Genomic DNA, 57,671 nt, shown 5'->3' on the forward strand with positions numbered 1-57,671 from the left:
AAGATTTTTTACGAAAAAATGAAACTCCTTGACCACTTTTTCGTATATATTTAATGTAAGTAAATTATTTATGAGGTGAAGATAAATTGTATAATACACAAACTTCAACTGGAATGATGCCTTCGGTATTACGGACGTTCGCGTTATCCCTTGCCGTTGCTTTTCTTGGTACAATGGCAGGTGTCTATGTTCCGCCTGCATTATTTATGCCATTAGCTATTTTAGAATTTATTATGATTCTCGCTGCTGTTTTCTTTAGAAGAAGGAAAGCCATCTCTTACTCTTTCCTTTATGTCTTTACGTTTATTTCAGGAATCACCCTGTATCCAATTGTCGCTTATTATGCAGCAACTGCCGGCGCCAATGTTGTTGTAATGGCGTTTGCTACAACAACCGTTGTGTTTGGCGGGATTTCCATTTATGCGGCTAAATCCAAACGGAACTTCTCTTTCCTAGGAGGATTCCTGCTCGCTGCCTTGCTTGCGTTAGTAGCAATTTCGATTTTTAATATTTTCTTCCCGTTAAGCTCAACCGGAATGCTTGCCTACTCCTTCATCGGTGTACTGGTATTCAGCGGATATGTTCTCTTTGATATCAGCCGGATGAAGCATTACGGTGTCCGTCCGGAAGATGTACCAATGATGGCGTTAAGCTTATACTTAGACTTCATCAACCTATTCGTCAGCATCCTTCGTATTTTCGGGATTTTGAATAGCCGGGACTAATTAAACTAGAAAAGGAGCTTGGTTCAAAGTGAACCAAGCTCCTTTTTCATTCATTAATGCTCCATTGTTTTTGGAACAGTGCCCTTCATAAAAAAGGTAAGTCCAATTTTTTTGCAAACAGTAGCATAATGCATCAAGAACAATAAAACCGAACCTGTATTCATGCCAATGATGACTCCATTCATTCTCCACTCATACATCGAGCCAAGCCAAAGAATCAGAGCGAAGCCAATGACCGTCGACCAAATAATATGGAAAAACGCCTCTTTAATCATATCCAGTCCAATCATAAACGCCTGAAGCGGCATAATGAAGTAATGGAATAAGAAAAACGGCCAGAGCAGCTGCAGGTAAATAGCCGATGTTTCTGATTTAAAAAATAAAGAGGTTAACTCGGGTGCAAAAAAATAAAAAAGCGTAACGGCCGCAATGCCGTAGACGAAGGTAAGGACCATTACTTGTTGAAGCATCTTTCTAAGCGATGGGTAATCTCGTTCAGAATGGGTTTTCGAGACGGCCGGGATAAGTACGATCAGCAAGGAATGGGCTATAAACGCCGGGAAAAAGCCGATCGACATCGCGACTCCCATCAGCATCCCAAACTGTTCAGTCGCCGCTGTGTGAGTTAGGCCGGCATGGACGAGGGCCGCTTTGATAATAAAGGGCTGGATGGCACCCGTAAAAGCCGAAAACAAGCGCATGCTAGTGGTTGGAATAGAGACCGCCATTAAATTTTTCCTGACAAGCTTGCGATTGAGATTAGAGAACGGCTGGCGTTTCACGTGGTGATATTGAATCATGAACATGTAAATTAAGTAAAGAAAGACGACAATTTCACTGCCAATCAGCGTCCCAAGGGCCACTAGCAAGGAGGTCTCAGCGTTAAATTCAAAAAAGCGGAACAGCGCAAACAAAAGCCCTAGCTGGACGGCTTTCCTGAGGAAATTAGAAATCGCAATCTTCCCCATTTGCTGTCGCCCCATAAAATAGCCTCTGGCAACGGAGGTAAAGGAAATCACCGGAATTAAGAGGAGCACGAGCCACCTGATGTACGGGTGGTAGGTATCAAATACTGGGATAAACGGTATCAGCGCTGTTCCTGCCAGCAATAAGATACTCGTGAAGACAATCGTAAGTGTTATTGCATGATATAAGATATTCCGATGATAGCGTTCTTCCCTTTCCGCGACAAATTTGGAAATTGAGACAGGCAATTCAAAGCTCGATAGCAAGACAATGAGAAAAACGGTCGGAAGAATGGACATATACAGTCCAAGACCATGGGAGCCCAATTCCCGTGCCAGGATCATATTAACCAAAACTTCAATTCCTTCACCTAAAAAAGCGGTTGCCGCCAAAAAGAAAATACCCTTGTAGTAAATAGCCATTTTGGATTCCCCTTTATCAATCTCACTTTTATAAACTTATGAGACAAGTTCTCGGATTAGTAGGGGATTTTTTCGGTGCATACAAAAAAGACTTCCCAATCTCGGGAAGCCTTTAAAAGATCTATTGAATCAACGAATGCTTAAACGCATAAATAACCGCCTGGGTGCGGTCCTGGACGTTAAGCTTGCTTAAGATATTGCTAACATGAGTTTTGACCGTTTTCAATGCAATAAAAAGTTCGTCGGCAATTTCCTGATTGGTCTTGCCCTGGGCCATCAAAAGCAAAATTTCCAGTTCGCGGCTGGTTAAGTCCTCATGGGGCAGGTGCTGGCTTTTTTGGCGCATTTTCACCATCATTTTTCCGGTTACTTCCGGCTCAAGAACGGTTTGGCCCTGGTATGTGGCTCGAACAGCATTGGCGATTTCACTCGCTTTTGAGGTTTTCAACATATAGCTTGTTGCCCCAGCCTCCAACGCCGGGTACACTTTTTCATCATCCAAAAAGCTGGTCACGATAATGATCTTGGCTTCCGGCCACTGTTCGATAATTTGCCTTGTCGCCTCAATCCCATCCATTTCCTTCATGACCAAATCCATTAAAATGATATCTGGGCGCAGCTGCAACGCCAGCTCGACTCCAGTTTTTCCATTATCCGCCTCACCTACAACCTTAATATCAGGCTGTGCTGAAAGATAAGCGGACACCCCAATTCTCACCATTTCATGATCATCGACAAAGACTACTCTAATCATCCGCATCCTCTCCATTACTCATCACCGGGACCTTCACTTCAAGCCTCGTCCCCTTATTTTTCATACTGACAACCTTTAGCGTACCGCCAATTTCCAGCGCCCGCTCATGCATATTCTGCATGCCATAAGAGCCGGCTTTCGCAGACTCAACCTCAAAACCAAGCCCATCATCGACAACCCGCATGATAATCAGATGGTCCCTCTTAATTAACAGCACTTCCAGTTTTTTTGCCTTCGCATGCCGTAATGTGTTGGAAACCGATTCCTGAAGAATCCGGAAAAGATGATCCTCGACACCCTTATCAAGCTGAAATTCCTCAACCTTCCACTGAATATCCATTGTTACCTTTTGCCTTAATTCGAGCAGCAGCTCTTCAATTCCTTCCTGCAGCGATTTGTTCTTTAAGGCAATCGGACGCAGATGAAGAAGAAGTGCCCGCATCTCAAGCTGGGATTGATGAATCATTTCCTCCACCATTTTTAACTGTTTTGACTCAAAGGATTCCGCAGATACTTCCCTCGTCTCATTGATGGCTGACATCATCATCGAGGCTGCAAATAGCTGCTGGCTGACGGAGTCGTGTAGTTCTCTTGCTAACCGATTCCGCTCCTGTTCAATAATTTCCTGGATGCGTGCTTCCTGATCCTCGACCTTTTCGGTAGCAAGCCGTTGCGAAAGCTTTGCCTGCTCGGCGAGCTGTTTGCCGATTTTTTCAATTCGTCCGGCAATCGCCTGCATTTCTGCCACCGGCTGCTTGCCGGTAACATCCGTATACCTTCCCTCCTCCAATTGATGGAGGGAGTGTTCAATACTGTGAAACTGCCTTCGCCAAAAAAGCCCCGTCACAGCACCAAGCAGAATCCCGCCAGCAATACTGAAAGCAGGAACAAAAATGATAATCGGAATATCCATGAAATTTCTCGTCCACAGTTCCGACCAATTTTCCAAAACTACCGTAAAAACGGCAGTAATCATAATCGCCAAACCTAAGGCAAAACCGATACTCCACACTATCTGACGGCCTGTTGTACTCATATGCGGGTCACCTCTAAATTCCCGACGATGAGCGATGTAAAGATTTTCACCTTGTGCTCGGCCTCTTCATAGCCCGGTGTTTTTAATTGAAAAACCTGGTTAAACATTTTCCGTTCATGATGTTCTAAAACAACAGAGGAACCTACCAGGCAGGAATGCTGGACACTGACGTCCACCTCATACGGGACGAGAATCTGCACATTCCCAATCAAGTTGCGGATAAATATGACTGTTTCCCCTTTAGGCAGCATCGTATAGCTAAGGTCAATGATTGTGTCGCCGATGCCGGCCTGGATATTGATATCATTCCATTCATAAACACCGACCGGCGTTTTTTGCTGGCCCAAAAAGATATTCTCAAACAAAGGCTTTGTTTGAATGAGAGTTTCTTCTTTTTCTGTATTCTCCGTTTCGATGATTTGCAGATCAATTTTATTGGGATTCTTTTTCGAGGTAATAAACTGTATAAAAAAGTGCAGTAAAATCGCTAATAGAAAAAATTTAAAGGTCATCATGTTTAAAACGCTGATGACAAAGAAAAAGATTCCGCCGATGAATAGAAGTTTGCCAAGCTTTTTTCCGGACCTTTTTCGGCCCAGATAGACCATGCCGCCTGCTATAAATAAAGAGAAAATGAGCCCGCTGTTGAAAAATAATATTTCTAATAGCAATATGACCACGCCGACAAGCATCAGCCAGCCTAAATAGTCATTTTTTACATTTTTAAACATCGGTTCACCTCTCCTCTCGTTATATGTATGGGCAAAAGGCGTAGGACCCTACGCCTTCATTCTTAAGAATACCATGTTTTGGTTAAGAAATGGACTTGCTTTCTTCCAATTTTATGTTTTTTTCTAATTCGGCAACCCTTGCGTCAATCGTGCTGCGGTAATATGAGCTGTTCACCTTGTGTTCAAGGCCGTCAAGATAGTTCTCAATATCCTTGAAGCGGGAGAAGGCTTTATCCGAATAGGTATTATTGGAGTCTAATACCTGATTCATGCGCTGGTTGGCACGCGTGACGTTCTCACGGCCCATCAGTTCCATCCGGCGAAGCTGCATGTCTTTCAGCTTATGCTTCATTTCTTCATATTTTCTTTCCAATTCCCCAAGCTGACCTTTTGTTTGTTCAAGTGAGGCACTTAGGCGCTCAACACGGGCAGCATATTGTTGGAGTTCGCTTTGAGCAAATTGATATAACTCTTCCTCGCCGGCTTTCGCAGCCACTTCGGCTTGATACTTTCTTTTCGCGGCCATTTCCGAAGCCTGATGGAGTTCTTTTGTAAATTCATCCCGCAGACGGTACTGACGTTCTACCAGTTTTCTTACCTTTTCAGTTTCCTGCTCGCTTTCACGAAGATATTGATTCAGCAGGGCAATCGGGTTTTTGTTTTCCTTTTGGTCAAGTGCCTCATGTAAATCGGCTAAAACAGTGTTTTTAATTCTTGTAAATAAGTTGGTCATGATCATACTCTCCTTTAAATATTAGTTTTTGTTTAGATCGGTCCATTGTTTTTCAAAATTAACGAATGGATCGGATTCTTCCTTAAACTTGATAGTTTTGTTTTGATTCCATTTTTTGTAGATGATATATAGCACATATGCTGCGACGGCACCGATGATGGCAGGTACATTATGGAAAGCTGCCATCAGGACGATGAATCCGATAATCCCAAGACCTATTTTTGCCCAGATGGAATCTGCTTTTAAAAATTGCTTTGCTATGAAGTAAAGAAGCACCAGGCTGACCACTAATCCTACCATTGGACCGATAGTGGAAAGTAACACCACTGCAGCGATACCCCCCGCAACCAATAAACCAAACTTTTTCATTTCGTTGTTCACTCCCTTTCTTTATCTTGATTTCATCTTACCTTTTTTCCATGGTTTCCATAATTGCGCTAGAGCTTGATTTTTGGATAGGTCTAGAGTCTTAGAAGGGATCGGCCCGAAGAAACATAAAGAAAACTCGCCGATTGGCGAGCCCCAAAGGGCGAAGACAGAGGCGTAGTTGCACTTATGCGTTAAGAAAGTATAAATTTGATAAAATTTATACTTTCTTATTAGCCAAAAAAGGCCAGTTTCCTACGAAACCGACCCTTCTTCCATGTTATTTAGATATAAACATTTGCACCCAATAATGTCCGTATGAACCGCCCTTTGCGTAACCAACGCCGATATAAGTGTTAGAGCTTAAAATGTTGGCGCGGTGCCCAGAGCTGTTCATCCATGACTGAACCACAGAGGCCGGTGTTGTCTGCCCAGCAGCAATGTTCTCAGCTGCGCTGCGATAGGAAATTCCAAAACTCTTCATCATTGTAAATGGACTTCCATACGTAGGGCTTGTGTGGCTAAAATAACCCTTGTCCCGCATATCCATCGCTTTATAGCGGGCAACCCGTGAAAGCTCCCAATCCGCGGTCATCGGCTTTAAGCCATTTTTCGCCCGTTCTTGATTGGTCAATTGAATGACTTGATTCTCAATTGATTTTACACCGCCTAAATCCGGAATCGTTACCTTTTGGCCTGGATAGATGAGAGCCGGATTTTTAAACTGGGGATTTGCGGAGATAATTTCCGAGAGACCTACCTGATACCTGACTGCAATTTTCCAAAGCGAGTCTCCCGGCTGAACCGTATAGATTTGCTGGGCAAATGACACGCTTGGGATACAAAATAGAGCTAGCAAAAACAAGAAACTAAACCATAGAGATTTTTTCATTTTACACCTCCTCCGAATATAGAATTTTGATTTCAGGCTCAAAATATACAGGGAAGGATAAATATAATTTAAAGCCGATGCTACGAGGCTTGTGGAGGCCTAAAAACAAGTGAAAGACATTTCTTGGATGACTTATATTATGTTAATTTTGGCGAGCTATCGTTTTACCCATTTAATCGTTTTTGATAAAATCACAGAATCCATTCGCAGGCCATTTATGAAAAAAGTGGAGGTGAAAATGGAGAACGGGGAGGTACATACCAAGGAGGTCCCAAAATCCCTGTTTGGTTACTTATTAAAGTGTTATTGGTGTGCCGGTGTCTGGAGCGCGATTATTCTGGGAGGCGCCTATTTGATTTTTCCCAAAATAACTTTAGTTTTTATTTTTATTTTTTCCATTGCCGGAGGCCAATCCATTATTGAGACGTTTGTCGGCGTCAATATTAAAAAAGTTGATTATTATTCTGAGTTAAAGAAAAAGGATAATTAGCAAGATTATTTCCCCTTGCGCATATATTTTTAAAAAGATTTTAAGGGGGAATATCGTGGGTGTCTGGTGGGTTACGACAATTGGCATGGTGATTTGTCTTGGTCTTGCAGGTGGTGTATTGGTTCACTTTCTAAGAAGTGCCTTGGATATTGAAGACTCGACCCGTATAGATAAAATCGACAGCAATACCGAAACCCAATTTACAGACAAGTCTTAAATGGTGAAAATAATTGAACGGAACCCTGTTTAACGCAGGGTTTTTTTTTATTTTATAAACTTACATTGATTTTTCAATTTAGGAAAAATTAAACATGAGATTATTTTGGTAATGGAGGGTATTTATGAGTTCTAATAAAATTCCAAGGTTTCCGAAGCCTTATTGGCGGGAAATTGAATTGCCTTCTTTTGAAGCCTTAAATGAGGATTTGTCTGTTGATGTGGCTATAGTCGGCGCTGGAATAACCGGTATCACCGCTGCCTATTTATTGACACAGGAAGGCCTGAAGGTCGCAATTTTGGAGGCCGGCACTGTGTTAAACGGCACTACAGGTCATACGACCGCTAAATTAACGGCCCAGCATGACATTATTTATGATGAATTAATTAGCCATTTTGGCGAGGAAAAAGCCCGGCAGTATTACGAATCAACCTCTTCGGCTATTGAGTTCGTGGAACGGCTTGTAAATGAAAAAGGAATTGACTGTGATTTTAGCAAGGAAGATGCCTATGTTTATGCCACTACGGAGCAGTCGAAGAAGAAGCTTGGAACCGAATCGGAAGCCTACCAGCGCTTGGGGATTCCTGGCACGTTAAAGGATACGATTCCTTTTAATATTCAAGTCACAGGAGCCTTGGCCATGCACAACCAGGCTCAGTATCATCCGTTGAAGTTTTTGCGGGCACTTTTGGATGAAGCAGTGAAAGCCGGCTGTCAGGTTTATGAACATACGACGGCTTGGGATATTGAGGATGCGGAAGGTCCGCAGCCTGTGGTAGTAACCAAAGGAGGCAATCGTGTAGCCTGCAAGCATATCATCATGGCTTCGCATTTTCCTTTTTACGATAAACCGGGGCTATATTTTGCAAGAATGTATGCCAGCAGATCCTACGCAATTGGAATCAAGACGGATAAAGAGTTTCCCGGCGGCATGTATATCAGCGCCGACGACCCGCCCCGCTCCATCCGTTATACGCCTATAGATGGGGAAAAGTTGATTATTGTGGGCGGCGAGAAGCATAAAACTGGCCAGGGCGAAGACACGATGAAGCATTTTGAAGCCTTGGAGGCATTTGCTGAAGAGGTATTTGGGATTAAGGAATATGCCTACCGCTGGTCCGCGCAGGATTTGATCACTTTGGACAAGGTTCCGTATATCGGCCCGATTACGGAAGACCGGTTGAATGTTTTGCTGGCGACCGGATTTAAGAAGTGGGGCATGACGACAGGCATTTTTGCCGGGCATCTGCTTCGTGATTATGTATTGGGCCGGGACAATCCTTATAAAGACCTGTATTCTCCGCACCGGTTCAATGCTGACCCTGAATTAAAAAATGTCATTACGTCGAACTTGGACGTTGCCAAGCATCTTATTAAAGGGAAAATTGAATTTGTTCCGAAGGATGCAGATGAGTTGGTTGCCGGTGAGGGCTGTTCCGTCATGTTTAACGGAAAAAGAGCCGGGGGCTACAAGGATGATTACGGCAAACTTTTTGTGGTAGACACCACCTGCACCCATCTCGGCTGCGAATGTGAGTGGAACCATGCCGAAAAGACCTGGGACTGCCCATGCCACGGTTCCCGGTATTCCTTTAAAGGCGAAGTGATCGAAGGTCCGGCCAAGGAAGGATTGGAATTGCTGTCGGAAGGGTGAATTTGGTAGAATAGGTGCGGATTATGACCTAAGATGTGGGTAACGACCTTCGTTGACCAATAGTCAAAGGACACCCAGTTGGATATCTACAAATTTTTAGCGGATATCTACAATTTTTCAAGGATATCTACAAATTTTTAGCAGATATCAACAAAAATTCAAAGATATCTACAAATTTCAGTGGATATCTACAATTCGACCTTTCTCCCCAAAAAAAAACGCCTCCCAGTCGCTCAAGGGAGGCGTTTTTATCTCAGTTATCTAGGGTTCCCGTGCGGACGGTTCTGTTTTAATGCTTCACCAGTTTCAAATTCAACCAATTCAGAGCTTGTTTTCATGGCTTTCTTGCGGTTGTTATTACGCTGGGCATTCGCGTTGCCGAGTTTCGTTCTACCCACACTAATCAGCTCCTTTTTTAAAAAGTCATTGATAGTATGAGTGAAAACAAAATGACTTATTCTAAACTTAAAAAAGGTGCTTTTCTTAATTTTGTCAGCTGTTCGAAGGCATAGGCCGCCTCAATCAAAACCGGTTCGCTGTAGGCGGTTCCGGCAAACGTGATCCCCACCGGCTCACCACTAACAGTAAACCCGGCCGGCACAGCGATGGATGGATAGCCCGCTTTGGCGCTAATGTGTGACCCTTCATCACCTGGAAAAACAATTGCATCCAACCGATATTTTTCCAAAGCATAATCAATTCCTTGCTCTGTCGAATGATATAAGTCGAATTCCAACGCATCCACATAAGCAGACTCTGTTAAAGATCCGCTTGTCTGTTCGGACTCCAGCAGCACTGCCTGGCCATATTTCAGCATTCTCTCTTCATCCGCATGGTTAAACGCAATCAAGTCACGCAAGCTGCGAACTTTAATGGATGGGTGTAAACCATTCAAATAGGCATTCAGGTCTGGCTTAAATTCATATGTTAACACATCATATTTCCATTCCGCTTTGGCGCAAGGAATTTCAATTTTCTCCACCACTTCCGCACCAGATGATTTCAAAGCCTCCACCGCAGCCTTAAAAACTTCTTGCTTTTCCTTCGTTAAAAGCTCAAGGAACCCATCAACCGCGATGCCAATCCTTTTACCTGCCAGACCGTCCTTAAGAAGACTTTTTGAAAAATCGACCCCGGCCAGCGGATTCGTCAACGTAATCTGGTCTGCCTTATCTCTGCCGCATAAGGCGCCTAGGAGAATCGCAGCATCCTCCACCGTTCTTGCCATCGGTCCTGCTGTATCCTGAGTATGAGCAATTGGAATAATCCCGCGGCGGCTAATCAGCCCGACTGTCGGTTTAATGCCGACTAGCGAATTCTGACAGGAAGGATTTAAAATCGACCCAGAAGTTTCCGTCCCAACCGCGGCTGCCGCGAAATTGGCAGCCACTGCTGCACCCGAGCCCGAACTGGACCCGCCGACATCAAATTCGCCTGGACCATACGGATTTAATACTTGACCGCCGCGCGAGCTGTAGCCGCTTTTCATTCCATATGCCATGAAATTGGCCCATTCCGTCATATTTGTTTTTCCAAGAATAACCGCACCTGCTTTGCGTAATTGCTCGACTACATAGGAGTCCTTCAAGGCAATAGAATCCTTTAAAGCTAGCGACCCAGCACTGGTATGCATTTTGTCATGAGTGTCAATATTGTCCTTTATTAAAATCGGAACGCCATGCAGCGGACTGCGCGGCCCCTTCACTTTTCGTTCTACATCAAGTGCTTCCGCTATCTGTAAGGCATCTGGATTTATTTCCAGAACCGAATGAATCTCCTTATCATAAACTGAAATCCGTTTTAAATATAACAGGACCAATTCCTTGGATGTAAGCTCGCCGCTTTCTAATTTTTCTTGAATTTCACTAATGGTGACTTCCCCAAGCCATTCTTCAAAAAACGTTTTTAATTTTGGACTTTGCATCACGTTTCCCCTCCAATTTCACCTCTTATTATTCAAGAAAGTTACCTAAAATCCTTTTCCATTATGAAAAAAAGGCTGTGGAAAATCCACAACCCTCTAACGCCGCAGCGTCTGCTGCTCCGCCACGATTTGCCCTCTATAGAAAATTCTTTTTTCAACCGACACTTTTAATTCCCGGCCATACTGTTTTAATTCCCGCTCTTCCCGGTCTGTTACCAGTGAGATGACCATGCCATCCGCTCCCATTCTTCCGGTTCTGCCGGCGCGGTGGATATACTGGGTAATATCTTTTGGCATGTCAATCTGGACAACATGAGTGACTCCCTGAATATCAAGCCCTCTTGCCGCCACATCAGTCGCAATCAGCATTTTCAGTTTTCCATCGCGGAAAGCCTTCAAAACCGCCTGACGGTCCAGCTTTTTCATTTCACTATGTAAGATTCCAACTGAAAGGTCTTTAAAATCGAATTTTTCCTTCAGCACCTCGAGTTCGCTGATATCATTGATAAAGGCAAGCGACTTGCTGCCTTCAAGGCGGGCTATTTTTTCAAGCAATTTGATTTTGTCACGGCGTTCGCAGACAAAATAAACATGCTCAACCTCTCCACTGGCTGAAGCCAAATCATTCCGGGAAACTCGTAAAAATTCCGGCTCTTTTGCTAATTCCTTAGCAGTCTTTTCGACCGCAGGCTTCAGTGTCGCAGAAAACAACACGACTTGCCGGTCAGCCATCGTGGATTTCACAATAGTTTGCACTGAGCCCAAATGCTCATGAATTAGCAACTGGTCGCCTTCGTCCAGGACAATCATTTTAACCTCGTGCATTTTCACTTTTTTCTGCTTAATCAATTCGAGCAGCCTTCCTGGCGTGGCAAAGATGACATGCGGGCGCTTTTTTAATTTTTCAAGCTGGCGTTTCAGGTTGGCCCCGCCGATAATCGATGTGCCCCTGATGCCGCTGCCTTCCGACCACTTCTGGAATTCTTGAAAAATCTGCATCACCAGCTCCTGGGAGGAAGCTAGGACAACCGCTTGAAGGGACTGCGCATCAGCATCTATTTGATTCAGCAATGGCAGTAAATAGGCTAGAGTTTTCCCGGTTCCCGTGGGCGATTCGGCAATCACATCTTTTCCCTCTAGAATTAATGGAACAGCCTGTTCTTGAACGGCGGTGGCAGATTGAAATCCAGACTTTTCCCATGTCTCTTGTAAAAATGGCTTTAAATTATTTAACATGTTGTACTCCCTTTTCTAAATCATTTTTCATGTTGTATTTGATACTAACGTAATTAGTTGCAAGTGTCTAGTTGGCAAAGGTTAGGCCGAGGTACTGAGATAGAGGAGGATCCATACCATATGGAAAATTAGCACAGAAGAATAAAGAATACAAGCGGAAATTAAAAGGGTGCGAACCCTTCCCTTTAAGGGATTAAGATAATATAAACCAATTAACAAAATGGGAAGGAAAACTTTAATTAGGTAAAAATACTCCCAGCCTTTTTCAATGACCGCCTTTATCAGAGGATTTCCCTCTTCTACGACTCCTAAAGATATTCCGAAATGTGTCAAAAGCGCATCCAACGTTCCTGCACCCAACAAGAAAAAACAAAGCCTCACATTAGCCCCCCTCTCACTATACAGTCTTTCAACAAATTAATGTGCCGATACGTGATATATATAAAGACAAAGATAAATTTATTATAGCAGATAAACGAACATTACGTTCTTAAAATAGAACGTAATGTCAAAAAATTGTATTGATAGATATCACTACAAGCAGATTAGAAACCAGATAAAATGGAATTAGAAATGGTCGATTAAGGAGTGGACTTAGAATGTGCTGTGAACACGCCTGCTCACATGAAGCTTCATGTCTGTCCCTGTTTTTAAAGGGTTGAATGAAGTAGTTCGGCAAATTTTGCAAAAGGTAACAAGGAGCCAATCCTTCAGTAAAGGGGAATTCATTTCTAAGCAATCCTACAGATAATTTGACATGTTTGTGAACAATGCCGTCAAACTAATATTCATTCGGAGAAAAATGATAGAATGAACAACAAGGAAGTTAACAATATAATGGAGTTGAAAACAATGATAAAGAAAATCTCCTTCATGGTATCCATGTTGTTTTTTCTATTAGGAACGAATGTATTCGCGCACTCCCATTTGGAGGATTCCTCTCCGAAAAACGGCGAGGTGGTAACACAGGAGCTTAAAGATATTACCCTTACCTTTGAAACAAAATTAGAACAGACCAGCACCTTCACAATGAAAAATCAAAACGGTACGGAAGTCCCTCTGTCACTGGTTACTGTTGATGGCAATAAATTAGTCGGAACACCAACGGATAAATTAGAAAACGGCGGATATACTGTTCATTGGAAGATTATCGGAATTGACGGCCATCTATTAGAGGGCGATATTCCATTTACGGTACAGCTGCCTGAGGTTCAAAAAGCTGCTGCTTCAACGGAAGGCACTTCTACCGAGCAAGCATCAACGGTAAAGGCAGACAAAACTGCGGATACTCCAGTAAAAGAACAGAAAGCTAATAGTGCCTCTGTCATGGCCAAGAATGTTCAAACAGACGAACCAACCTTTAAAAACTATGTGATCCCTGCCTCTGTCGGCCTTTTAATTGTCGTCGGTGCGGGAAGCTATTGGTTACTCTATAGAAGGAAGCGTGCTTAATGTTCATAGCGAATGTCCTTAGCGAAGCCTTACTTTATTTGTGCTTTTCCATATTGTTAGGTAGTTTTATTTTACAGCTTGTTCCGGAAACGGCACGCCCTCAAATAAAAATCTCAAAAGGTCTATTGCTGACAGCAACTCTCGGAGTTGCTTTTCTTTCGTTTGTACCGGTTTTAAAAATTATTCTTTATTTGTATAAGGACCTAGGACTAGGCATGACCGTTAAATCCGTACTCCTCAACTTTGAAGTTGGAAAGTCTTGGGTCCGTACTGCTGTAATCAGCTTTATTCTGTTGATTTTTTTAATACCTATCCGCCTTGATAAAAAGCGAATCTTTTCCTTTATAGGGCTTATCTTTACCATCATTTTAATTAATGTGCGTGGTTCAGCGAGTCATGCCAGCTCCATTGCTGGATGGCAGGGTTATTTCACCCATTCGACCCATTTTCTTGCCGTTTGCACATGGATAGGAATTCTTGTCACGGTCAGCTGGTTTTCAAAAAATCACGCCAATTGGCAGCGGTTCTTAAAGTGGTTTACCCCTGTAGCAGGGGCTTGTTTAGTCCTGATTGCCCTGACAGGATTTGACTTAATGAGCTATACGATGAATGAAGGTGATTATGTCAATTCGTGGTCTTTATCTTGGGGACAGGCACTATTGCTTAAACATTTAGCCATTGCTCCGCTGTTGGCGTATGCTTTTATTAACAGCATCCTGATTCGGAAAAAACTATCAAGTGACTCGGCATTTAATCCGCTGCCTTGGACTCGGCTTGAAAGTGTTGTCGTGTTACTGATCTTTTCAATGACAGGGGCACTTGGCCAGGAATCGCCTCCGCATAATATCCAAACAACCCTTTCTGAGTCTGGTTATTCACCGCTTTTTACCTTTATTCATGATGGCAAGGTTGCATTTCCGCTTCATTTTTCACCTGGTCTCATGTCAATTGGGCTTTTCATATTAGCATTCATTTTTTTGGGAATGATCATCTTAACCTTTACCAAAAAGGCGCCAAAAATGATGTCCATTATCACGAGTATCCTGTTTATCCTTGCTGGATATTTAGCTTTAATGCTGGCTGTTTAATGTCCAATATAAAATTAGCGTGAACCGATGATGGTTCACGCTTTTGGTTTTAATGGCCGCTGCCTCGCTCATGACTGACCGATAATCCAACTGCTGCTTCGTTAGCGGCAATCCGCATATCCATAAAGCTTTCCTCCGCGTAAGCATGTTCGATAACGTCCTTGTATTTTTTCTGAATTTCCGGCAGGCGGACCTTTAAGGAAGGGGTTAGTTCACCATCATCAACCGTCCACTCCTTGCCAATAATGACCACCTTTTTTGGCTGTTCATACTTGGCAAACTTATTCGTGAATTTGGCCACTTCCTTTAATAACAAGTGTTGCACTTCCGGCTCTCTTAGCAGCTGTTCGATATTTCCGGAAAGTCCTTTCTTTTCTGCCCATGGTAAAAGATTCTCCAGGCTTGGGGTGATTAAGGCAATGACATACTTTTTGTCCTGGCCAACGAGTACCGCATTTGATATATAAATACTTTGGGTCATGGCATTTTCTACTGGCTGCGGGGCGACATTCTTTCCTGTCGTCAGGACAATAATCCGTTTTTTCCTGTCGACAATTTTTAAATAGCCTTCTTCATCGATACTGCCGATGTCACCAGTCTTAAACCAGCCATCTACGAATACCTCTGCAGTTGCTTCTTCATTCTTGTAATAGCCCTTCATAACACTTGGGCCTTTTACTAATACCTCACCATCAGGGGCAATTTTGATTTCCAGATTCGGAAGCGGTTTGCCAACCGTCCCTACCTTTGAACGGACCATCGGATTTGTACAGACGACAGGCGCTGTTTCCGTCAGGCCATAGCCTTCAAGAGCAGGAATATCAACAGCCCAGAAGAACTTGCCGATTTCTGGATTCAAAGCACCTCCTCCAGAAATAAGCCCTCTTACTCTGCCGCCAAGCTTATCTTTAACCTTTTTGTAGACAAGGGCATTGGCAATCTTCCAACTGCGCTTGATTTCTTTAGGGAGGAAGCCTTCTTTCATGAAATCATCAAAACTTTTGCTTAAATAATGCTCGTATTTTTTCAAACCCACTCCAATTGCCCATTTAAATATTTTCTTCCGCAATGGCGTACCGGATTCGACCATTTTCTGGGCAGTTGCATATACTCGTTCAAACAGGAGCGGCACACTTACTAGCACAGTTGGCCTGACCTCCAAAAGGTTTTCTTGAACCTTTTCAATTCCTTCAGCATAAGCGATGGTTGAGCCGACTGATAATGGCATGAATTGCCCAGCCATCCGCTCGAACACGTGGGATAACGGCAAATGGGAAAGCATAACATCGGATGCTCTTGCTTCAAGCACCCAGAATTGGACCCCTTCGATGTTAGCCAGTATATTGCCGTGTGAGAGCATTACTCCTTTCGGATTGCCTGTTGTTCCTGACGTGTGGATAATCGTGGCGAGGTCGTCTCTGGTCAGTTCATCCCAATTTGCTTCCCAATTATCTAATGGATTGACAGAACCAAGCTGGGCCAAATGCTGCAGTGATAGAAGGGTGTCTGTTTCGGTGAAGTTCTTAGGTGTGAAGATAAGCGCCGTTTTCATGGGAACGCTCCCATTTTGAAGCACCTTTTTTAAATAGTTTTCATCTTGGACAAAAATAAAGGTGCAATCGGCATTATTTAAAATATACTCGACCTGATCATTTGGAAGCGTTGAGTGGATGGGCACGCTGACAGCCCCCAGACTTATAATGGCCAAATCGGCTACCGGCCAGTAGGGGTTATTTTCTGATAATATCGCAATCTTATCATTTCGTTTTACACCAAGATGGGCAAGGCCTGCTGCAACCTGTTTCACTTTTTCCCAAAAGGTAAAATAGCTGATTCCATGCCAAATCCCATTTTGCTTCCATAAAAATGCATCCTTATCTGCATAGCGGCGGGCGGTGCTGGCAACGGCTTCCACTAAATTATTCGCCTTCATTGGTGACCTCCTATCAAATTTAGATTTTAAAGAAAACCCGGTAAAATTACCGGGCCGCTTAATCTTACAAACTGTCTTTTACGTTATATTGACGAAGAATGCTTTCAATCTTTAAGGCCTTACCCATATCCCCTTTAATTTTCAGCTTGCCGGTCATGAATGCCATCGTGCCGTTTAATTTGCCGAGCATGAATTGGTGGAAACTTCCCAAAGACATAATTAAAGTACAGTCCGCTGGTGTTTCAGAGCCTTCCTTGACCGCTGACTTGCCATCTTGGAATTGAAGCTGGTATGTGCCGCCGTCATCGCCTGTTATGTCAAATTGATAGGTTGCTTGGAAGCCCTCAATCGGACCGGAATTCCCATTCAATGTTTCCTCAATTTTTTTCATTAAATCTGCTAAAGAATATTCTTCAATTGTTTTTGACATGATTATTCCCTCCTAAAATAGATATAAAGTATTAGTGGTCCGGAAGCTTTATTGGTATCATATTCTTCCTCGCCCAGAAGGTTCTGTTCTGTGTCAAAGCAGTCCTTAAATACACCATCGTTATATTTAAAAGAAACCGATCCGCTTTGCCTCCTTTGAACAGATGAAGCTGAATTTTCAGATATTTCTATGATACCAATACGTATCAGTATTATACAACCGAAAAATTTCGATGCTTTTCGACATTCCCCCTTTGCATATGTTGTTTTCCTTCGCATTCGGGAAAGAATGCCAAAAAAAAGCACCCGTTAATTAGTTAAATTAACGAATGCTGAGATGACTATTCGGTTGAGAAGCCGGGCTAAATCATCATAATGGTAAGGACTGTCATCCTTTCCTTTATAGTTTTGTACGACTACTTCATTTATAGCTCCAATCATGGCCTGGGATACGATATGTAGTTCCGTCTCGGAAGCAGTTTCAGGAAGGTAGCCTCGGACCGTTTGAAACATCAGCTGCGCAAAGCGGCGATGGGCCTCACTTCTGGCCATCTCGACGTCTTGGGAAACACCCACAGACTCCACCAGCATTAAATTAGCCACTTTCACGTCAGTAAAACATATCTCGATATAGCGGCGAATTCCTACGTACGCCTTATAAGCTGTCCGGGTTTCCTTGTCAATGGCCAGGTTTACCTCTTGAAGTATTTCGGTTGCCACCACGTCAAAGAGGTTGGCCAATAATTCTTCCTTGCTGTTAAAATGCTGGTAAAAGGTTGTTTTTGAGACTCTTGCCATCTCGACAATATCAAGAACTGAGGTGTTTTTATACCCCTCATTTGTAAATAGAACTAGTGAGGAATAAAGGATTTTTTCCTTCGCTTCCTTTGGCATTTCCGTAACAAAAAGCATCAATAAATCAGTCCAATCTATTTACTACCTGTTCATATGAGTTGTCTTAATTTTAAAAGATATTTTTCTATTTAACAAGAAACAGTTTTTCAAAAAAAATAATGCTGCTTCTTAGTGGCCAACATAGTTTGCATCCGGAATCAATTGCTGCCATTCTTTATAGGTGATAATCGTGTCCCAGTGGCCGGTTATTTTTGCAACAACAACTACAATGAAGAACAGTGCAAGAAAGCCAACAGGTATAAACCATTTATTTACCTTTTTGTTCACTACCGTCATGTTCAATGTATCCTTAATAGGGCAAGCCTCCACACAGGACATGCAGGCGTTGCAATTTGGCGAAGCGACAACCTTTTTTGTATGAACTTTGATTCTTTGCGGACATACCTTTGTACACATTTCACAGTTCGTACAGGTATCTTCATTACGGCGCACCTTTGTAATTCTGAATAGGGAGCCAAGACCGATCATTGCGCCATATGGGCAAAGGAAGCGACACCAGAAGTTTCTGAAAAATGAGGACAGGACAAAAATCACTAAGATGACCTTCAAAGCAAAACCGCCGATGTTTAAAAAGAACAGCAGCATTTTTACATCAGAAATTTTATTATACGGTTCATCTAAAAATGCCTTTGCCTCAAACGTCGGCATCGCAAGAATCATGCTGATGAAAAAATACAGGAGCAAATATTTTAACGGAGTTAATATCCAAGTCAGCCAAGTTGGTATCTCAAAATTCTTTTTAAAAAGCTTTCGCCCAAACCAGGCAGTTATTTCACTAATAGTTCCAACTGGACAGAACCAGCTGCAAAACGATTTGCGAAAGATAAGCCCCGAACCGATAAAAAAGGCAAATAAGACAAGTCCAGCGGGGTGAATCCTATCAAATTCGCCGCTTGTCAGCCAAACCTTCAACGCTACCAAGGCACTAATTGGAAGGAACCCCTCGACTGCCGATGGACGTTCAATAAAAGGCTTTTCCCCAAGCGTTTCAAAGTGCATATAAAACTGATAGAATCTTAGTCCAACATATAACAAAAATAAAAGGAAAATTGCTTGAACAGCATATCGTGTTATTTGAACAGGCTTCCGTTTCAACTGTTTCTTGTACCAGGCTTTTGACTTCATAAAGTTCCCTCCGTTCCTCATATCTTAACTATAAGGAACAGGAAAATATGGATATGTGATTTTAATCATCGCATTTATGTAATTCATAAAGCTGTCAAATTAGCGACTACATTCTGTCAAATATTTTTTATTATTCTTAGACTCCAGAGAACCGACGGGTTTTGCGGTCCGCCGCTATCTTTTTCCGATTACCACCTTTCTACCTGTTTTTCGGATGAAATGATGGGAACAATGGAAAAATATCAGTATTTATGTTATGAATAATAAGTAGATACGATGAAAGAGGTTGAAAAGGATGGATAATCAAACATCTAACTTTATTAAGGATATAATGATAAAAGATTTGGAATCAGGCAAGCACGACAAAATCGTGACCCGTTTCCCGCCTGAACCAAACGGCTATTTACATATTGGCCATGCCAAATCCATCATCTTAAATTTTGGCTTGGCGGATGATTTTAACGGACTGACTAACTTGCGCTTTGATGACACGAATCCATTAAAAGAAGATATTGAATATGTAAACTCTATCAAAGAGGACGTCAAATGGCTCGGCTTTGAATGGGACGACTTATTATTTGCCTCCAACTATTTTGAGGAAATGTACAACCGTGCTGTCCTGCTAATCAAAAAAGGGCTTGCTTACGTTGATGACTTAAGTGCCGATGAAATTCGTGAATATCGAGGAACCCTGACTGAGCCTGGTAAGGAAAGCCCGTATCGGGACCGTTCAATTGAAGAGAATCTCGACTTATTTGAACGGATGCGTGCTGGTGAGTTTAGTAACGGTGAAAAGGTGTTACGTGCGAAAATCAATATGGCTTCGCCAAATATTAACCTGCGCGACCCGGTTATTTACCGTATTTCTCACGCCACACATCATAATACAGGCGATAAATGGTGTATCTATCCGATGTATGCATTCGCTCATCCGCTCGAGGATGCAATTGAAGGAGTTACCCACTCTATCTGTACGATTGAGTTCGAGGATCAGCGTCCACTTTATAATTGGGTAGTTGAACAATGTGAGATGGAGAACACACCGCAGCAAATCGAATTTGGCCGCTTGAATTTAACCAATACCGTAATGAGCAAGCGGAAGCTGAAGCAGCTAGTTGATGAAGGGTTTGTTGATGGCTGGGATGACCCACGCATGCCGACCATTTCGGGAATGCGCAGAAGAGGTTTCACCCCTGAGTCCATCCGGGCGTTTGTCCGTGAAACGGCTGTTACCAAAAATAATGCTACAGTTGATGTGGAAATGCTCGAGCACTTCGTCCGCGAGGATTTAAAATTAAAGGCGCCGCGGACAATGGGCATTATCAACCCTTTAAAGGTTGTCATTACCAATTACCCTGAGGGCCAAATCGAATTGTTAGATGCGGAAATCAACCCGGAAAATCCGGATATGGGCATGCGGAAAATACCTTTCTCCCGCGAGATTTATATCGAGCAAGATGATTTTATGGAAAATCCGCCGGCAAAGTACTTCCGTCTCTTCCCTGGCAATGAGGTCCGTCTGAAGCATGCGTATTTCATTAAATGCGAGGAAATTGTTAAGGATGCAGATGGCAAAGTGGTTGAGCTGCGCTGTACCTATGATCCTGAAACAAAGAGCGGTACGGGCTTTACTGGCAGAAAAGTAAAAGGCACCATCCACTGGGTGGAAGCAGCCCATGCCGTTCCTGCTGAATTCCGTCTTTACGAACCGTTGATTTTGGACGAGACTGAGGAAGAGGAAGGCACGACTTTCCTTGATAAAGTGAATCCAAATTCGCTGGAAGTTCACCAAGGCTATGTTGAGCCAAACATGAAGGAATCCCAGCCGCATGACAAATTCCAATTTTTCCGGCATGGTTATTTCAATGTTGATCCTAAGGATACCTCGTATGGTGAAAAGCTTGTGTTTAACCAGATTGTTTCACTTAAGAGCTCATTTAAACTATAATAAAGAGGCTGGCACAAAATTGTGTCAGCCTTTCATTTAGTCTTTTGTTATTGGTACTTCTAAGATTATTTTCGTCCCATTTCCAAGGGAGGTATTAATCGTAAGGGTCCCGCCAACAGAACGAGCCCGTTCATCCATACTGAAAAGGCCGACTCCCGGGGATTGCGTCCCCAAATCAAACCCTTTCCCCTTATCTTCAACCATTACCCGTACAACATTGTCCATTTCCCTTACTGTTACGGAAGCATTTAAAACCTCAGCATATTTCCGAATGTTTGTCAGGGCTTCCTGGATTATTCGATAAATCGTCAATTCAATACTGATGTCAAGGCGCCGGTTTAACGCACAATCAAAATAGACGTCAATATTATAATGATTGGAATACCGAGAAAGATAAGAGCGAATCGCCGGAATTAAACCTAGGTCATCCAAGACGGACGGCCTCAGTTCCCAAGAGATTTCCCGGATTTCTTCAATTAATTGGGTCGCTTCCTCCTGCATCTGCTCCAAGAGAGGATGGTCCATCTCTGACAACAAGCGGTTAATAGTAATCAGGTGGCTGTAGAGATTCTGACCAATCCCATCGTGGAGATTTCGCGATAAGCGCTTCCTCTCCTCTTCTTGAACATCGATTATCCGCGTCATCATTTTTTGCAGTTCCTGCTCCACCCGCTTGCGTTCGGTAATTTCATAACGAATCGCCAAATACTGATACGGCCTGCTATTATCGTTTAAAAACGGTACAATCGTCGTATCAACCCAATAATAGGTCCCGTCCTTGGCTTTATTACAAATCTCGCCCTTCCACACCTGGCCGCTGCCAATCGTTCTCCACATCTCTTTAAAAAATTCTTTTGAATGATGTCCCGAATTGATGATACGGTGATCCTGCCCAATCAGTTCTTCTCTAGAAAATTTAGATATTAGGCAAAACTGGTCGTTAACATATGTAATCATCCCCCTCGCATCGGTGATGGCAACAATTGAGGAGGCATCAAGGGCAAATTTGTAATCCGTCAATTCATTTCTTGTTTGCTGTAAATCCTTGTCCATTTCCATCCCCCGCATCAAAATAAATGCTCCTTTATTAGCTGTTCGAGAGCTTGGGCAGATTCAGCCATCTTTTCCTGCTCCTCTTCTGCAAAAAAGTACTCCTCTCTTTTTCCAATAAGGAGCACTCCCTTTGGTATGCCACTAAAAAATAAAGGGACCGCATAAGTAGCCACAAGTTTTTCAGCAAGATTAATGGGATAATCCGTAACTTTTCCTATGATGGAGTTTGGAAAATTTGTGATCATCATAGGGCTGCCGCTTGATATAATTTTTCCTGCGATTCCTTTTCCGAAACGGACCGTTATTCGTTTGTATTTATCGTTTAAATTTCCTGAAGCGTAATGCCACCTGACATCAGGACCTGATTCATTTTGCAGGGCAAGCCCGACAAAATCGCAGCCGATTTCAGCTCTTAACCGCTCACAAACTATAACCAATTCTGGGAGTTCCCTTAACTCTGACATCTACGCACGTTCTCCTTAAATGCCATATCCCAATAGCCCCTTCCTAACGGCATACTCGACCAGCTCTGGCCGAGTTTTTAGCTGTAATTTCTCCATCAGATTGCTTTTATGGGTTTCGACGGTTTTGACACTGATAATCAGCTGTTCGGCAATCTCTTTATTAGAGTACCCCTTAGCAATGAGTGTGAGCACTTCTTTTTCCCGTTCGGACAACAGATTGTACGTATCATTACCGTCCTGCTTTACGCCTGCTAAATATTCCTCCATCAAGCGCTTTTGTGCGGACGGATGCAGGTAGGCATCTCCTCGAGCCACCGATTCAATCGCGGACATTAATTCATCATGCGGTGCGCTTTTTAAAATACAGCCGCTTGCGCCGCCTTGAATGGCACGAAATAGGTATTCTTCATCAGCATGCATCGTTAAAATTAAAATATTCACTTCCGGCATTTGCTTTTTTAATTCCGTTGTTGCCGTTAGGCCGTCTTTTCCATGCGGCATGCTTAGGTCCATGACGACCACATTCGGTTTTAGCTTCAACGCTTTTTTGATGCCTTCATTGCCTTCAGATGCTTCTCCGACTACTTCCATTTCAGGATTCGTTTGCAGCAGCATTTTCAGGCCGCTTCTTACCACGGCATGGTCATCTACCAACAGAATTCTTATCAATGTAAACTCCCCTTTAATTCGATAATGGAAGAGATATTTCTATCGATGTTCCTTCTCCTATATTAGAGGATATCACACACTTACCACCAATCAGAAGCATTCTTTCCTTCATCGCAGCTAGTCCTGAAGAAGGTTCATTTCCTTGGAACTCTTCAGGCTGGAATCCTTTCCCGAAATCACGGATGGTAATCTTTAGTTCAGTTTCTTTCCAGAAAAAATTCATTTTTACAATGGCTGTATCTGCGTACTTTGCAATATTGGTTAATGCTTCCTGACATACACGAAATACGGCAATCCGTTGTTTTTCCGTGATTAATTTCCCCTCACCGCTGGACTCTAACTCCACGATTATGCCAAATGTAGAGGTATAACATCGAATATAGCTTTTCATGGCCGGTAACAATCCAAGTGTTGTCAGGGCAGGCGGATGGAGTTCGACGGAGAGCAATCTAATTTCCTGGATTGTTTTTTCAATCAGCAGGTTCATTTCACTCATGTAGCTTTTCTTGGACGAGTCTTGTTCTCCTGTTGCGAGAAATTGTAAGCCTGTTAAAATACTATATAAGTTCTGGCCGACCCCTTCATGCAGTTCATGCGCAATTCTTTTGATTTCCTCTTCTTGAGAGTCAATGATATATGTGCAAACATTAGGGTTTGTTTTTAATGAATCCATTTTTACCTGCCCTCCTGTCTTCTAATTCTCAATTTAAATATATTTCGAGTTGAATTTTAAACCTATTGGCGAATTTTGGACTTCTATTGGCGAATATAACGGTCCTATTGGCGATTAAAAAAACTTATAAAAAAATTCAGGTTCTCCTAGAAGACCTGAACCTTTTTAAACGTATAGGTTAAACCACTTTCCACATTGGCAGCCGACCACAAACCAGCAGACTCCGTTACGCGGCTTGCCAAAGGCACTGCCAAAAAGTAAAAATCATCAAAATAGAAGCGGAGATGGGTTCCATCTGGGCAAAGCTGAACCTTTTTTATCGATTTGCTCACGACAGGGGCCTGGTCCCCGCCCTCCCGGTCCTGAATCACAATTTCAACTTCAGCACCGGCGAAGCGCTCCTGTATTTTCTCAATATCAATGGACGCCACAGCTATTACATCCTCTCTCAACAGGGTAGATGAACATCTTGTAGCCTTGCAGGTACTCCCAAAACTTCTCTCCCGCGTTTTTCTCGATAAACTTAATCGTTTCGTCCTCGGACACCCAATTGCTCATCCCTTTAATTTCAGCGACCACCATTTCGGCATCTTCAACGACCTTTTCTTCGAGATACCAATTTAAACGTTTCTTAGCAAACAGTGATTTTAGCAGTTCGTCAATCTCCGCAGAAAATTCTCCGGCCTGCGGGCGAACAAAGCAGAAATCAATATACGTTTCACTAGTCATTGACATTCACACCTTTTTTATAAATGATGAATGCGACCGGGAATAACAAAACATTCACAACAGCAGCGATGATGGTGTTTGTGTAATTTTCATAAAAATATTGATGCACCATGTATTGTGTAAAAATAATATTTAACATCAGCACCACAAGCAACAGTCCGACTGGAATGTAACTACGCTTCATAACGCTTCACCCCCACGGCATATACAGCGCCGTTCTCCACTTTCACATGGATTTCAGGCAATGGCCGTCTTGGCGGGCCGGCAATCGGTGCGCCTGTTTCAACATCAAATTTTCCGTGATGGCAAGGACATAGCATTTCGCCTTCATCCTTTTGCCAAAAAACAGGACATCTTAGGTGCGTGCATGCATTTTGGTACGCGACAAATTTCTTTTCCGATAAGCGAATCAAAATGGCGCTGTCGTGCTCGCCTGGAAAATGAAAATCAACAGCATCACCGACAGGAACCTTGTCTAAATCGGCAATTTTATGCTTCGGATATTTTTTATCTCCTAAACGGTTAAGCTCCTTCGCCGCCATGACTCCCCAAGGAAGTGATGAAACGGCGAACACTCCAGCGGCACCTACCAAGGTCTTCATGAAACCGCGGCGGTCCAGCTTTCTTTCATTGTTACGGTTTATATTATGAGTGTAATTATCTTCATTGAACGGGATTTTATTATTTTTATCGCTCATGGTAATCCCTCCTAGAACAGTTTTGTGACGCCCTGCAGGATTCCAGGGAGATTCACACGTACGTTAGTTTCGCCTTCTAAATATGGCATGCTGGTTACCCATTTGCCATTATCAAGGTTAAATTGCTTTTGTTTTGCTTCGATTTCTTCGTCTGTTAACCATTGCAGCGTATTGGATGGACATACGCTCGCGCACATTGGCGGGATACCGTCCTTGGTGCGATCAATACATAGGTCGCACTTATACATTAAATTCTGCTCTGTATCGAACTTTGGTATTCCATATGGGCAGGCAATTGTACAGTTTTGGCAGCCGATACATTTTTCCACAAGAGCCGAAAGAACTGCTCCTGTTTCATGGATTTGGATTGCTTGGGCCGGACAACTCCGCGCACATGCCGGATTCACACAGTGAAGGCACATTAAAGGCATCGTCTGCCGGTTTTTAAGCGGATTTACATCATAAACATAGTTGCGGTTGCGCTGCTCGTGCCCTCCGCACTGTGTGCAGGCAGCCAAGCAGGAACGGCAGCCGATACAATTTTCCAGTTCAAGATATAACCTCTTTTTTACCACTTTATTGCACCTTCTTCATTTCTAGTTTTTCAATCTGTGCGGCACATGCCTTGAATTCCGGCATCCTTGAGATCGGATCAAGGGCTGCAATTGTTAGTAGATTGATAGATTTTTCATGTCCGAAGTGGTACGGAACAAACACCGTATCTTTACGGATGGCTTCTGTGATTTTCACTTTATATTCTGCTTCCCCTCTGCGAGTGTAGAGGCGGACGTATTCTTCATGTTCGATATTATATTTTGCTGCTGTTTCTGGATGAACTTCTACATACGGTTCCGGACACATATCACGAAGGAATTGGATTCGGCGCGTCTGGTTACCTGATAGGTAATGGAATACTACACGTCCAGTAGTCAAACGTAATGGATATTCCGCATCCGGCTCTTCAGCAGGCGGACGATACGGAAGTGCACAAATTTTCGCTTTTCCATCTGGATGATAGAACTTCTTATCTAAAAACATATGCGGTGTACCAGGATCCTCTTCATCACGGCAAGGCCAGAAGACACCATCCTGTTTGTCGATTTTATCCCAAGTTGCTCCGTAGTAATCTGCGTAACCGCCTTTTGAGGCTAAACGGAATTCATCGGCTACATCTCTGGCTGTTTTTAAATGAGAGAAGTATTTTCCTCTGCCAAGTCTTTCAGAAAGCTCGACTTGGATTTGCCAGTCTGGCTTTGATTCACCAAGCGGCTCTTGTGCTTTATTTATTTTAATGATGCGGCCTTCCAAGTTTGTAACCGTACCTTCGTCCTCTGACCAAGTTACGGTTGGAAGAATGACATCCGCAAACTCTGCTGATTCTGATAGATAGAAATCGACACAGACCATAAAGTCTAATCCTTTTAATGCTTTGCGGACAAAGTTTTGGTTTGGTGCAGAAACCGCGGGATTGGAGCATAGCAGGTATAGTCCGCGAATGGTTTTTTGATCCATCAATTCAAACATTTCGTAAGCAGAAACACCTGGCTGCGGCATTTCTTCAGGGGTGATTCCCCAAACCTGACAAACTTCTTCGACATGCTTTGGATTGGTAATTTTACGGTAGCCTGGGAGCAGGTCGGATTTCTGGCCATGCTCACGGCCGCCTTGACCGTTACCTTGGCCGGTAAATGTCGCAACACCTGATTTCGGACGGCCGATTTTTCCGGTAACTAACGCCATGTTGGTATAGCCAGATACGTTGTCGACCCCTTTATGCTGCTGTTCAATACCGCGGGCAAACATGACAACCGCGTTTGGTGCTTTACCGTAAATTTCAGCAGCACGGATGATTTTCTCCACTGCAACACCGGTAATTTGACTTGTATATTCTGGTGTGAATTGGTTCACCAATTCTTTTGTTTCTTCAAAGCCATTTGTGTGTTGGTTGACGAATTCTTCATCAACATAGCCATTTTGAATCAATAGGTTCACGATTCCATTGGCCAGTGCCAAGTCTGTTCCTGGTCTTAGATCCAAGTGAACATCGGCGCGTCTCGCAATTGGAGTTTCACGCGGATCGGCAACAATCAGGTAGCCGCCTCTTTCCTGTACGTTCCAAACACGAAACATCGAAGTTGGGTGACATTCGGCTGTGTTGCTTCCGGCGATGAACAAGCAATCTGTTTCATGGATGTCAGTCCATGGCAATGTTGAACCACGGTCAACACCGAATGAACGAAGGAAGCCGCCCGCCGCACTGGACATACAGAAGCGGCCGTTATAATCGATATAGCGGGTTTGCAAAGCAACGCGTGCAAACTTACCAGTTAAATAGCATTTTTCATTGGTCATCGATACACCGCTGAATACAGACAATGTATCTTTGCCGTATTTCCCTTGCAACTCTTTAAATTTCCGAGCGATTAAATCATACGCTTCCTCCCATGAAGCTTCACGGAAACCTTTGTCTGTTCCTTTTAAGGAAGCATCGTCACGGATTAATGGTTTTAAGATGCGGTCCGGATGGTTCGTCTGCTGGTAGGCAGTTACCCCTTTTGGACACATTTTTCCAACCGTTACCGGCCAGTCATATCGGGGTTCAACCCCGATGATTTGATTTGTTTTAGTATTTACACGTAAATTCATCCCACACTGCATGCCACAATAGGCACAGTGTGTTTTAATTAATGTTTCATTTGGGTGGCGTACATTTTCGATTTCTCTAAAAAATTTATCTTTAGGGGCCTTTGTATTAACCTCTTGCATTCTGATTTGCCTCCTTGACCTTCACTTGATGGGTTGCGAATCCTGAGAATCTGGCGATACGGTACTTTCTGCGGCATGGCAAGCACAATTCCGCAAGATTAAAGCCGTCTTCCATGTTAAACTCCATGTTGTTGGTTCCCAATACTTGAATAACATCGTTCGATTGTTCGACTGATACAAATTTATCTCCGCACACTTTACATTCTTTCATATGCTGTTCTCCATAATGTTCACGGTAGTTTCTTGCCAGCACGCTCATCGGACGGAACGGAATGTGAGCAAGTTTACCGAATGGTAAGTAGATTAACGTTACGATCACTGAAAACTGGTGAATCAGCGACATTTGCGGCTGCATCCATCCATGTAAAAATACGTTTTGGACTGTTAATAATAGACCAGTTACTGAAATAAATAACAACATATAGAGCGGCAAGAAATCGTACATGAATTTTTGCTCTGCTCTTGCCTGCATATTTTTCATGCGGCGGTAAAGCGCCATGCAAACTCCTGTAATCACCATGATGGCTGAAATATTTAAAGCATTGTAAGAAAACCAGGCGATGATTCCATCTGCTTTAATCCGTACTAGATCGACTCCCATCAATACAACTGTGTAGTAGCCGTTGCCATCCATATTAAAGTACATCCAGCTGAATACGAGAGGGAATGTAACCAAGCAGGCCAACACGCAGCCCCATCCGATTAAGATATGCTGCATCCAGCGGTAGAAGCCACGTTTTTTAATGAAATCGTAAATGGCTAAATGGCTGACAGCTGTCTTCGCTGTACTTTTTCTAAAAAGAAGCTTTAAGCCTTTTTTAATAATAATTTTGGTTGGCGGTCTTTCACCCCAGGAGATGAAGCGATAGAAGAAGCCTCCTAAGAAAGTAATGGTTCCCACCATATATCCATAAAGGTTTAAGTCGATATGTGTAAACATTCTTGTACCGATAAACACTAGAATCGCCAGTCCGACCACAGTTAAAAACATCGATTTGGCAAAATGGGAAGCAAATGCATTATTGACGGTATTATCCCGTTTTTTCGCCGATTGAATAGTTGACTCCATTTTCTTGATCCTCCCTAAAAAAATAACACTATCGTTTTGTTACTATTATTGTAAGAAAAACGACAGCGTTATCTTTATCAGGGAACTCCCCCATCTAGGGGGGGAAAAACCCCTAACTATGACGGATTTTGACAAAAGTTCGTCACAAATAGAAAAGCCCCAGCATCTTGTGGCTGGAGCTAGATATTTTGCTTTTTGATGTACTTTTTTCGTAAAGAATACAGAAGCAGCAAGAACCCAATTAACAGCTGCAGTGAGGACAAGGCGGCATCCCAGAAATGATAAGTGGATGGCCCGTAGTGAAAACAGTGGTGAATCTTTGTCATGGCAAATAAGACTTGGGGAAGGTAGTAACCGAAGAATAAAGATAGCGTCAGTCCCACACCGAGCACATAAAAAATGGTATAAGTGAAAACTGTCCCCTTTTCCTCTTCAAACATTACCTCTTTTTGACGGGCCGGTTTAATAAATGTAAACAAGTTCCTAAACACCTGCTGGGCATTTTCAATGAGATTGTAGGCACCCGTCGTGTTTTCAAAAACATAATATAAATCTGTTTTCATATAGATACAGCACTGGTAGACCATCCGAATAAAGGTATCTAATACAACTACCTTCAGCACACTCAGGAAAATCCCTGATCCCACCGGAAAAATTGACTGGCCAATAAGAGCAAAAAACAGAATTACCGTATCAAAACGAAGTCCTGCTAAATACAAAACATTGCGATCCTTTGCTGGCAGCTTCCAACTAGATGACATATCCGTTTCTAATACAACTAGGAATAAGCGGTGCCCTATTTCCAATTTAGTTGGGAGTTGGTAGGCTCTTATGGCCAAAACATGCCCAAATTCATGAATTAACACTAAAAGGAAAGATAGGACGAGCCAGGCTGGGATATTCAATACCATCAGATCAAAAATAAACAAATCCTTATAATGTGGAAATAAAGATGGGTTTAACACAAACAAGACAATACAACCTAGAAACAGAACCGAATAAACGGAATTGGTGTAGCGGTTAAAGAAGAATTGCCCAAGTTTTTGGGGAACCCATAAAAAGCCTGAGTGGCTCTTTTGGGCTGTTGGAGGATCTAATTTAACACCATCCATTTCGGCTATTAGATGAAGCTCGAGAAGCTGTTGAGCAAAATCAAGTATGTCAATCTCCTCAGTCGGGTACTTTTCTTTCAGCAGCTTTTCTGTCCGCCCAAGTGACTCTCCTTTGTTCATCAAGTTTATAGCATCAATACAAACCTCAGGCATTTCATAAAATTCACCGGAAACCTCAGCTTCAACAATATAGTGTTTTTTATCTTTGTGTATCTCGATTGGTACTAGATGAAGAATAGAATTGCTTGTCAGGTTCATATAAACATCCTTTATTTTATATAATTTATGAAAAAAGGATGCTGAGCAAAAAGCAAGCATCCTAGACCATATATTTCTTACATCATCCATAAGCACCACCAGCATGTTACTTTAACTTTCTTAAGTTTGCGTATTTTCATCCTTCCACCTCCTTTTCAACCCAAAAGTTATTATGGAGCATGATTTTGTCTATTTCTTCATTAAAGGAATCATGGATTTTTTTCCATTTCGGAAATACCTTTTGAAAATTATCTACCAGTTCAGGGTCAAACTGTGAACCTTTTCCTTCTAATATCCTCTTATATGCCTCTTCAACTGATAGGGCCGACCTATAAGACCTCGTGGAGGTCATGGCATCGAAAGCATCTGCAATAGCTGAAACTCTTGCAAGGTACGGAATTTCTTCCCCCTTTAATTGATCCGGGTACCCCTTTCCATCCCAGCGTTCATGATGAGACCGAATGACTTCAATACTATGCTTAAAACCAACAATTTTCGATACGGCTTCAGCCCCTACGACTGTGTGCGCTTTGATTATTTCGTACTCTTCATTTGTAAGTCTCCCAGGCTTCATCAGTATTCGGTCAGGGATATGAATTTTACCGATATCGTGAAGTAAACATGCGTAATTAAAATCTTTTAAATCGTCTACAGAGAATTTACCGTTGATTTTTGCCAACTCTAGTGCATAGCTGGCAACCCTTTCACTATGTCCTCTTGTGTACGGATCTTTTAGTTCAAGGGTAGCGATTACGCCTTTAACCAGACCAACTAATTGCTGGTCGTATGAAGTTTTAATCGCCCTAACATAAGATTGAAACCTATTTAAAATGATGAAAGAAAAAATTGATAATACAGCTAGCAGTAATAAAGCAGATAACACATTCGGAGTTTGGATAATTAAACCTGCTATACTGTATTTTAATAATAACCCAAGGGAAACTACCTTAAAAAAGGTATTGCTTACAAATATTGGTGATAACAACAACCATAAAATTTCAACTGCATTCCCACTCTTATAGATCTCGGGTTTGCCAATAAATGAAATGACATCATTTATTAACGTTAAAGTTGTATATGATATAAAATAAACATATTTTATTTGATGCTGCCTTTGATTTTTGTACAAATAACGTGCAACAGGAATTAAAGCAAACATAAATACATAAATCCATAAGCCTAGTAAATCAGGTGTTTTATACTGCAATATTGGATTATATTTTGAAATAATACTATAAATTAAATCATATGATATGGAGATGATATAAAATAAAACAATAAACCATTTGATTGTTTGACTCTCTTCATTTAGTATATTTGGATCTATTTTTTTTGTTTTCATTTTCCAACCTCACATTAGAAATTCCATTCTTCTATCATAAGAAAAAATCTAAGTTACGGTTTTCTGCATCAGACATTTTTCCTATATTTTTGTATTTACGACACTTTTCTTCATTATAAATCATTTATTTTAATCCGAATACATATGTTTATGTATAATTAAAGAAAATTTTGTCCTGTTATCATTATTAACTCATTTAGTACTTTTGGATTAGAGGCAACTCAACTTCTACCGTTGTTCCTTTACCAAGCTTTGTTGCTATTTTTATTTCCCCTTTATGCTCCTCAATAATTTGCTTTGTTATATAGAAGCCTAAACCAGTACCATTCTCCTTAGTTGAATAAAATGGCGTACCTAGATTTTGAACAGTTTCGTCTGTAATTCCGCAACCTTCATCCTCGACAGCTACTAGCAGTTTTTCTTTATCTGCCATTTTGATTTGGATTCTGATCAACCCGCCATTCGGCATAGCTTCAATTGCATTTTTCAGTAAGTTGATAAATACCTGTTTTAATTGCTTCTCTCCACATTCAATCAATGGCAGAGGTTCTGTGACTGTCTTTTCAATTTTAATCCCGTTAACCTTAGCCTGTTGTCTCATAATTGACAAAGTATAATCAATAATTTCTTCCATACTAGTTTTTTCAAACTGTATCCTTCTCGGCTTTCCAAGGTACATCAAGTCATCGACAATGACATTAATTCTATCAATCTCTTGGATCATAATAGGATAATAATCCTTAGTTTGTAAATTGTTCTCAAACTGCAATTGCGTAAACCCTTTTAATGCTGCAAGCGGGTTTCGAATCTCGTGCCCAATCACCGTTGCCATTTGACCAATAACTGCGAGTTTTTCTTTTTGACGGAGTTCCTCATGAACGTTGGTTAAGGAATTTATATATGAATAAAATCTAATTAAGATGATATAGGCAATTGCTGAGATGGCCGTGCTAATAATAATTGGCGGCAGGACATTGGCGGTTGATAATATCAGTCCGAGTAAAATATATTTTACAACTATTCCTAATGAAGTGGTCCAAAAGTATATTTTATTTACAAATACGGGTGAAAATATGAGAAATAGAAGTTCAACAACACTTCCCGATGCAAAAGTTCGAGATGTTCCATAATACCTTAATAAATTATCGACTAAATCAATTAAAATATAGCCAAACAAGAAAAAATATTTAACTTTATACGAGTCATTCTTTTTAATAAGATACATTGACACTAGCAACAGTATTAACACTAAGGGGTAAAGCCATATTCCCAAACCAGAATTTAGAGGCTCTAATTCTCCATAATCTGTGTATCTAGGCAATATAACATTCCAGGCTAAGTCATATAAAAAGAATAAGAAATAAAATAGCCACAAAAATAACTTAATAGCCTTTTTTTCTTCATATATTAGCTTTGGACTTTTGCTGCTTATTTCCATGAGTGTTCTCCTTAACAAAGATACTATTCTAAAAATTCAAAATTCCAGTCTTTCCCCATACTATTCTACCATTTTTTTAGAATAACATTATAAAAAAAAAGAAAAATACGATGATTTTCGACATTTTTTTATTGGGAAAATTTAAAGGGGGAGTCCCATTTGATTGGAACTCCCCTTTAAATTAGCTGACCTTTTTCAATTGTCCAGATGAATTATTTAATGTTGAATGCTTTCGTCCATAGCCGAAGTAGTTTAACTGAATAAAAAAACAGATGACATCAAACAAAAGGATGTCATCTGTTTTTACATTATTTTAACAACTGTCGGTTCTTCATTATTAATACTGCTAACTAACTCTTCCTTTTTACCTCCTGGAAGAACAATTGTTACCGTTGTTCCCAAACCTGTTTCACTTTGATAGAAAACTCTTCCTTTTATCGTTTCAATAATTCTTAAGGATACCGAAGTCCCCAGCCCCGTCCCCTTATCTTTGGTCGTATAAAACAATGTTCCAATCCTCGATAGTTGTTCGGGTGTCATTCCTTTTCCGTTATCAGTAATCAAAACGGAGCCATGTGTTCGGTCGGACTTTGTATGTATCGTGACAACGCCCTCCTCTGAGGTCGCTTCAATCGCATTTTTCACAAGGTTTACAAGAGCCTGTTTCAACTGATTTCGATCTGTATAAAGGCAAAAATCGGATGTGTCCAGTTCACTTTCTAGTCGTACACCCTGCTTTACAGCATAAGGTTCGAGCAGCATGACAATTTCCTTCAATATGTCTTTTAAGGCGAATTCCTCTAGTTTTTCGAATTTCGGCTTGGCAAAATTCAAGTAATCGCTAATGATCGCCTCAGCCCGTCCTAATTCACTTAAAACCAGCCCGAAATATTCATAATTCTTCCCTTTCTCATCCTGCTGCATCAATTGTAGAAATCCCTTAACCACTGTTAAAGGGTTGCGGACTTCATGGGCGATAGAAGCAGCCAGTTCACTTAATGTATTAAGCTTTTCTGCTTTCAGTATCTCTTCCTTCATTTTGGCTTTCTCAATCTGTCCCTCGTATAACTTAGCAGCAAGTGTCAGGGAACCAGTATAAATGAGCGCGAATAGCAGTAAATCCGGGATGTTGATAAATATTTTGAAGGTATTTCCGTTTAAATAATGATAAGTCAAAAGTGATAAATAACATAAAACTATTGACCAACCGCCCGATAATAAGGTGAACCGTACTCGTCTATTTGAAGAAGTATTCCAATAGCATTTTCGTAGAAGAAAAGGGACAATAGCAGTAAGAAGGCAGCCCACAATGGCAAAATAGACAGTACCTCCACCCATTATAAGGCGGGCCCCAATGATGGAGGTAATAACCATTCCGCCGGCAGCAGGTCCTGCATATAAAATGGCAAGAATAAGAGGAGCGTAGCGAAGATCCCAAATAATTCCATAATTTGAATAATTAAAGATAATGCAGGCTATCGCGGCCAGACTATGCATGATACCACTGATGATTGGTATATTCCACTTTTTCTTATGGTCAAATAAGGAGCTGCAAAGCAGGACTGGTGCTAATACGATTAACAGTTGCAAAAGAAGTTTTTCCGCCAGCATCGATATTCCTCCGAGGAATCAATTATATTATTATTACAATACGACAAAAAACAGTACTTTCCTCCTATACTTAAAAAAAATGTTGGAAAATGTCAGCGGCTGTTGCCGGTAAAGGTTCCGTAGTATACATAGCATTTGCGATCTTCATCAATCTCCCGTGAATCCATCGCAAATTCTAAAAACTTTTCTCCCCTTTATATATAGATGAAATCTGAGTGAAGGGCAGCGGAGGGGAAAACCTCTTCTAATGTCGTTTTTACAGCCCATCAGGATCACATGGAGGATTGGCTGTTGGATTTTTTTTGATGTTTTTGTCGGTTTCTATCGGTGTGGTCATCGCCGGATGTTTGACTTATTAAGTTAAAAACCGCATCTCCTCATCGTTCATAACGACCCAAGCCTCGGTCTCTTATACTTTACGGGAGTTATGCCCTCCTCCACTAAATCGAATTTAAAATATCGGATTCGATTGCACCGGGATCCATATATCTGTTTGTTCAAGCTGTGCGGCTAGAGTATACAATAAATCTTCCCGTCCCCGGGCAGCCATGAATTGTACTCCGACCGGCAGTCCATCCGGGGTGAGATGCACCGGAACTGTCATTGCCGGCTGACCGGTTAAATTGGCAAGCTGCGTAAAAGGAGTTCTCTTAAGATTATTTTTTGCTACCTGTTCGACCGTGCCGGCCTTTTTCAAAATACCGCTCAAGGATAGCTTTCCTGCAGCTGTCATCGCCAGTTTTTCCGAAGCAGTTGGCTCTAGTTCTCCGATTTTTGCTGGCGGGAAAGCAGTCGTTGGCGTCATAAAGAAGTCGTATGTTTCATGAAATGCCTCCATCGCAATGGCCGCGTTGTCCCATTCGCGAATACTTAAAACAATCTCCTCTGCCGAAGTCGCCTTCCCAACCAACCCTAAAATCCAAGTGGGCAGCTCCACATCGCTCATTTTCGCTTTCCGGCCAAGGACATCTTCTAGAGATGCCAATGTCGCAGCAACTTCCCCGAAATACATCGTTAAATAGCTTTTTGCAATTTTCCTGCCATCCACAGGCGCATCCATTTCGACCATATTATGACCCATTGATTCCAGCAACCTGGCTGTTTTATAGACTGCCTCCTGACATTCCTTGTGGACTTCAGCCCCTAAGGGAGACTGGACCGAAAAAGCAATCGTTAATTTCTCTGCTGGTCCGCCCTGTACCTGCTGAAGGTAAGAGCCTGCAAATGGCTGGGTATGAAATGCAGCCGCTTTTTCGTAAATCTTGATTTCATCAAGCATCGCCGCACTATCTCTTACAGTTCTCGAGAGGATATGGTCAACAGAAGCACCCTGCCATAGCCGACCATAAACGGGACCGACGGGTGTCCTGCCTCTGGTTGGCTTCATTCCAAAAAGACCACAATAAGAACCCGGAATCCGAATCGACCCGCCGCCATCATTTGCTCCTGCAATCGGTACCATTCCGGTTGCAACCGCCGCTGCCGAACCGCCGCTCGAACCGCCTGGTGTATGCCCTAGATTCCATGGATTTCGGGTAGGGCCATAATACTTTGGCTCAGTAATGCCCATCAAGGCAAATTCCGGTACATTCGTCTGCCCGACAAATAGGGCGCCCGTCTTACGCACTTGCTTTACATACGTGGAGTCAATTTTTGCCCGGTAGCCTTGATAAGCCTTGGACCCAGCCGTAATCTTCTCCCCTTCCACTTCTTGAGCAATATCCTTTAACAGCATCGGCACACCTGCAAAGGTCCCCTCTAAATCAACATTTTCCGCCTGTTTTTCAGCTTTATCGTAAAATTTATTAATAACAGCGTTTAGCTTGGGGTTATGTTCCTCAATAGCTTTGATGGCTTCCGAAAGCACCTCGGTCGGTTTAACTTCTTTTCTTTTTATCAATTCAGCCAATCCAAGTCCGTCATACTCTTTATAACGAAAATCCTCCATCCGCTCCCCCTCCTTTTTTAAATAAATACTTCTATTTACTATTCAAATAATCCTTTTTATAGAAATGTTTTAAAAGAGTGGATCAACATTGAAAATATTTCAATTAACCAATTGACAAATACAGGTTAATCATGTAATATTATTAATTGTGCTTTTCATTTGTGTAACTTGAAATAAATAGAGAATACACAATGTAAGAATTTTACTGGCTTTTCACTCGTGTTTTTTTTGGAAAGACTTATTCACACTGGAACGGCCTCGGAGCCGTAAGGATGTTAGAGAGGTAGGGCTGGCATCGTTTAGGTTTATAAAACCTACTGGTGGAAATTGTACCGCGGCATATTTAATTAAGAAATATTTAAATTTTTACATTACGACAGCATAATGAACTTGCAGAAATTCAAGTTACAATAAATCCTAAAATAAGGAAAGCAAAAGAAGGCAGAGGAACCATTCCTCTGCCTTCGTCCAATTTACAGGACACTATTGGATAACGATTGCTTGTTTGCCCATTTGCTCCCAGGCTTTGATGAAGTTTTCGCGGTTTAATTTTTTGTTCTTTGTACCGTATGGATCATTGATATAGATGTGGGACTGGTCGTAGCCGGTAATGACCGCGCTGTGTTCACTGAAGGTGATGTCGATTTTTCCCTCAGGGGTATTCCAGGTTTGAAATACGTTTACCGGAGAAAAGTTTATAGTCGTGATAATCCATACTGGGTGTCCTTGGTTTACTTTTTTCAACAGGTCTGTAAATGGACTGCCCGTTAAATTCATGGCACGTTCCCCTGCATATTTTTGGGCAAGATCGTAAACGGGGCCATTGTACACCCCAAGTCCCGGCCCATGTGCCATATCTCCAACAAATCCAGTATTTGGATTTCCTTTAAGACCATTACTGTAAGTAAACGGAACTGTTTTAATATTTTCAGCAAGCTCATTTTTCGTCACACTAATTCCATGAAATTGCATAACCATCGCAAGGCTCGTCACTTCGCAGCCATTGTATAGCATCGGCTTATCCATTTGATTAATCAACGGGACATCGAGCAGTTTGCTCTCAGGCAAAATAGGATAATCTTTTTGAAGTGCTATCTGGCGTGTTTTTAAAGGCGGGTCCTCCAAAAACGTTTTTATTGCAGATCGTATTGCTTCTACCCCAATTATGTTTTTTGAACCAAAGAGAATCGCAGTGAAAACAATAAGCGCAATAATCGTTTTCTTCATAAATGATAAATCCCTTCCCTGTGAACTTTTCATTTTGCTAGTAGTACTAATATACTAATATATTACTATACCAAACGTTAAAAGAACCGAAAAGAGGAACAGTATCCAAATCAAATCCAGAGGCTGTCTCAGGAATAAAGGTGAAATGACAACCTCTTAGAAAAATTTATATTTTTAACTTTCTTTCATTGATTTTCCGGATCACTTGATTAATCACTTCTGAGAAAACTAACCCAAAGGCGATGGTTCCCGCAAGCATCAAAACCTGAGCAGCAGACCCAAGTGCCGTGTTATAATTCTCTTCCACAAAATTTCTCATGGCATTATAAGCGAGTCCCCCCGGAACTAATGGAATAATTCCCGCAACGCTAAAAATAATCACAGGGGTTTTATATAATTTTGCCAATTCTTGGCTTAGCACAGCTATAAAGACCGTCGCCAGTAATGTCCCTAAAACAGGATCATCATAATATCCTTCTACAAGATAATAAACCAGCCAGCCGCCTGCACCAATCAACCCGCATTTCACTAAGGTATTCTTTGGTGCATTAAAAAGGATGCCAAATGCCCCTGTTGCAATAAAGCTGGTTATTACCTGAGCTAAAATATCCACTTTTCCAAGACCTCACTCACAAGAATTTCAGTATGACCGCAATTCCAGCCCCAATGGCAAAGGCTGTCAGAAACGCTTCCGCACCTTTTGACAGTCCAGAAACAAGGTGGCCCGCCATTAAGTCTCTGATGGCGTTGGTTACTAATAAACCGGGGACTAACGGCATCACCGATCCAATAATGATTTTATCCAGCTGATGGCCAACGCCGATGATTACAAAAAGCAATGAAAGGAGCCCAATCACAAATGCCGCCAAAAACTCGGAGAAAAACTTGATCGGTACAAAGCGATGGAAATAAACAAAGCTTAAATATCCTGCACCTCCGGCAATCATTGAAGGCAAAAAATCATTCCATTCTCCTTTAAACATAATCATAAAACAGCCGCTTGCCAAGGAGGCTGCCGCCACCTGCATCCTGAATGGGAAGGAAAGGTCCTTGGCTTCAATTTCCTTAAGCTGTTTCATAGCCTCTCTGCTATTCAGATCACCACTTGATATTTTTCGTGAAATACTATTTACGATAGCGACCTTCTCCAAATCTGTCGAACGCTCTGAAATTCTAATCAACTTGGTTTTTGTCGGTTCCGACCCTTCGGCGGAAAAAATAATGCCCGTTGGCGTCACATAGCTATGTGACTTTTCAATCCCGAACGAGGCTGCCATCCGCATCATCGTATCTTCCACCCGATACGTTTCCCCTCCGCTCTGCAGCATAATTTTCCCCGCCAGAAGACAAACCTCCATGATTTCATACGTTCGTTCTGCTTCGTTGTTCATCTATAGCTCACCACATTATTTTACATTTGATAATTAGTTTAATTCAAAACCAAGTTATAAGGCAATTTCCAGTCATTCTATCAAAATTTCGGGAAATTTGTCAAAATTCACAAAAAATTACCTTGAATTCAGAAAAAACAATAAAATATAATAATATTATTCTAGATAGGAAGGTGTGAACTTTTTTGAAAGCGTTTAAATCCATTATTATCTGGGGAGTCATTGCCGCCCTTGGAGCAGCAGGTTTTGCAGTCATGGCCTTAAACAGAGGTGAAAGCATCAATGCGATTTGGCTGTTAACAGCTGCTGTCTGCGTGTATGCCATTGCTTATCGCTTTTACAGCAAGTTTATCGCAGAAAAAGTTTTTCAGTTAAATGATAAAAGGAAAACTCCTGCCGAAATTCATAACGACGGAAAAGATTTTGTGCCAACGAACAAATGGGTTCTGTTTGGTCATCACTTCGCCGCTATTGCCGGTGCAGGTCCATTAGTTGGTCCTATTCTCGCAGCCCAAATGGGATATTTGCCTGGAACACTTTGGATTGTCGTTGGTGTTGTTTTGGCCGGTGCTGTTCAAGACTTTGTGATTCTTTTCGCATCTATGCGCCGAAATGGTAAATCACTCGGTGAAATGATAAAAGAAGAAATGGGCAAAGTTACAGGTGTCATTGCGATGATTGGGATTTTAGGAATCATGGTTATTTTATTAGCAGTTTTAGCCCTTGTCGTCGTAAAAGCACTTGTAGGAAGCCCTTGGGGAATGTTCACGATCGCAGCGACGATTCCGATTGCGATATTAATGGGAATTTACATGCGTTTCATCCGCCCAGGCCGCGTTGGCGAAGCATCCATCATCGGTATTGTTTTACTTTTACTTGCGTTAGTTTTCGGACAGACAGTTGCCGAAAATCCAACGTTAGCAGCCATGTTCACGTTTAAGGGCGAAGCTATTGCGATTATGATGATTATTTATGGTTTTGTTGCATCAGTATTGCCAGTATGGCTGCTGCTAGCACCGCGCGACTATTTAAGTACGTTCTTAAAAGTGGGTACCATTTTGGGACTTGCCATTGGTATTGTCGTAGTTGCTCCACATTTAGAAATGCCCGGGGTAACGAAGTTTATTGATGGTACAGGACCAGTATTTGCAGGAAATCTCTTCCCATTCTTATTTATTACAATAGCTTGTGGTTCTGTTTCCGGTTTCCATGCCCTAGTTTCCTCCGGTACAACACCTAAGATGATTGAAACTGAATCCCACGCCCGTCCAATCGGATATGGTGCGATGCTGACTGAATCCTTTGTTGCCGTCATGGCAATGATTGCTGCCTGTGTGCTGCATCCTGGTGTGTATTTTGCGATTAACAGCCCAGCTGCCTTAATCGGAACTGACGTTACCCAAGCTGCTTCTGTTGTATCCAGTTGGGGCTTTACGGTCACTCCTCAAGATTTAGCGAATTATGCCAAGGATGTAGGGGAAGCTTCGATTCTCTCCAGAACCGGCGGTGCCCCAACCCTAGCGATTGGTATGGCGGTTATTTTTTCAAAAGTTATTGGCGGAAAGGCGTTAATGGCATTCTGGTACCATTTCGCGATTCTTTTCGAAGCGTTGTTCATCTTAACAACGATTGACGCCGGTACTCGTGTCGGCCGCTTTATGATTCAAGATATTTTAGGAACAGTTTATAAGCCATTTGCGAAAACTGAAGCACTGGTTCCAAACCTTATTGCAACCGCCTTATGCGTTCTTTTCTGGGGGTACTTCCTGTATCAGGGCGTTATCGACCCGCTTGGCGGTATTAATACGTTATGGCCGCTGTTCGGTATTGCCAACCAAATGCTTGCCGGAATCGCCCTGCTCTTTGGAACTACGATTCTCTTTAAAATGGGCAAAAAAGCATATGCCTGGGTTACTTTGGTGCCAACCGGTTGGTTGTTAATTGTTACTTTAACAGCAGGCTGGCAAAAGCTATTCCATGAAAATCCAAAAATCGGCTTCCTAGCCCATGCCAAGATTTTCAAAGAAGCAAATGATGCCGGCAAGGTGCTTGCGCCAGCGACTTCTCCTGCGCAAATGAACCAAGTCCTCCTTAATGACTACGTGGATGCCACACTTACTGGTATTTTCATGGTAGTCGTGATTCTGGTATTAATAGCTGCCATTCGAATTTGGCTGCAAGTCCTTAACGGCAAAAAATTACCGTTACACGAAGAACCAATCATTCCGCGTAACGAAGGGGATTTGAAGAAATATGCTTAATCAGTTGAAAATAATTAACTCCTACCGCAAGCAGTTTATCAGCTTGCTGGTTGGGGTCCCGAGCTATGAAACATATGTAGCCCATATGGAATCGCATCATCCCGGCGAGCCTGTCAAAACAAGAAAGGAATTCTTCTGCGAAGCCCAGGATGCGCGTTACAATGCCAAAGGCGGAAAAGTTTCACGCTGCTGTTAACGCACAAAAACAGCCTAAGACCCAAGGATGGGTTTTAGGCTGTTTTTTTACTAATTGGCTGCAGGTGATTTCGCCATTTGGACAATCTGCTTATTTCTTCTTTCTCTAAATATCAAACCAGTTAATACACAAAGGAACACAAACGGAATACTTGTTTTATATAGGTCTGCAAAACTTGTAGAAATCCTTTCTTCAGCAAAATTCCTTATTTGATTGGTATACCCTTTTATTATTGTTCCCGTTTTGAAGATTTCCTCATCCACCTGATTTTCAACTTGTTTATAGATTTCATCTTTGGCTGCGCTCCTTTGATTTTCAGGAATGGTGGCTAATACTTTTGCAGCGTTGGCATCGATGATTCGCTGGCGTTCCGCTTTGGTGATAAATGTGGTAGAGGTTTGCAGCGCTTCTTTTTCACTGGTGATTAATTTTTTTGTTTCCGATAAAATCTGCGCTTTGACGGTTTCCGGCACATTCAGTTTTTCAAGTTTTTGCTGTGCATAATGCATAACATCCTGTTTTTTATCATGAATATTGTTCGTCAACCCGGCTACAAAAATTGCTACAGCTAAAACAACCCCCACCTGACGCAGCATCGAAAAAACACTCTGCGATGCCGTAAGCATTTCCCCTTCAAACGATGACGTGCTGGCAATTGTTGCGGAAGAAATCACGAAGCTAAATCCCAGGCCAAGCAAACTGCAAAGCAGAATTATCTCCTTTGGTGTGCTGTGAAGATTTAAGTTATGCAACAAATAATAAGCTATTCCCATGATGGCAAAGCCAATCATGACAGGAATCGTGTAGCCAATTTTTTTCGTTAGCAAACCGGCAAAGTTGGAAAATACAAAGATGGCGGCGGATACAGGTGTGACGAGGAGTGCGGCTTGGAGCTCTGTCTTGTGCTGGAAGTTGGTTAAAAACTGTGGAAGCAAGACCATGACACCGATAAGGAAGATGAACCCTGTAGTCACGATCACAACTGAACCTGTAAATAAACGATCTTTAAAAAGATTTAAATTAACCATTGGCGCTTTTGATTTTTTCTCTGCGATAATAAATAGTACGATGGAGGCGGCTGTTAATAGATAACAAATAATCGCCTGGCTGCTATCCCAGCCCCAGTTGTTCCCTTTGATTAGGACCAGATTTAGCGGGAATATGGCAGAAACCGAGAAGATTAGGCCGAACCAATCGATGGATGATTTTATTCTGCTTTCGTTTTTTACAGTTAAGATTACAAAGGAGGCGGCGATGGCGAGTATGCAAATTGGTACATTGACATAAAAGACCCAGTGCCAGCTAAGCTTTTCTGTGATAATCCCTCCGACTGTGGGACCGAGAGCAGTTGATAATCCTTGTGTTGCCCCAAGAAGCGTCAATGGCAGCACCCTCTTTTCAATCGGCATCGCAGCAATCCCGATCACCATGCTGCAAGGAATTAGGATAGCGGCCCCAAAACTTTGGATGAACCTTGAGGCAATTAAGAATTCTCCGCTGTTTGCCAGGCCGCATAAAGCCGAGCCCAATCCGAAAATAAACAACCCGACAATAAAAAATTTATTACGTCCAAACATTTCAGCAAACCTTGCCAGCGGAATCGCCAAAACCGCAATCGTCATCGTGTATACATTCAGCATCCACGAACTTGTTTCTAGCGATGTGTGCAGACTGTCCTGAATTGCCGGCAGCGTAATATTCATAATTGTGGAATCAAGCATACAAACAAATACCCCGACGCACATTAATAGAACGACCTTCATTCCGCCCGTCCCCCTCATGTTATTGCTCCCCTTGCTCATTTAATTTTTTTAACTCTTCATCAATCATGTTCACGACCATTTCTGCCTGACGGATGCCAAACTGCAGTGTAAATCGCTTATAGTGCTCCATGTCTGCACCGCACATTTCATCGATTCTGTTAAGATTGTTATACATCGCCTGGTTCTTTTCACGTTCTTCCTCAAGCCACTCGATGATCTTTTCCTTTGTGGTAAACCGCCCGAAAAAAATACGGATTAGGATGTCTGATCTCGTCACAGTTGGGTTTATTGGGCTGTTAAGGTATTGCTGGAATTGTTCCCGGCCGGCTTCTGTTATCGCAAATAGGTTCTTGTTTGGCTTCCCTTCCTGCTGAATGACCTGTTTTTCCACCAGTCCCTCTTTTTCCATTTTTCTTAATGCCGGGTAAATAGCACCAAACGATGCATCAAAGAAGTATGACACGGAATTCTCCATCATTTGCTTTATATCGTAGCCGCTCATTGGCTCCTCATATAGAAAACCTAGAATCACATCTTGCATGTTCATATATTGTTCACCTCAATATTATTTATGTTTATATTATCGATGTTAATATGTATGATGTCAATATAGAAACTGGATATTTTTTCATATTTTTAAAAAAACTGCTTCATAAATTTAAAAAGCCAATCGATCCAAATCGATTGGCTCCCTACTTGGGCTGCTGTAGTTGCACAAAGTTTAATTTAGGTTTAGCGGCCGCAGCTTTTCTTCAATCTCTTTTCGTTGCGGCTCCAAAAATGGCGGTAATGCCAGTTTTTGCCCCATTGTTTCCATCGGTTCGTCTGTTGCAAAGCCTGGTTTGTCTGTAGATAATTCAAACAAAATGCCATTTGGCTCTCTGAAATATAATGCTTTAAAATAATAACGTTCGACTTTCCCTGAATTCGGCAAGCGATAATCCTTCAAACGCTGTGCCCATTGGTTGTATTCTTCTTCATTTGGTACACGGAAAGCAACATGATGCACTCCTCCACGGCCTAAACGGGCTTTTGGCAGGTCCGGCCTTCTTTCAATATGAACTTCTGCACCACTGCCTCCTTCACCTGTTGCATAAACTAATATTTCAGGAAAATCTCCTTCCAGTGATGGGTATGCTCCGACATATCGAAATCCCATAACTTCAGTAAGAACTCCGATGGTCGGTTCGGCAATTCCAACAGTAAGGGTAACAGGCCCTAAACCTATAATGGCGTGTTCCGTTGGAATATCTTCCCGTACCCAAGGAACCCCCGGCCTAACTCCTTCTTCACCATTGTCGGCGACAAGTATTAAACGAGTCCCATCGAAATCTTTGAAGGCTAATGTATCACGATTTGCTCTTTTTTCAATCTCATCATGTTGAACACCAGCCTGTTTAAATCGTTCCTTCCAAAACAACAAAGAATCTGTATTCGGCACCCTTAAAGATACAGTGGAAATATCTGAAGTTCCTCTATATGAACTACCAAGATTAGGTATGTCAAAAAAGGTCACCTCCGTGCCAGGATTTCCTTCTGCATCCGCATAGAAAAGATGATAAGAAGATGTATCATCTTGATTGACTGTTTTCTTAACCAATCGCATTCCTAAAATTTTTGTATAAAACTTATAATTTCTTTCCGCTTTTCCGGTCAAAATCGATACATGATGTAATCCTAATAGGTTCATTTCTTCCACTCCTTACATCCTTTATTTTTTCAGAATCGGTTAGAATAAATGTGATTATCTCGAATTCGAGATATTATTTTAAAAATAACCTTCAATTACCCTAAAACAGGATATCTTGAAGTTGAGATAATAATAACCCTTTTAAATTTATATGTCAATAGCTTTTATATTAGGGGCTAAATGAAAACTCCCACTTGGTTTACGGAAGCGAGAGTTTTTCGTTCTTATCGGCATAACTGCGGGCCATCCATTCCTGTGGCTTTGTTGCTAAAACTACTCCCCAATATTGTTCTCAAACCATTCCTGCAGCTCTTGTAATGAGGTAAAGGAGAAGATTTCCTCTCCATTCTGGCCATTATCAAAACCGTTGTTTCCCCTTAAGGTAATCATCCCTTCATCCTCTGAAATCAGAATCGCATATGGATGATTGACATTTATGTACCTTGCATCCAAATCATTATCAATCCAATTCTTACTTCGTAAAAATGTTTCACAATGGTTCACTAATAATCACTCCTTCACTAAATATTGTTCCAAAAATGCAACAAAAAAAGAGACAAAAAAAATTTGTCTCCATTAAAGATTCTTATCGATAAATTTTAATGTTTTTTCGATAATTACCTGCTGGTCGTTATCTAGTGTGGCCACATGATAGCTGTCTTTCAACTGATGAAGTTCTTTAATCTCTGAGCCGATTTCATCATAAATGATTTGTGAATTATCCGGAGGGACGACATGGTCTTCATCCGAAACAAAAATCAATACTGGGCAGGTAATTATATGAAGATCTGCTTTTACCTCATCCATAAAGGTCAAGATTTCCTTCACGGATTGAACCGGTGTTTTTTCATAGGCAAGTTCCACGACACCCGGCTTTTTAATATCTGAACCGATCGCATCTAAATACCGCATATCTTCTAACTGGCGGACCGGTAACATGGCCGGAATATCTACGGCAGCATTAATCGGGATAATCGCGCGAATTTCTGGATGTTTTTCCGCCATATACAAGGTTAATGTTCCGTCCATCGAAAGCCCCGTTACGAAAATTGTATCGCAGCGTTCCTTTAACCATTGATAAGCCTCTTCAACTGAAGCAATCCAATCGTGATAGGTTGTTTGCTCCATATCCTCATAATGAGTTCCGTGCCCTTTTAAGCGCGGTCCGCACACCGTGTAGCCTGCTTTGGCATAAGCCTCCCCAAGCGGGCGCATGCTTTGGGTGGACCCCGTAAAACCGTGCGAAACCAAGATACCGACGCGATTCCCTTCAAAATAAAACGGTTCAGCTCCCTCTAGAACTGGATATTTTTCAGACATGAACTTCCCTCCCGTAAAAATTGCACATACCCTTAAAATATTCGCTGCAAACACCTTTTTCCCTTTCTTTTTTAAAACTATCTATAATCTGTTTATGTATGTTTAACAATAGTTATAGGACAAATTGTAGTGTGCAGGAATATTTTTTCTTATATAATGATACTGGAGTAAAAATTTTTTGAACTATACAATAACGCTTCATAAAGGAGATTAACCCAATGACTAGAACCTCTTACTATCTCGGTGTTGATATTGGTACAACCAGTACAAAGTCAGTTCTTTTTGCAGAAAAAGGTAAAGTTATCAGCATGCATCATGTTGAATACCCTTTATACAGCCCTGCCCCGTCCATTGCAGAACAGGATCCGGAGGAAATTTTCCAAGCTGTCCTGGAAACGATGAAAGTAGCTATCAAAAAGGGCAAAATCAATACGGAACAGCTTAAGCTTGTTTCCTTTAGTTCGGCCATGCACAGCCTTATTGCCATGGATGATAACGGTAAACCAATTACCCGCTGCATTACGTGGGCAGATAGCCGCGCTACGGAAACAGCTGAAAAAATTAAAAACGAATTGAATGGTCTTGCCATCTATCGTAGAACCGGAACACCGATTCATCCGATGTCACCGCTTGCCAAAATTACTTGGCTAAAAGAGGACCATCCTGAAATCTTCAGCAAAACCAGCAAATTTATCGGTATTAAAGAGTACATATTCTTTAAGCTGTTTAATCGTTATGTGATGGATTATTCAATCGCCTCTGCAACAGGGCTGTTTAACCTCGAACAGCTAAATTGGGATGCAGAAGCGCTAAGTGTTGCTGGTATTACCACTGAACAATTGCCTGAGCCAGTTTCAACAAAGTTTTATTTAACCGGCTTAAAAAATGAATATGTCGAGGAGCTTGGAATACCAGGGAACACTCCATTTGTAGTTGGAGCAAGTGACGGCGTTCTTTCCAATCTCGGCGTCAACGCCATTGACCCAGGAGTAATGGCTGTCACGATCGGCACCAGCGGCGCGATTCGGACTGTAACGGACAAGCCAATCACCGATCCAAAAGGAAGAATTTTCTGTTATGCGTTAACTGAAAATCATTGGGTTGTCGGCGGTCCAGTCAACAACGGCGGGATGACCTTCCGCTGGGTTCGCGATCAGCTTGCCTGGTCTGAAGTGGAAACGGCTAAACGCCTTGGAATCGACCCTTACGATGTCTTAACGAAAATTGCCGACAGAGTCACACCTGGTGCAGAGGGTCTCATTTTCCATCCGTATTTAGCGGGTGAACGTGCACCTTTATGGAATGCCAATGCCCGCGGTTCGTTTTTTGGGCTTGGCCTTCATCACAAAAAAGAGCATATGATTCGTTCAGTCCTTGAAGGTGTCATTCTAAATTTATATACCGTTATGCTCGCCCTTCAGGAAATGATTGGCGTTCCGCAAAAAATCCAGGCAACAGGCGGGTTTGCCCGGTCAGCATTGTGGAGACAAATGATGGCGGATATTTTCAACCAGGAAGTTGTTGTGCCGGAAAGCTTTGAAAGTTCCTGCCTAGGTGCTGTTGTCCTTGGTATGTATGCACTTGGGGAAATTGAAGATTTCTCAATTATGTCGGAGTTGGTCGGTTCTACCCATGCCCATCAACCGATTGAAGAAAACGTGGAGATTTATCAGGATCTAATCCCGATTTATATCCGCCTTTCCCGTTTGTTAAGCGAAGAATATGGTGCTATCAGCAGCTTCCAGCAAAAATGGGTGAGGTAATCACCAATGCCGCAAAACTGTCTAGGAAAAATTCGTTCCTATTACGCAAGACTTAGTGAAAAAGAAAAAAAGATTGCTGACTACATCTTGGACAGTCCCGAAAAAATCATTCATAATACCATTAACGAAGTGGCAGAGGATTTGAATGTCGCCGATGCCACTGTTTTTCGGTTTTGCAAAAGGATTGGCTTCAAGGGGTACCAGGCAATGAAAATTGCCCTCGCTTCTGAAATATTTGAACCTATTCAACAGATTCATGAAGAAATTAAGGAAGATGATACTGAGAAGACGGTAGCGGTGAAAATTTTTCAATCAAATATTAGAGCATTGGAAAACACCTTGCAGATTCTCGATGGGCCTTCTATTCAAAAGGCAGTTGATTTATTATTGCAGGCGGACCGTGTTGAGTTCTATGGAACGGGTGGCTCAAATGTAATCGCCATGGATGCTTTCCACAAGTTTGTCCGGACAGGGATCAAAGCATTTGCCTTTATCGATTCCCATTTCCAGCTTATGTCTGCTTCCCAGCTTGGCGAAAAAGATGTGGCTGTGGTGATTTCTCATTCGGGAACAAACAAAGACACCATCAATATTTTAAGAACAGCGCAAAAAAATGGCGCTAAAACAATCGGTATTACAAGCTATCCAAAATCACCAATTGGACAAAACGTGGATGTTGCTCTTTTTACAAGCTCTGAAGAGACCGAATTCCGCTCCGAAGCACTGTCTTCTAGAATCGGTCAATTAAGCTTGATAGATGCCCTTTATGTCAACATGATGATCCGCAATAAGGAAAAGGCCAAAAACTCACTTGATAAAGTTAGAGAAGCCATTTCTAATACTCGAATGTAAATCTAAAAGAGGATGCCTTTTTAGGGCATCCTCTGCTTTTTTACTTAGACAAACATATTCACTATAAGTGCCCCAATAAAGGCGACAAAGGAAAGAATGGTTTCAAGTACCGTCCACGTTTTGAAGGTTTCTTCAAGAGACAGTCCCAAGTATTCTTTAACCATCCAGAACCCGGCGTCATTGACGTGTGAGAACATTAACGAGCCTGCGCCTGTTGCAATAACCAGCAATTCTAAATTGACTCCGGACATTCCGGCAACAATTGGAGCGACGATTCCGGCAGCAGTCGTTAATGCTACTGTTGCTGAGCCTGTGGCAATCCGGATTAACCCTGCAATCAAGAACGCCAGTACAAGTGGTGATATATTCAAATCCTGAGACATGCTGGCAATTACTTTTGCCACGCCGCTATCAATCAGAATTTGCTTAAAACCGCCTCCTGCTCCAATGATTAAAATAATTGAACCGACTGGTATAATACATTCTTCCACGAGTTTTTTAATTAAGTTCCTATCCATTCCATGACGGAAGCCAAGGAAATAAAAAGCTAAGAAACAAGAAATTAACAGAGCGATTACTGGGCTGCCGATAAAGGCCAACACTTTTTGCGCACCGGCTGAAAGATGCAGATATGGTGCGGCTGTTCCTAAAATCATTAAAATGACTGGCATTAAGATTGATAGGAATGAAATACCAACACTTGGGATTGACTTTTTATTGGCTTGATCGTCAATTTTCACCAACGTTGGTTCGCCAGTCGGGACAACCCGTTTGTTAATCATCCATGCAAATAACGGTCCGCCAATAATCCCCGAAGGAATCGCAATAATTAAAGAGTATAGCAATACTTTTCCAAGATTGGCCCCATAAATTCCGATTGCCGCAATCGCCCCCGGATGCGGCGGAACAAGACCGTGTGTGATGGACAAACCGGCAATAGCCGGAAGACCAACCAATAAAATATTTTGTTTAGACGCTTTTTGAATGGAAATAACAAGCGGTAACAGAATTAAAATTCCAACTTCAAAGAACACTGGAATACCGATAATAAAGCCTGAGAAGAACATCGCCCACGGCAGCTTCTTTTCGCCAAATGCCCTGATAAAGAAATTGGCAATTTGCAAGCCTGCCCCTGATTCAGCGAGCATTTTACCTAAAATCGTACCAAGTGCCAAAATGCCTACTAAGTGTCCTAAAACTGCGCCGACTCCTGTTTCATAGGAACCGACAATCTTGTCCCAGCCCATTCCGGAAAAAATAGCCAAGAATAGTGCTGCGACCATTAAACTAATAAATGCATGCCATTTAAACCAAGAAACTCCTAAAATGACAATGATGATTGCCAGCAGTGTGATGAGTAACAAATATGCATCCATTAAAACTGCCCCTTTCTGTGATGTAGCTTTTAAATGATTTGAAACCATTTAAATGCCTATTTGCTAAATTTCTCCTTATTGTTCTTCAACGAGTACGAGCTTATACAAATAGCCAATCCTTCAAACTATAAATGTGAATTGAATTTCCTATTTAAATTTTTCTGAAATTTCGGTAAAATAATATTTAGAGATTCGAAATAAATACAGAAAGAAGTGTTATCTAATTTGAAACAACAGGACCAGGCAAAACGAAATTTGGCCATCATGTGGTTTGCCAACTTTTTTGTAGCTGGAAGCATGACAATGGTTCTGCCATTTATCTCCCTGTACATCGAGTCACTGGGAAATTTTTCAGAGAAATACGTCCAGCATTGGTCAGGTTTAACATTCGGTATTACATTTGTATCCGCCTTCCTCTTTTCGCCGATTTGGGGCAGGATCGGCGACCGTTATGGCAGAAGAAAAATCCTGATCATTTCCGGAATGGGAATGGCTTTTTCGATCCTGTTAATTGGGTTTGCCCAATCGGTCTGGCAACTTTTCATGCTCCGCTTTTTTATGGGCTTCTTCTCAGGATTTATTCCTATGTCACAGGCACTTATCTCCACACAAACGCCGAAGGAAATTGCCGGCCGTGTCCTCGGCACCCTGCAAACAGGAAGTATTACCGGTACCTTATTAGGCCCAATGCTTGGAGGGATTCTCGCGGATACATTTGGTTATGCAGACACCTTTAAGTGGACCTCAGTCACGATTTTTCTCTCCGCCCTGCTTGTGCTCGCTGTGAAAGAAGTACGAATGGAAGTAAAAAAGGGAGTGAGGTCCTACTATTCCAGTAAAGAAGTTGTCCAGCATATTATCCATAATCCGATCATGCTGACTGTTTTGCTTATCTCAGCCCTTGTCCAAATAGCCCATTTTAGTATTCAGCCAATCCTATCATTATTTGTCGGCGAGCTGCATGGTCCTAAAAATATCGCGTTTTATTCAGGAATTGCTTTTTCTGCGGCTGGCTTGGGGAACTTATTGATGTCCAGAAGATGGGGGAAAATTGCCGACAGGCACGGTTATATTAAGGTTTTGGTGGTTCTCCTTTTCCTTGCGGGGATTATTTACTTACCTGGTGCAGCGGTAACAAATCTTTGGCAGCTAGTCATCATTCGGTTTGTTCTTGGGGTTGCCATCGGGGGAATTATTCCAGTACGAATTGCTTATATCCGTCAGGAGGCACCTCTTGCCATGCAGGGCGAGGTTCTTGGCTATAACAACAGCCTTAGGTTTCTTGGTAACATCATTGGCCCAATGCTCGGCGGCGTTATTTCCGGATACCTTGGTTTTTCGGCTGTATTTATCAGTACCAGCGCATTATTAATCATTAGCGGTGTGATTTTGCTAGTATCTATGCATAAGCATCCAAATCTGGCAAAGCATACAGCATAAAGGGTGAGCAACTTTGCGCTCACCCTTTTTATCATGTTATTGGTCTTTCTGCAGCTGCAGTTCATACACCTTTAAATTGGCATAGACAGCTTCTAAAACCGGAACTGGAATTTGTTCTTTACGGGCGATAGTTAATACGTACCCATGCAGATGATCTGCTTCGACAGAAAGCTGCTTCTCCATATCCCGCTGCATCGAGGATTTCATCGAGTAGCCCAAGCTATCAATTTGATTCAGTTGAAGTGCTGCTATATCTTCAGGCAGCGGCGCACCCATTTTGTTCATCACGGAAATGATTTCTTGTGACAGTTTTTCAATAGTTGCCCGGCCGCTTGGCATTTCCCTGATTGGACCAATCGGCGCCCTCATAAGGGTTGTAATTCCAGACATCGTCGAAATAAACAAATACTTATTCCATAAATCCTGATTAATATTGTCACTTAAACGATAGACGGACTTCGTTCCACTGAAAGCATCTTCAATTTTTAAGATTCTATCGGTCTTTTCGCCGGATAACTCTCCAAAGACAATATCATGTCTTGGGCTTGTTTGGATGATTCTTCCCTCTTGGTCTAGGGTAGTTTCAATAAAGCACAGGCCGCCGATGATCCGCTCTTGGCCGAACTCTGCTGCTAATTGTTCAATATGGGAGATTCCGTTTAATAAGGGAAGAATGGCTGTCTTTTCATTTACATATTGCCGGAAGCTATCAAATGCACCTTGCAGGTGATAGGCTTTCGTCGAGAGCAGGATTAAATCAAACGCATCCGCTTCCTCTCCTGACAAAATTGTTTTTGGGGTTAGCGTGACTTTGCCATGGACACTATCAATGACAAGTCCGGTTTGGTCCAGCTGCTTCTTTCTTCCTTCTCTCACTAAAAATGTGACATCAACGCCTTTTTCCTGCAAGCGTCCGCCAAAATATCCGCCTACGGCCCCTGCACCAACGACTAAAATCCTCATGCTACAAACCCCCTATGTATAGAACTATAAATCTAGTATAAGGGAATTTTTACTAAAGAGTAAGAGAAAAAAGCAGGATAATCTGCCTTCCTGCTCTTAAATATTGGTCTGCCTTTTTGAAAAATCAATGTCTTGATAGTAACTGTTTTTGACAAGAACATTTGGGCCAAGACACTTAACAGATGGACAGTGACAGCTCAGTTCTTTTGCTAGATTAGAGGACTGCCATGTTTGATAAGCATCTAGAAGCTTTGTCGTTTGAATATTACCGAGCGGAGGAGTGTCACCAAAATCAGTTACGATGATATCCCCGTTGAAGATGTTAACATTAAGACGTGAGCGGCCGTCGGGATCGTTTCGGACGGTAACATTTTTGCTGGAATAAAGCCGTTTTAATAGATTAAGTTCCTCCGCTTTATCGCTGCACGGATAAAATGGCAACGTGCCAAACAGCATCCACGTATGTTCATCCCTGATGTCGAGCAAATGATGGATTGCCTCTCTTATTTCTTTTAGCGTCAGCACTTCCAAATTGCTGGCGAAGTCACTTGGGTACATTGGGTGCACCTCGTGCCTTTGGCAAAGCATCTCATCGACAATTTGCCGGTGGATTTTTTCAAGATGGGGCAGCGTCCGCTTGTTTAGCATTGTTTCGGCGGATACCATTACTCCTGCTTTGACAAGCTCGCGGCTATTTTCTATCATTCTTTCAAAATACTTTGCCCGCTGCGAGTAATCAGGCTTTTTTTCCATCCGGGCAAAACCACCCTCGACAAAATCATTAACAGTGCCCCAGTTATGCGAAATATGTAAGACGTCCAAATAAGGAATGATTAGTTCATAGCGGTCGAGGTCCAGCGTTAAATTGGAGTTGATTTGTGTCCTTACGCCGCGTTCATGTGCGTATTTTAAAATGGGAACGACATAATTTTTGACCGAGGAAAGGGAAAGCATCGGTTCGCCGCCGGTAATGCTTAGTGCTCTTAGTGTCGGGATTTCCTCCAGCCTTTGTAGAAGCAGTTCAAGCGGAAGCGCGTCCGGGTCTTTAGTCTGCAATGTATAGCCGACCGCACAATGCTCGCAGCGCATATTACATAGTGTTGTCGTGGTGAATTCAATATTGGTCAACTGGGGCTTACCGTACTGCTCAATATCCAGATAGGCTTCCCAGGGATCATACTGAGGGGAAATTTTTTTCATTGTTTTCATGATTTGCTCCTTTAAATCGGTTCTAATAAACTTAATTATTATAGCCGATTTTGTGGATTTGATGGTATACAAAAGCTTATGAACACCATAACGTTTATATTCAGCTGGATGCTTTCCAATCAGCATCATCCGTTTATCGACAAATTGCCGGGGAAATAGAACAAATATATAGGAACATCGACAAATATTATGAATTTTCGGAGATTTACATTCTCGACTTGCAAAAAGGCTGTACCTGACACTAGCGCCTTGTACAGCCATGTTTTATTTCTTTTTGCTTAAAAAATACACATATACTTTAATCATAAAATAACTCACTTCATCTGGAAGCAAATCTTTAATAGGTTTTAGGCGGTCTCGGCCAGCTTGTTCCACTGCTTTTTCTAATAGCGGAATATACTCGCCTGGAATCAGCCTTGTAAAATCAACAGCAAGTCCCTGCTGGGCACATTGCAGCAAGTGATTTTCGACGGTGCTAACTGCCAGCTCGCGCTGTTCGGCTATTTCCTGAATGGATAATTGGCTTTGATGCAGGTTCAATGTCTCTAAGTGCGAATCTGTCACCGCTTTTTTCGCAGGCTTTTTTGCCGCGACCGGTTCAGGTTCCAATTCGCTTTGGTAGTTTGGGTTTTCCTCTAAAAACGCTCGAATCACTTGGATAAACTCCAGTCCATATTTTTGAAGCTTGTGTTCCCCTACCCCGCTCACATTTAACATTTCTTCACTTGTTTTCGGCAGCTTAGCACACATATCCTTTAGCGAAGCATCCGAGAAAATCACAAAAGGAGGAACTTTTTCGACCTCAGCAATCCGTTTGCGGGCTTCTCTTAATTCTTCAAATAATGGGTCACTCTTAGATACTTGTTTCACCTGGACAGTTTCCCTGCGATGAACCTGCTGATTTCCCAGTAAGACCTCTTTGCCTTTCGGTGACACATAAATGGTTGGAAAGGTCCCCTGCTCAATCGCAAGCAAGTCCTGTGAAATCAAGAATTCGATAAAATCGCTGACATCCTTTGTACTTTTGTCCTTCATGATTCCGTACGTTGATAACCTTTCGAAACCCATTTCGGTAACTTTTTTATTTTTAGAGCCTGTCAATACTTGTGCGGTGATATTTTTACCGAAGCGCTGTCCCATTCGAATGACACAGGACAATACCATTTGTGCTTCTTTTGTTACATCGATGCTTGTTCTTTCGTCAGTACAATTCCCGCATCTGCCGCAGGGCTCGGTTTCTGCTTCACCAAAATAATGCAAAATAAATTCCTGCAGGCAGCTTTCTGTATGGCAATAATCGACCATCTGCTGGAGCTTTTCAAGTTCTTGAGTCATTCTGGTCCTGTCGCTGGATTGGTCAATCAGAAAACGCTGAATTTGCACATCCTGCGGAGAGTAGAGCACGATACATTCGCTGGCGAGTCCGTCACGGCCGGCACGGCCCGCTTCCTGATAATAGCTTTCCATATTTTTTGGAAGTTGCAGGTGAATACAATAGCGGATATTGGATTTGTCGATTCCCATTCCAAATGCAGATGTCGCTACCATGACCGAAGCTTGGTCTGTTAGGAACCGTTCTTGTTCGCGGGCGCGTTCCGCATCCCCCATTCCGGCATGATAGCGGGCGACATTGATGTTTTCCTTTCGGAGCCGTTCGTAAAGGATGTCGACATTTTTCCGTGTCGCAGCATAAATAATGCCCGCCTCTTTGTCATTCTTTTTCAGATAATCTAACAGATATTTAAGGCGATCCTGCCCTTTAATCACAGAGAATGAAAGATTTTCTCGTTCGAAGCCTGTGATAATGGTGTTTCGTTCATCTATTTCCAGCAGGTTGCAAATATCTTCCCGCACCCTTGGTGTTGCCGTTGCGGTTAAGGCGATGACTCTTGGCCTTTGCGGCATCATTTGAATCATTTTTTGGATATGCCGATAGCTCGGTCGGAAATCATGGCCCCATTGTGAAATACAGTGAGCTTCGTCCACTGCAATTAATGGGATTTCCATGTATTTTAGATCCTCTATAAATTCGGGCGATTCCAACCGCTCAGGTGCTATGTATAATAATTTATATTCTCCTTGCTTGGCCGCTTGGATTCGGTCATAGGCCTCCTGGAAACTTAGCGAGCTGTTGATAAAGGTGGCTGGAATTCCTACCTGGATTAGGGCATCAACTTGATCCTTCATTAATGAGATCAGCGGAGAGACAACAATGGTGGTTCCCGGGAGAATGAGAGCAGGAATCTGGTAGCAAATCGATTTTCCGCCGCCAGTCGGCATGACGCATATACTGTTATTTCCTGTTAAAACGGATTGAATGGCCTGCTCTTGGCCGGTGCGGAAGGAGCTGTAGCCAAAGTGGGATTGCAGCAGGGGAAGTGCTTGTTCAAACAAGGGAAGTCCTCCTTTTACTTTGAAGATAGGTTTAATCTCCTCTATTATACTACTTTCTAAATGGATATGAAAAATTGAATATTTATGGTTGGTGAATCTTCATAACGACTGGGCTCCAATTTTACCCATCGGTCGGGTGTTATGAATCTTTCATAACACCTCGCCCTATAATAAATAGATTAAACCTGACTAGATGAAGTCTGCTGCAAATTAAAATCCGCCACCAATTCACCAATTACTTCATTACGGGCATTGCGCAATTTCGGGCGGCAGTAACCAGCAAGTTCTTCGATTTGCTCAGCAGTTAATAGATTCAGTTGTTTCATCACTTCAACTGCCGCAGGATAGACGGCACGACTATTGCCATCCTCAATTTTGATTGCAATCCCGAGCCCTGTTTCAAGATCACCAATACAATAAACAGCCTCAGCTCCGACCTTGCCTATGAATCTGCCATTTCCTACCCTCATGAAATCAGAACAAAAACGGTCTGTTCCCCCAACCATTTCCGGAGCTGTAATCATTGCCTTAGCCACCCGTCTGACGGCATTGCGGCGTTTTTCAGGCAGGTCATCGGGCTGTGCCAAGCGGGCATAGCCATAAGCAATTTTTTCAAGAGGCAGGCCATGAACCGGTACACCGCATCCGTCGATACCTATTTCTATTTCTTCTATCGGATAATCTGTCATCTCACTGACAGCCGCAAGAATCCGTTGTTGAACGGGGTGATTCAGCTCGTAATAGTTTTCGAGTGTTTCTTCTAAATGCTTTGCAGTAACGAGCATCCCGGCATGCTTTCCGGAACAATTGTTATATAAAGGAGTAATCTCTTTTCCTTCACGGATTAACTCTCTATACCTTTCTTCCCACCGCGGTGGATGGGTTCCGCATTTTAAGCAAGTGTCCTCAAGGCCTGCCCTTGCAAGAATTGCTAGAACCCTGTCTGTATGCATTTTCTCC

The 57,671-nt window shown here is 42.2% G+C and carries 57 protein-coding genes and 1 pseudogene (2 of these 58 only partly in view); 14 read left to right on the forward strand and 44 right to left on the reverse strand.

Annotated elements, in window-relative coordinates; translation table 11 throughout:
* Together mscL and KHA99_RS14305 are read left to right on the forward strand one after the other, a co-directional pair.
* Positions 1-32, forward strand: the final stretch of a protein-coding gene (gene mscL, locus KHA99_RS14300) for a large-conductance mechanosensitive channel protein MscL (RefSeq protein WP_213118159.1). It extends 361 nt beyond the left edge of the window; the window shows 32 of its 393 coding nt (coding positions 362-393); its start codon lies beyond the left edge, outside the window; the stop codon is at positions 30-32.
* Positions 33-113: 81 nt separating this feature from the next.
* Positions 114-725 carry a Bax inhibitor-1/YccA family protein gene (locus KHA99_RS14305; protein ID WP_213118873.1) on the forward strand — a complete coding sequence of 204 codons (612 nt, stop codon included), beginning with the start codon at positions 114-116 and terminating at the stop codon, positions 723-725.
* Positions 726-778: 53 nt separating this feature from the next.
* Here KHA99_RS14305 and KHA99_RS14310 read toward each other — a convergent pair whose 3' ends face one another.
* The 7 genes from KHA99_RS14310 to safA form a co-directional block, all read right to left on the reverse strand.
* Positions 779-2,113 (reverse strand): polysaccharide biosynthesis protein, encoded by a 1,335-nt coding sequence (locus KHA99_RS14310; protein ID WP_213118160.1) that lies wholly within the window; start codon positions 2,111-2,113, stop codon positions 779-781.
* Between the two features lie 121 nt (positions 2,114-2,234).
* Entirely contained in the window at positions 2,235-2,867 is a 633-nt protein-coding gene (locus KHA99_RS14315) for a response regulator (protein ID WP_213118161.1), read from the reverse strand.
* Positions 2,860-3,903: a sensor histidine kinase gene (locus KHA99_RS14320; RefSeq protein WP_213118162.1), complete on the reverse strand. Its 1,044-nt coding sequence runs from the start codon at positions 3,901-3,903 to the stop codon at positions 2,860-2,862. The genes KHA99_RS14315 and KHA99_RS14320 overlap by 8 nt, the downstream gene beginning before the upstream one ends.
* On the reverse strand, positions 3,900-4,634 hold the full coding sequence (gene liaF / locus KHA99_RS14325) for a cell wall-active antibiotics response protein LiaF (RefSeq protein ID WP_213118163.1): 735 nt from the start codon (positions 4,632-4,634) through the stop codon (positions 3,900-3,902). Before liaF ends, KHA99_RS14320 begins: the two co-directional genes overlap by 4 nt.
* Positions 4,635-4,716: 82 nt before the next feature.
* Positions 4,717-5,367 (reverse strand): PspA/IM30 family protein, encoded by a 651-nt coding sequence (locus KHA99_RS14330; protein WP_213118164.1) that lies wholly within the window; start codon positions 5,365-5,367, stop codon positions 4,717-4,719.
* A 21-nt stretch (positions 5,368-5,388) separates the two neighbouring features.
* Positions 5,389-5,736 (reverse strand): lmo0954 family membrane protein, encoded by a 348-nt coding sequence (locus KHA99_RS14335; RefSeq protein WP_213118165.1) that lies wholly within the window; start codon positions 5,734-5,736, stop codon positions 5,389-5,391.
* Positions 5,737-6,013: 277 nt separating this feature from the next.
* Positions 6,014-6,625 (reverse strand): SafA/ExsA family spore coat assembly protein, encoded by a 612-nt coding sequence (safA, locus tag KHA99_RS14340; protein WP_213118166.1) that lies wholly within the window; start codon positions 6,623-6,625, stop codon positions 6,014-6,016.
* Between the two features lie 109 nt (positions 6,626-6,734).
* Here safA and KHA99_RS14345 point away from each other — a divergent pair, with 109 nt between their 5' ends.
* The 3 genes from KHA99_RS14345 to KHA99_RS14355 all read left to right on the forward strand — a co-directional run bounded on the left by KHA99_RS14345 (position 6,735) and on the right by KHA99_RS14355 (position 8,986).
* On the forward strand, positions 6,735-7,115 hold the full coding sequence (locus KHA99_RS14345; protein ID WP_213118167.1) for a DUF1360 domain-containing protein: 381 nt from the start codon (positions 6,735-6,737) through the stop codon (positions 7,113-7,115).
* A gap of 55 nt (positions 7,116-7,170) precedes the next feature.
* Positions 7,171-7,332: a hypothetical protein gene (locus KHA99_RS14350; protein WP_213118928.1), complete on the forward strand. Its 162-nt coding sequence runs from the start codon at positions 7,171-7,173 to the stop codon at positions 7,330-7,332.
* A 124-nt stretch (positions 7,333-7,456) separates the two neighbouring features.
* Positions 7,457-8,986: an FAD-dependent oxidoreductase gene (locus KHA99_RS14355; protein WP_213118168.1), complete on the forward strand. Its 1,530-nt coding sequence runs from the start codon at positions 7,457-7,459 to the stop codon at positions 8,984-8,986.
* A gap of 257 nt (positions 8,987-9,243) precedes the next feature.
* On the opposite strand, the gene ypzF is transcribed toward KHA99_RS14355, so the two are convergent.
* From ypzF to KHA99_RS31520, 4 genes are all read right to left on the reverse strand, one after another.
* Positions 9,244-9,384, reverse strand: a complete 141-nt coding sequence (gene ypzF, locus KHA99_RS14360; RefSeq protein ID WP_213118169.1) for a protein YpzF — start codon at positions 9,382-9,384, stop codon at positions 9,244-9,246.
* A 56-nt stretch (positions 9,385-9,440) separates the two neighbouring features.
* Entirely contained in the window at positions 9,441-10,910 is a 1,470-nt protein-coding gene (locus KHA99_RS14365; protein ID WP_213118170.1) for an amidase family protein, read from the reverse strand.
* Positions 10,911-11,006: 96 nt separating this feature from the next.
* Positions 11,007-12,146: a DEAD/DEAH box helicase gene (locus KHA99_RS14370; RefSeq protein WP_213118171.1), complete on the reverse strand. Its 1,140-nt coding sequence runs from the start codon at positions 12,144-12,146 to the stop codon at positions 11,007-11,009.
* Positions 12,147-12,227: 81 nt separating this feature from the next.
* Entirely contained in the window at positions 12,228-12,527 is a 300-nt protein-coding gene (locus KHA99_RS31520) for a DUF5658 family protein (protein ID WP_372447603.1), read from the reverse strand.
* A gap of 471 nt (positions 12,528-12,998) precedes the next feature.
* On the opposite strand from KHA99_RS31520, the gene KHA99_RS14375 reads away from it, so the two are divergent.
* Complete coding sequence (locus KHA99_RS14375; RefSeq protein ID WP_213118172.1) at positions 12,999-13,598, forward strand: copper resistance CopC family protein; 600 nt, start codon at positions 12,999-13,001, stop codon at positions 13,596-13,598.
* A complete protein-coding gene (locus KHA99_RS14380; protein WP_213118173.1) occupies positions 13,598-14,686 on the forward strand; it encodes a CopD family protein in 1,089 nt (362 codons plus the stop codon). The genes KHA99_RS14375 and KHA99_RS14380 overlap by 1 nt, the downstream gene beginning before the upstream one ends.
* Before the next feature lie 49 nt (positions 14,687-14,735).
* On the opposite strand, the gene KHA99_RS14385 is transcribed toward KHA99_RS14380, so the two are convergent.
* The 4 genes from KHA99_RS14385 to KHA99_RS14400 all read right to left on the reverse strand — a co-directional run bounded on the left by KHA99_RS14385 (position 14,736) and on the right by KHA99_RS14400 (position 19,088).
* A complete protein-coding gene (locus KHA99_RS14385; protein ID WP_213118174.1) occupies positions 14,736-16,619 on the reverse strand; it encodes an AMP-dependent synthetase/ligase in 1,884 nt (627 codons plus the stop codon).
* Positions 16,620-16,683: 64 nt separating this feature from the next.
* A complete protein-coding gene (locus KHA99_RS14390; RefSeq protein WP_213118175.1) occupies positions 16,684-17,049 on the reverse strand; it encodes an SCP2 sterol-binding domain-containing protein in 366 nt (121 codons plus the stop codon).
* Positions 17,050-17,357: 308 nt separating this feature from the next.
* Positions 17,358-17,960 (reverse strand): TetR/AcrR family transcriptional regulator, encoded by a 603-nt coding sequence (locus KHA99_RS14395; protein WP_213118176.1) that lies wholly within the window; start codon positions 17,958-17,960, stop codon positions 17,358-17,360.
* Between the two features lie 111 nt (positions 17,961-18,071).
* A complete protein-coding gene (locus tag KHA99_RS14400; protein WP_213118177.1) occupies positions 18,072-19,088 on the reverse strand; it encodes a 4Fe-4S binding protein in 1,017 nt (338 codons plus the stop codon).
* Between the two features lie 295 nt (positions 19,089-19,383).
* Here KHA99_RS14400 and KHA99_RS14405 point away from each other — a divergent pair, with 295 nt between their 5' ends.
* Positions 19,384-21,036 (forward strand): glutamine--tRNA ligase/YqeY domain fusion protein, encoded by a 1,653-nt coding sequence (locus KHA99_RS14405; protein WP_213118178.1) that lies wholly within the window; start codon positions 19,384-19,386, stop codon positions 21,034-21,036.
* A 36-nt stretch (positions 21,037-21,072) separates the two neighbouring features.
* Here the strand turns inward: KHA99_RS14405 and KHA99_RS14410 are convergent, their stop codons facing one another.
* The 15 genes from KHA99_RS14410 to KHA99_RS14480 form a co-directional block, all read right to left on the reverse strand.
* The gene (locus KHA99_RS14410; protein ID WP_249366685.1) at positions 21,073-22,089 is read right to left on the reverse strand and encodes a PAS domain-containing sensor histidine kinase; all 1,017 of its coding nucleotides are present in this window, start codon (positions 22,087-22,089) and stop codon (positions 21,073-21,075) included.
* 14 nt (positions 22,090-22,103) lie between these two features.
* Positions 22,104-22,553, reverse strand: coding sequence for a GAF domain-containing protein (locus KHA99_RS14415; protein WP_213118179.1), 450 nt, complete (start codon positions 22,551-22,553; stop codon positions 22,104-22,106).
* A gap of 15 nt (positions 22,554-22,568) precedes the next feature.
* On the reverse strand, positions 22,569-23,222 hold the full coding sequence (locus tag KHA99_RS14420; protein WP_261363802.1) for a response regulator: 654 nt from the start codon (positions 23,220-23,222) through the stop codon (positions 22,569-22,571).
* A gap of 13 nt (positions 23,223-23,235) precedes the next feature.
* A complete protein-coding gene (locus KHA99_RS14425) occupies positions 23,236-23,895 on the reverse strand; it encodes a sensor histidine kinase (protein WP_213118180.1) in 660 nt (219 codons plus the stop codon).
* A gap of 146 nt (positions 23,896-24,041) precedes the next feature.
* Positions 24,042-24,326 (reverse strand): hypothetical protein, encoded by a 285-nt coding sequence (locus tag KHA99_RS14430; protein ID WP_249366686.1) that lies wholly within the window; start codon positions 24,324-24,326, stop codon positions 24,042-24,044.
* The gene (locus KHA99_RS14435; protein ID WP_213118181.1) at positions 24,313-24,624 is read right to left on the reverse strand and encodes a hypothetical protein; all 312 of its coding nucleotides are present in this window, start codon (positions 24,622-24,624) and stop codon (positions 24,313-24,315) included. The genes KHA99_RS14430 and KHA99_RS14435 overlap by 14 nt, the downstream gene beginning before the upstream one ends.
* Entirely contained in the window at positions 24,617-24,808 is a 192-nt protein-coding gene (locus tag KHA99_RS14440) for a hypothetical protein (protein WP_213118182.1), read from the reverse strand. Before KHA99_RS14440 ends, KHA99_RS14435 begins: the two co-directional genes overlap by 8 nt.
* Positions 24,798-25,322: a QcrA and Rieske domain-containing protein gene (locus KHA99_RS14445; protein ID WP_213118183.1), complete on the reverse strand. Its 525-nt coding sequence runs from the start codon at positions 25,320-25,322 to the stop codon at positions 24,798-24,800. The genes KHA99_RS14440 and KHA99_RS14445 overlap by 11 nt, the downstream gene beginning before the upstream one ends.
* A gap of 11 nt (positions 25,323-25,333) precedes the next feature.
* Positions 25,334-25,897 carry a 4Fe-4S dicluster domain-containing protein gene (locus tag KHA99_RS14450; RefSeq protein WP_213118184.1) on the reverse strand — a complete coding sequence of 188 codons (564 nt, stop codon included), beginning with the start codon at positions 25,895-25,897 and terminating at the stop codon, positions 25,334-25,336.
* 1 nt (position 25,898) lies between these two features.
* The gene (locus KHA99_RS14455; protein WP_213118185.1) at positions 25,899-28,088 is read right to left on the reverse strand and encodes a molybdopterin oxidoreductase family protein; all 2,190 of its coding nucleotides are present in this window, start codon (positions 28,086-28,088) and stop codon (positions 25,899-25,901) included.
* Positions 28,075-29,157 carry a hypothetical protein gene (locus KHA99_RS14460; protein ID WP_213118186.1) on the reverse strand — a complete coding sequence of 361 codons (1,083 nt, stop codon included), beginning with the start codon at positions 29,155-29,157 and terminating at the stop codon, positions 28,075-28,077. The genes KHA99_RS14455 and KHA99_RS14460 overlap by 14 nt, the downstream gene beginning before the upstream one ends.
* 179 nt (positions 29,158-29,336) lie before the next feature.
* A complete protein-coding gene (locus KHA99_RS14465; RefSeq protein WP_249366687.1) occupies positions 29,337-30,617 on the reverse strand; it encodes a zinc metalloprotease in 1,281 nt (426 codons plus the stop codon).
* Between the two features lie 46 nt (positions 30,618-30,663).
* Complete coding sequence (locus KHA99_RS14470) at positions 30,664-31,869, reverse strand: HD-GYP domain-containing protein (protein ID WP_213118187.1); 1,206 nt, start codon at positions 31,867-31,869, stop codon at positions 30,664-30,666.
* Between the two features lie 196 nt (positions 31,870-32,065).
* Positions 32,066-33,307, reverse strand: coding sequence for an ATP-binding protein (locus KHA99_RS14475; RefSeq protein ID WP_213118188.1), 1,242 nt, complete (start codon positions 33,305-33,307; stop codon positions 32,066-32,068).
* A 303-nt stretch (positions 33,308-33,610) separates the two neighbouring features.
* On the reverse strand, positions 33,611-34,918 hold the full coding sequence (locus KHA99_RS14480) for an ATP-binding protein (RefSeq protein ID WP_213118189.1): 1,308 nt from the start codon (positions 34,916-34,918) through the stop codon (positions 33,611-33,613).
* A 287-nt stretch (positions 34,919-35,205) separates the two neighbouring features.
* Here KHA99_RS14480 and KHA99_RS14485 point away from each other — a divergent pair.
* Positions 35,206-35,277: pseudogene (locus KHA99_RS14485) on the forward strand (DUF350 domain-containing protein); the annotation flags it as partial.
* A gap of 92 nt (positions 35,278-35,369) precedes the next feature.
* On the opposite strand, the gene KHA99_RS14490 reads toward KHA99_RS14485, so the two are convergent.
* The 4 genes from KHA99_RS14490 to KHA99_RS14505 form a co-directional block, all read right to left on the reverse strand.
* A complete protein-coding gene (locus KHA99_RS14490) occupies positions 35,370-36,866 on the reverse strand; it encodes an amidase family protein (protein WP_213118190.1) in 1,497 nt (498 codons plus the stop codon).
* 483 nt (positions 36,867-37,349) lie between these two features.
* Positions 37,350-38,093: a C39 family peptidase gene (locus KHA99_RS14495; RefSeq protein WP_213118191.1), complete on the reverse strand. Its 744-nt coding sequence runs from the start codon at positions 38,091-38,093 to the stop codon at positions 37,350-37,352.
* Positions 38,094-38,259: 166 nt separating this feature from the next.
* On the reverse strand, positions 38,260-38,706 hold the full coding sequence (locus KHA99_RS14500; protein ID WP_213118192.1) for a threonine/serine exporter family protein: 447 nt from the start codon (positions 38,704-38,706) through the stop codon (positions 38,260-38,262).
* Positions 38,707-38,722: 16 nt separating this feature from the next.
* Positions 38,723-39,484 (reverse strand): threonine/serine exporter family protein, encoded by a 762-nt coding sequence (locus tag KHA99_RS14505; protein WP_213118193.1) that lies wholly within the window; start codon positions 39,482-39,484, stop codon positions 38,723-38,725.
* A 185-nt stretch (positions 39,485-39,669) separates the two neighbouring features.
* On the opposite strand from KHA99_RS14505, the gene KHA99_RS14510 reads away from it, so the two are divergent.
* A complete protein-coding gene (locus KHA99_RS14510; RefSeq protein ID WP_213118194.1) occupies positions 39,670-41,745 on the forward strand; it encodes a carbon starvation CstA family protein in 2,076 nt (691 codons plus the stop codon).
* Positions 41,738-41,941, forward strand: a complete 204-nt coding sequence (locus KHA99_RS14515) for a YbdD/YjiX family protein (RefSeq protein WP_213118195.1) — start codon at positions 41,738-41,740, stop codon at positions 41,939-41,941. Before KHA99_RS14510 ends, KHA99_RS14515 begins: the two co-directional genes overlap by 8 nt.
* Positions 41,942-41,991: 50 nt before the next feature.
* Here the strand turns inward: KHA99_RS14515 and KHA99_RS14520 are convergent, their stop codons facing one another.
* The 5 genes from KHA99_RS14520 to KHA99_RS14540 all read right to left on the reverse strand — a co-directional run bounded on the left by KHA99_RS14520 (position 41,992) and on the right by KHA99_RS14540 (position 46,714).
* Positions 41,992-43,722 (reverse strand): MFS transporter, encoded by a 1,731-nt coding sequence (locus KHA99_RS14520; protein WP_213118196.1) that lies wholly within the window; start codon positions 43,720-43,722, stop codon positions 41,992-41,994.
* A 1-nt stretch (position 43,723) separates the two neighbouring features.
* Positions 43,724-44,251: a PadR family transcriptional regulator gene (locus KHA99_RS14525; protein WP_213118197.1), complete on the reverse strand. Its 528-nt coding sequence runs from the start codon at positions 44,249-44,251 to the stop codon at positions 43,724-43,726.
* Positions 44,252-44,425: 174 nt separating this feature from the next.
* Positions 44,426-45,394 carry a ring-cleaving dioxygenase gene (locus KHA99_RS14530; RefSeq protein ID WP_213118198.1) on the reverse strand — a complete coding sequence of 323 codons (969 nt, stop codon included), beginning with the start codon at positions 45,392-45,394 and terminating at the stop codon, positions 44,426-44,428.
* A gap of 273 nt (positions 45,395-45,667) precedes the next feature.
* A complete protein-coding gene (locus KHA99_RS14535; protein ID WP_213118199.1) occupies positions 45,668-45,898 on the reverse strand; it encodes a hypothetical protein in 231 nt (76 codons plus the stop codon).
* Between the two features lie 72 nt (positions 45,899-45,970).
* Positions 45,971-46,714: an alpha/beta hydrolase gene (locus KHA99_RS14540; RefSeq protein WP_213118200.1), complete on the reverse strand. Its 744-nt coding sequence runs from the start codon at positions 46,712-46,714 to the stop codon at positions 45,971-45,973.
* A gap of 218 nt (positions 46,715-46,932) precedes the next feature.
* Between KHA99_RS14540 and gntK the strand changes: the two genes are divergently transcribed.
* Both gntK and KHA99_RS14550 read left to right on the forward strand, forming a co-directional pair.
* Positions 46,933-48,477, forward strand: a complete 1,545-nt coding sequence (gntK, locus tag KHA99_RS14545) for a gluconokinase (RefSeq protein WP_213118201.1) — start codon at positions 46,933-46,935, stop codon at positions 48,475-48,477.
* A 6-nt stretch (positions 48,478-48,483) separates the two neighbouring features.
* The gene (locus KHA99_RS14550; RefSeq protein ID WP_213118202.1) at positions 48,484-49,329 is read left to right on the forward strand and encodes a MurR/RpiR family transcriptional regulator; all 846 of its coding nucleotides are present in this window, start codon (positions 48,484-48,486) and stop codon (positions 49,327-49,329) included.
* 44 nt (positions 49,330-49,373) lie between these two features.
* Here the strand turns inward: KHA99_RS14550 and KHA99_RS14555 are convergent, their stop codons facing one another.
* A complete protein-coding gene (locus tag KHA99_RS14555; RefSeq protein ID WP_213118203.1) occupies positions 49,374-50,705 on the reverse strand; it encodes a GntT/GntP/DsdX family permease in 1,332 nt (443 codons plus the stop codon).
* A gap of 213 nt (positions 50,706-50,918) precedes the next feature.
* Between KHA99_RS14555 and KHA99_RS14560 the strand changes: the two genes are divergently transcribed.
* Entirely contained in the window at positions 50,919-52,145 is a 1,227-nt protein-coding gene (locus tag KHA99_RS14560) for an MFS transporter (protein WP_372447604.1), read from the forward strand.
* Between the two features lie 36 nt (positions 52,146-52,181).
* On the opposite strand, the gene KHA99_RS14565 is transcribed toward KHA99_RS14560, so the two are convergent.
* From KHA99_RS14565 to KHA99_RS14580, 4 genes are all read right to left on the reverse strand, one after another.
* Entirely contained in the window at positions 52,182-53,108 is a 927-nt protein-coding gene (locus tag KHA99_RS14565) for a ketopantoate reductase family protein (RefSeq protein ID WP_213118204.1), read from the reverse strand.
* 96 nt (positions 53,109-53,204) lie between these two features.
* Complete coding sequence (gene yfkAB, locus KHA99_RS14570; protein WP_213118205.1) at positions 53,205-54,317, reverse strand: radical SAM/CxCxxxxC motif protein YfkAB; 1,113 nt, start codon at positions 54,315-54,317, stop codon at positions 53,205-53,207.
* 264 nt (positions 54,318-54,581) lie between these two features.
* Positions 54,582-56,711 carry a DNA helicase RecQ gene (recQ, locus tag KHA99_RS14575; RefSeq protein ID WP_213118206.1) on the reverse strand — a complete coding sequence of 710 codons (2,130 nt, stop codon included), beginning with the start codon at positions 56,709-56,711 and terminating at the stop codon, positions 54,582-54,584.
* A 179-nt stretch (positions 56,712-56,890) separates the two neighbouring features.
* On the reverse strand, positions 56,891-57,671 hold the 3' portion of the coding sequence (locus KHA99_RS14580) for an asparaginase (protein ID WP_213118207.1). The gene runs 245 nt beyond the window's last position; the window shows 781 of its 1,026 coding nt (coding positions 246-1,026); its start codon lies off the right edge, out of view; it ends in the stop codon at positions 56,891-56,893.

It is taken from the genome of Neobacillus rhizophilus (assembly GCF_018343535.1).
Lineage (GTDB): Bacteria > Bacillota > Bacilli > Bacillales > Cytobacillaceae > Neobacillus > Neobacillus rhizophilus.

Bases quoted from the DNA above. Each gene is read 5' to 3' on its own strand.
- KHA99_RS14475 (WP_213118188.1), bottom strand. From the start codon at position 33,307: ATGGAAATAAGCAGCAAAAGTCCAAAGCTAATATATGAAGAAAAAAAG.
- KHA99_RS14440 (WP_213118182.1), bottom strand. From the start codon at position 24,808: ATGAAGCGTAGTTACATTCCAGTCGGACTGTTGCTTGTGGTGCTGATG.
- KHA99_RS14390 (WP_213118175.1), bottom strand. From the start codon at position 17,049: ATGTCAAAAACAATTGAAGAATATTCTTTAGCAGATTTAATGAAAAAA.
- KHA99_RS14470 (WP_213118187.1), bottom strand. From the start codon at position 31,869: ATGAAAACAAAAAAAATAGATCCAAATATACTAAATGAAGAGAGTCAA.
- KHA99_RS14310 (WP_213118160.1), bottom strand. From the start codon at position 2,113: ATGGCTATTTACTACAAGGGTATTTTCTTTTTGGCGGCAACCGCTTTT.
- KHA99_RS14465 (WP_249366687.1), bottom strand. From the start codon at position 30,617: ATGGATGATGTAAGAAATATATGGTCTAGGATGCTTGCTTTTTGCTCA.
- KHA99_RS14435 (WP_213118181.1), bottom strand. From the start codon at position 24,624: ATGACTAGTGAAACGTATATTGATTTCTGCTTTGTTCGCCCGCAGGCC.
- KHA99_RS14495 (WP_213118191.1), bottom strand. From the start codon at position 38,093: ATGAAGAAAACGATTATTGCGCTTATTGTTTTCACTGCGATTCTCTTT.
- KHA99_RS14555 (WP_213118203.1), bottom strand. From the start codon at position 50,705: ATGGATGCATATTTGTTACTCATCACACTGCTGGCAATCATCATTGTC.
- KHA99_RS14565 (WP_213118204.1), bottom strand. From the start codon at position 53,108: ATGAGGATTTTAGTCGTTGGTGCAGGGGCCGTAGGCGGATATTTTGGC.
- KHA99_RS14400 (WP_213118177.1), bottom strand. From the start codon at position 19,088: ATGAAGTCAAAAGCCTGGTACAAGAAACAGTTGAAACGGAAGCCTGTT.
- KHA99_RS14365 (WP_213118170.1), bottom strand. From the start codon at position 10,910: ATGCAAAGTCCAAAATTAAAAACGTTTTTTGAAGAATGGCTTGGGGAA.
- KHA99_RS14530 (WP_213118198.1), bottom strand. From the start codon at position 45,394: ATGAACCTATTAGGATTACATCATGTATCGATTTTGACCGGAAAAGCG.
- safA (WP_213118166.1), bottom strand. From the start codon at position 6,625: ATGAAAAAATCTCTATGGTTTAGTTTCTTGTTTTTGCTAGCTCTATTT.
- KHA99_RS14415 (WP_213118179.1), bottom strand. From the start codon at position 22,553: ATGTCAGAGTTAAGGGAACTCCCAGAATTGGTTATAGTTTGTGAGCGG.
- KHA99_RS14525 (WP_213118197.1), bottom strand. From the start codon at position 44,251: ATGAACATGCAAGATGTGATTCTAGGTTTTCTATATGAGGAGCCAATG.
- KHA99_RS14480 (WP_213118189.1), bottom strand. From the start codon at position 34,918: ATGCTGGCGGAAAAACTTCTTTTGCAACTGTTAATCGTATTAGCACCA.
- KHA99_RS14520 (WP_213118196.1), bottom strand. From the start codon at position 43,722: ATGAGGGGGACGGGCGGAATGAAGGTCGTTCTATTAATGTGCGTCGGG.
- KHA99_RS14320 (WP_213118162.1), bottom strand. From the start codon at position 3,903: ATGAGTACAACAGGCCGTCAGATAGTGTGGAGTATCGGTTTTGCCTTA.
- KHA99_RS14375 (WP_213118172.1), top strand. From the start codon at position 12,999: ATGATAAAGAAAATCTCCTTCATGGTATCCATGTTGTTTTTTCTATTA.
- KHA99_RS14505 (WP_213118193.1), bottom strand. From the start codon at position 39,484: ATGAACAACGAAGCAGAACGAACGTATGAAATCATGGAGGTTTGTCTT.
- KHA99_RS14460 (WP_213118186.1), bottom strand. From the start codon at position 29,157: ATGGAGTCAACTATTCAATCGGCGAAAAAACGGGATAATACCGTCAAT.
- yfkAB (WP_213118205.1), bottom strand. From the start codon at position 54,317: ATGAAAACAATGAAAAAAATTTCCCCTCAGTATGATCCCTGGGAAGCC.
- KHA99_RS14410 (WP_249366685.1), bottom strand. From the start codon at position 22,089: ATGGACAAGGATTTACAGCAAACAAGAAATGAATTGACGGATTACAAA.
- KHA99_RS14515 (WP_213118195.1), top strand. From the start codon at position 41,738: ATGCTTAATCAGTTGAAAATAATTAACTCCTACCGCAAGCAGTTTATC.
- KHA99_RS14385 (WP_213118174.1), bottom strand. From the start codon at position 16,619: ATGAAGGCGAATAATTTAGTGGAAGCCGTTGCCAGCACCGCCCGCCGC.
- liaF (WP_213118163.1), bottom strand. From the start codon at position 4,634: ATGTTTAAAAATGTAAAAAATGACTATTTAGGCTGGCTGATGCTTGTC.
- KHA99_RS14370 (WP_213118171.1), bottom strand. From the start codon at position 12,146: ATGTTAAATAATTTAAAGCCATTTTTACAAGAGACATGGGAAAAGTCT.
- KHA99_RS14305 (WP_213118873.1), top strand. From the start codon at position 114: ATGATGCCTTCGGTATTACGGACGTTCGCGTTATCCCTTGCCGTTGCT.
- KHA99_RS14355 (WP_213118168.1), top strand. From the start codon at position 7,457: ATGAGTTCTAATAAAATTCCAAGGTTTCCGAAGCCTTATTGGCGGGAA.
- KHA99_RS14455 (WP_213118185.1), bottom strand. From the start codon at position 28,088: ATGCAAGAGGTTAATACAAAGGCCCCTAAAGATAAATTTTTTAGAGAA.
- gntK (WP_213118201.1), top strand. From the start codon at position 46,933: ATGACTAGAACCTCTTACTATCTCGGTGTTGATATTGGTACAACCAGT.
- KHA99_RS14540 (WP_213118200.1), bottom strand. From the start codon at position 46,714: ATGTCTGAAAAATATCCAGTTCTAGAGGGAGCTGAACCGTTTTATTTT.
- KHA99_RS14490 (WP_213118190.1), bottom strand. From the start codon at position 36,866: ATGGAGGATTTTCGTTATAAAGAGTATGACGGACTTGGATTGGCTGAA.
- KHA99_RS14330 (WP_213118164.1), bottom strand. From the start codon at position 5,367: ATGACCAACTTATTTACAAGAATTAAAAACACTGTTTTAGCCGATTTA.
- KHA99_RS14395 (WP_213118176.1), bottom strand. From the start codon at position 17,960: ATGCTTTTTGTTACGGAAATGCCAAAGGAAGCGAAGGAAAAAATCCTT.
- KHA99_RS14315 (WP_213118161.1), bottom strand. From the start codon at position 2,867: ATGATTAGAGTAGTCTTTGTCGATGATCATGAAATGGTGAGAATTGGG.
- KHA99_RS14405 (WP_213118178.1), top strand. From the start codon at position 19,384: ATGGATAATCAAACATCTAACTTTATTAAGGATATAATGATAAAAGAT.
- KHA99_RS14380 (WP_213118173.1), top strand. From the start codon at position 13,598: ATGTTCATAGCGAATGTCCTTAGCGAAGCCTTACTTTATTTGTGCTTT.
- KHA99_RS14335 (WP_213118165.1), bottom strand. From the start codon at position 5,736: ATGAAAAAGTTTGGTTTATTGGTTGCGGGGGGTATCGCTGCAGTGGTG.
- KHA99_RS14425 (WP_213118180.1), bottom strand. From the start codon at position 23,895: ATGGATTCATTAAAAACAAACCCTAATGTTTGCACATATATCATTGAC.
- KHA99_RS14550 (WP_213118202.1), top strand. From the start codon at position 48,484: ATGCCGCAAAACTGTCTAGGAAAAATTCGTTCCTATTACGCAAGACTT.
- KHA99_RS14445 (WP_213118183.1), bottom strand. From the start codon at position 25,322: ATGAGCGATAAAAATAATAAAATCCCGTTCAATGAAGATAATTACACT.